Annotated in this window: 48 protein-coding genes (2 of these 48 only partly in view); 30 read left to right on the plus strand and 18 right to left on the minus strand. The window is 73.0% G+C overall.

All coding sequences use genetic code 11. From position 1 onward, the window contains the following. On the minus strand, positions 1-288 hold the 5' portion of the coding sequence (locus HNR23_RS09460; protein WP_184075075.1) for an SDR family oxidoreductase. Its footprint begins 468 nt before the window's first position; only the first 288 of its 756 coding nucleotides appear in the window; the start codon lies at positions 286-288; its stop codon lies beyond the left edge, outside the window. A gap of 168 nt (positions 289-456) precedes the next feature. Here HNR23_RS09460 and HNR23_RS09465 point away from each other — a divergent pair, with 168 nt between their 5' ends. The 4 genes from HNR23_RS09465 (at position 457) to HNR23_RS09480 (ending at position 4,488) form a co-directional block, all read left to right on the plus strand. After that, positions 457-1,104 carry a methyltransferase gene (locus HNR23_RS09465; protein ID WP_184075077.1) on the plus strand — a complete coding sequence of 216 codons (648 nt, stop codon included), beginning with the start codon at positions 457-459 and terminating at the stop codon, positions 1,102-1,104. A gap of 103 nt (positions 1,105-1,207) precedes the next feature. Beyond that, positions 1,208-1,765, plus strand: coding sequence for a TrmH family RNA methyltransferase (locus HNR23_RS09470; RefSeq protein WP_184075079.1), 558 nt, complete (start codon positions 1,208-1,210; stop codon positions 1,763-1,765). Between the two features lie 309 nt (positions 1,766-2,074). After that, positions 2,075-3,478 carry a hemolysin family protein gene (locus tag HNR23_RS09475; protein WP_184075081.1) on the plus strand — a complete coding sequence of 468 codons (1,404 nt, stop codon included), beginning with the start codon at positions 2,075-2,077 and terminating at the stop codon, positions 3,476-3,478. Continuing rightward, positions 3,475-4,488: a hemolysin family protein gene (locus HNR23_RS09480; protein WP_184075083.1), complete on the plus strand. Its 1,014-nt coding sequence runs from the start codon at positions 3,475-3,477 to the stop codon at positions 4,486-4,488. The genes HNR23_RS09475 and HNR23_RS09480 overlap by 4 nt, the downstream gene beginning before the upstream one ends. An 84-nt stretch (positions 4,489-4,572) precedes the next feature. Here HNR23_RS09480 and HNR23_RS09485 read toward each other — a convergent pair whose 3' ends face one another. The 5 genes from HNR23_RS09485 to HNR23_RS09505 form a co-directional block, all read right to left on the minus strand. Further along, the gene (locus HNR23_RS09485; protein ID WP_184075085.1) at positions 4,573-5,391 is read right to left on the minus strand and encodes a class I SAM-dependent methyltransferase; all 819 of its coding nucleotides are present in this window, start codon (positions 5,389-5,391) and stop codon (positions 4,573-4,575) included. A gap of 168 nt (positions 5,392-5,559) precedes the next feature. Next, the gene (locus tag HNR23_RS09490; protein ID WP_221308074.1) at positions 5,560-6,468 is read right to left on the minus strand and encodes a hypothetical protein; all 909 of its coding nucleotides are present in this window, start codon (positions 6,466-6,468) and stop codon (positions 5,560-5,562) included. Between the two features lie 195 nt (positions 6,469-6,663). Next, positions 6,664-7,086, minus strand: coding sequence for an organic hydroperoxide resistance protein (locus HNR23_RS09495; protein ID WP_184075089.1), 423 nt, complete (start codon positions 7,084-7,086; stop codon positions 6,664-6,666). A gap of 26 nt (positions 7,087-7,112) precedes the next feature. Continuing rightward, positions 7,113-7,586: a MarR family winged helix-turn-helix transcriptional regulator gene (locus HNR23_RS09500; RefSeq protein WP_184075091.1), complete on the minus strand. Its 474-nt coding sequence runs from the start codon at positions 7,584-7,586 to the stop codon at positions 7,113-7,115. A gap of 136 nt (positions 7,587-7,722) precedes the next feature. Continuing rightward, entirely contained in the window at positions 7,723-8,193 is a 471-nt protein-coding gene (locus tag HNR23_RS09505) for a MarR family winged helix-turn-helix transcriptional regulator (protein ID WP_184075093.1), read from the minus strand. Positions 8,194-8,452: 259 nt separating this feature from the next. Here HNR23_RS09505 and rpmG point away from each other — a divergent pair, with 259 nt between their 5' ends. The 3 genes from rpmG to rpmF all read left to right on the plus strand — a co-directional run bounded on the left by rpmG (position 8,453) and on the right by rpmF (position 9,157). Next, positions 8,453-8,617 (plus strand): 50S ribosomal protein L33, encoded by a 165-nt coding sequence (gene rpmG, locus HNR23_RS09510; RefSeq protein ID WP_184075095.1) that lies wholly within the window; start codon positions 8,453-8,455, stop codon positions 8,615-8,617. Between the two features lie 44 nt (positions 8,618-8,661). Beyond that, on the plus strand, positions 8,662-8,913 hold the full coding sequence (locus HNR23_RS09515) for a type B 50S ribosomal protein L31 (protein ID WP_184075097.1): 252 nt from the start codon (positions 8,662-8,664) through the stop codon (positions 8,911-8,913). Positions 8,914-8,986: 73 nt separating this feature from the next. Continuing rightward, on the plus strand, positions 8,987-9,157 hold the full coding sequence (gene rpmF, locus HNR23_RS09520) for a 50S ribosomal protein L32 (protein ID WP_184075099.1): 171 nt from the start codon (positions 8,987-8,989) through the stop codon (positions 9,155-9,157). Positions 9,158-9,192: 35 nt separating this feature from the next. Here rpmF and HNR23_RS09525 read toward each other — a convergent pair whose 3' ends face one another. Together HNR23_RS09525 and HNR23_RS09530 are read right to left on the minus strand one after the other, a co-directional pair. Further along, positions 9,193-9,783, minus strand: a complete 591-nt coding sequence (locus tag HNR23_RS09525; protein ID WP_343070498.1) for an MOSC domain-containing protein — start codon at positions 9,781-9,783, stop codon at positions 9,193-9,195. Continuing rightward, complete coding sequence (locus HNR23_RS09530) at positions 9,768-12,257, minus strand: lysylphosphatidylglycerol synthase domain-containing protein (protein ID WP_184075101.1); 2,490 nt, start codon at positions 12,255-12,257, stop codon at positions 9,768-9,770. The genes HNR23_RS09525 and HNR23_RS09530 overlap by 16 nt, the downstream gene beginning before the upstream one ends. A 238-nt stretch (positions 12,258-12,495) precedes the next feature. On the opposite strand from HNR23_RS09530, the gene HNR23_RS09535 reads away from it, so the two are divergent. Next, positions 12,496-13,368: a methyltransferase domain-containing protein gene (locus tag HNR23_RS09535; protein ID WP_184075102.1), complete on the plus strand. Its 873-nt coding sequence runs from the start codon at positions 12,496-12,498 to the stop codon at positions 13,366-13,368. A gap of 19 nt (positions 13,369-13,387) precedes the next feature. Here the strand turns inward: HNR23_RS09535 and HNR23_RS09540 are convergent, their stop codons facing one another. Together HNR23_RS09540 and HNR23_RS09545 are read right to left on the minus strand one after the other, a co-directional pair. Continuing rightward, positions 13,388-14,548, minus strand: coding sequence for a site-2 protease family protein (locus HNR23_RS09540; protein ID WP_184075103.1), 1,161 nt, complete (start codon positions 14,546-14,548; stop codon positions 13,388-13,390). A gap of 173 nt (positions 14,549-14,721) precedes the next feature. Continuing rightward, positions 14,722-15,186 (minus strand): hypothetical protein, encoded by a 465-nt coding sequence (locus tag HNR23_RS09545; protein ID WP_184075105.1) that lies wholly within the window; start codon positions 15,184-15,186, stop codon positions 14,722-14,724. A gap of 230 nt (positions 15,187-15,416) precedes the next feature. Here HNR23_RS09545 and HNR23_RS09550 point away from each other — a divergent pair, with 230 nt between their 5' ends. From HNR23_RS09550 to HNR23_RS09560, 3 genes are all read left to right on the plus strand, one after another. Further along, on the plus strand, positions 15,417-15,728 hold the full coding sequence (locus HNR23_RS09550) for a hypothetical protein (protein WP_184075107.1): 312 nt from the start codon (positions 15,417-15,419) through the stop codon (positions 15,726-15,728). Between the two features lie 67 nt (positions 15,729-15,795). Continuing rightward, on the plus strand, positions 15,796-16,257 hold the full coding sequence (locus tag HNR23_RS09555; RefSeq protein WP_184075109.1) for an RrF2 family transcriptional regulator: 462 nt from the start codon (positions 15,796-15,798) through the stop codon (positions 16,255-16,257). 130 nt (positions 16,258-16,387) lie between these two features. Then, a complete protein-coding gene (locus HNR23_RS09560; protein ID WP_184075111.1) occupies positions 16,388-17,590 on the plus strand; it encodes a globin domain-containing protein in 1,203 nt (400 codons plus the stop codon). Between the two features lie 35 nt (positions 17,591-17,625). Here the strand turns inward: HNR23_RS09560 and HNR23_RS09565 are convergent, their stop codons facing one another. After that, positions 17,626-18,852 (minus strand): MFS transporter, encoded by a 1,227-nt coding sequence (locus HNR23_RS09565; RefSeq protein ID WP_184075113.1) that lies wholly within the window; start codon positions 18,850-18,852, stop codon positions 17,626-17,628. Between the two features lie 268 nt (positions 18,853-19,120). Here HNR23_RS09565 and HNR23_RS09570 point away from each other — a divergent pair, with 268 nt between their 5' ends. The 4 genes from HNR23_RS09570 to narI are packed head-to-tail and all read left to right on the plus strand — an operon-like array spanning position 19,121 to position 25,946. Further along, positions 19,121-22,786, plus strand: a complete 3,666-nt coding sequence (locus HNR23_RS09570) for a nitrate reductase subunit alpha (RefSeq protein WP_221308534.1) — start codon at positions 19,121-19,123, stop codon at positions 22,784-22,786. Continuing rightward, entirely contained in the window at positions 22,787-24,532 is a 1,746-nt protein-coding gene (gene narH / locus HNR23_RS09575) for a nitrate reductase subunit beta (protein WP_246421668.1), read from the plus strand. 5 nt (positions 24,533-24,537) lie between these two features. Further along, positions 24,538-25,191 (plus strand): nitrate reductase molybdenum cofactor assembly chaperone, encoded by a 654-nt coding sequence (gene narJ / locus HNR23_RS09580; protein ID WP_246421671.1) that lies wholly within the window; start codon positions 24,538-24,540, stop codon positions 25,189-25,191. Further along, complete coding sequence (gene narI, locus HNR23_RS09585; protein ID WP_184075119.1) at positions 25,188-25,946, plus strand: respiratory nitrate reductase subunit gamma; 759 nt, start codon at positions 25,188-25,190, stop codon at positions 25,944-25,946. The genes narJ and narI overlap by 4 nt, the downstream gene beginning before the upstream one ends. 92 nt (positions 25,947-26,038) lie before the next feature. Here narI and HNR23_RS09590 read toward each other — a convergent pair whose 3' ends face one another. The 5 genes from HNR23_RS09590 to HNR23_RS09610 all read right to left on the minus strand — a co-directional run bounded on the left by HNR23_RS09590 (position 26,039) and on the right by HNR23_RS09610 (position 33,566). Then, entirely contained in the window at positions 26,039-27,082 is a 1,044-nt protein-coding gene (locus HNR23_RS09590; RefSeq protein WP_343070499.1) for a methyltransferase, read from the minus strand. A gap of 83 nt (positions 27,083-27,165) precedes the next feature. Beyond that, positions 27,166-28,596, minus strand: a complete 1,431-nt coding sequence (locus tag HNR23_RS27455; protein ID WP_343070500.1) for a methyltransferase — start codon at positions 28,594-28,596, stop codon at positions 27,166-27,168. Between the two features lie 141 nt (positions 28,597-28,737). Then, entirely contained in the window at positions 28,738-29,658 is a 921-nt protein-coding gene (locus HNR23_RS09600) for an NAD-dependent epimerase/dehydratase family protein (RefSeq protein ID WP_184075121.1), read from the minus strand. A gap of 105 nt (positions 29,659-29,763) precedes the next feature. Then, positions 29,764-32,685 (minus strand): non-ribosomal peptide synthetase, encoded by a 2,922-nt coding sequence (locus tag HNR23_RS09605; protein ID WP_184075123.1) that lies wholly within the window; start codon positions 32,683-32,685, stop codon positions 29,764-29,766. A gap of 398 nt (positions 32,686-33,083) precedes the next feature. Beyond that, entirely contained in the window at positions 33,084-33,566 is a 483-nt protein-coding gene (locus HNR23_RS09610; protein WP_184075125.1) for a DoxX family protein, read from the minus strand. On the opposite strand from HNR23_RS09610, the gene HNR23_RS09615 reads away from it, so the two are divergent. Both HNR23_RS09615 and HNR23_RS09620 read left to right on the plus strand, forming a co-directional pair. Further along, complete coding sequence (locus tag HNR23_RS09615; protein ID WP_184075127.1) at positions 33,550-33,945, plus strand: winged helix-turn-helix transcriptional regulator; 396 nt, start codon at positions 33,550-33,552, stop codon at positions 33,943-33,945. The two genes, HNR23_RS09610 and HNR23_RS09615, sit on opposite strands and share 17 nt — an antisense overlap. A 393-nt stretch (positions 33,946-34,338) precedes the next feature. Continuing rightward, positions 34,339-35,292 carry a multicopper oxidase family protein gene (locus tag HNR23_RS09620; RefSeq protein ID WP_246421673.1) on the plus strand — a complete coding sequence of 318 codons (954 nt, stop codon included), beginning with the start codon at positions 34,339-34,341 and terminating at the stop codon, positions 35,290-35,292. A gap of 106 nt (positions 35,293-35,398) precedes the next feature. Here HNR23_RS09620 and HNR23_RS09625 read toward each other — a convergent pair whose 3' ends face one another. Then, positions 35,399-37,927, minus strand: a complete 2,529-nt coding sequence (locus HNR23_RS09625) for a heavy metal translocating P-type ATPase (protein ID WP_184075130.1) — start codon at positions 37,925-37,927, stop codon at positions 35,399-35,401. Between the two features lie 637 nt (positions 37,928-38,564). On the opposite strand from HNR23_RS09625, the gene HNR23_RS09630 reads away from it, so the two are divergent. Further along, a complete protein-coding gene (locus HNR23_RS09630) occupies positions 38,565-39,650 on the plus strand; it encodes an alpha-lytic protease prodomain-containing protein (RefSeq protein WP_184075132.1) in 1,086 nt (361 codons plus the stop codon). A 139-nt stretch (positions 39,651-39,789) separates the two neighbouring features. Here HNR23_RS09630 and HNR23_RS09635 read toward each other — a convergent pair whose 3' ends face one another. Beyond that, positions 39,790-40,362: a thioredoxin family protein gene (locus HNR23_RS09635; protein WP_184075134.1), complete on the minus strand. Its 573-nt coding sequence runs from the start codon at positions 40,360-40,362 to the stop codon at positions 39,790-39,792. A gap of 595 nt (positions 40,363-40,957) precedes the next feature. Between HNR23_RS09635 and HNR23_RS09640 the strand changes: the two genes are divergently transcribed. The 12 genes from HNR23_RS09640 to HNR23_RS09695 form a co-directional block, all read left to right on the plus strand. Continuing rightward, positions 40,958-42,706 carry a fatty acyl-AMP ligase gene (locus HNR23_RS09640; protein ID WP_184075136.1) on the plus strand — a complete coding sequence of 583 codons (1,749 nt, stop codon included), beginning with the start codon at positions 40,958-40,960 and terminating at the stop codon, positions 42,704-42,706. A gap of 5 nt (positions 42,707-42,711) precedes the next feature. Beyond that, positions 42,712-47,790 (plus strand): type I polyketide synthase, encoded by a 5,079-nt coding sequence (locus tag HNR23_RS09645; protein WP_184075138.1) that lies wholly within the window; start codon positions 42,712-42,714, stop codon positions 47,788-47,790. Further along, positions 47,787-47,978 carry a hypothetical protein gene (locus HNR23_RS09650; RefSeq protein ID WP_184075140.1) on the plus strand — a complete coding sequence of 64 codons (192 nt, stop codon included), beginning with the start codon at positions 47,787-47,789 and terminating at the stop codon, positions 47,976-47,978. The genes HNR23_RS09645 and HNR23_RS09650 overlap by 4 nt, the downstream gene beginning before the upstream one ends. Then, a complete protein-coding gene (locus HNR23_RS09655; RefSeq protein ID WP_184075142.1) occupies positions 47,975-50,143 on the plus strand; it encodes a beta-ketoacyl synthase N-terminal-like domain-containing protein in 2,169 nt (722 codons plus the stop codon). Before HNR23_RS09650 ends, HNR23_RS09655 begins: the two co-directional genes overlap by 4 nt. Positions 50,144-50,232: 89 nt before the next feature. Further along, entirely contained in the window at positions 50,233-51,096 is an 864-nt protein-coding gene (locus tag HNR23_RS09660) for a 3-hydroxyacyl-CoA dehydrogenase family protein (RefSeq protein ID WP_184075144.1), read from the plus strand. Between the two features lie 27 nt (positions 51,097-51,123). Continuing rightward, positions 51,124-51,387 (plus strand): acyl carrier protein, encoded by a 264-nt coding sequence (locus HNR23_RS09665; RefSeq protein WP_184075146.1) that lies wholly within the window; start codon positions 51,124-51,126, stop codon positions 51,385-51,387. Positions 51,388-51,392: 5 nt separating this feature from the next. Continuing rightward, entirely contained in the window at positions 51,393-52,568 is a 1,176-nt protein-coding gene (locus HNR23_RS27460; RefSeq protein WP_184075148.1) for an acyl-CoA dehydrogenase family protein, read from the plus strand. After that, positions 52,565-53,680, plus strand: a complete 1,116-nt coding sequence (locus HNR23_RS09675) for an HAD-IIIC family phosphatase (RefSeq protein ID WP_184075150.1) — start codon at positions 52,565-52,567, stop codon at positions 53,678-53,680. Before HNR23_RS27460 ends, HNR23_RS09675 begins: the two co-directional genes overlap by 4 nt. Positions 53,681-53,847: 167 nt before the next feature. Beyond that, the gene (locus HNR23_RS09680) at positions 53,848-55,035 is read left to right on the plus strand and encodes an oxygenase MpaB family protein (RefSeq protein WP_184075152.1); all 1,188 of its coding nucleotides are present in this window, start codon (positions 53,848-53,850) and stop codon (positions 55,033-55,035) included. Between the two features lie 243 nt (positions 55,036-55,278). Further along, positions 55,279-55,707 (plus strand): cupredoxin domain-containing protein, encoded by a 429-nt coding sequence (locus tag HNR23_RS09685; RefSeq protein ID WP_184075154.1) that lies wholly within the window; start codon positions 55,279-55,281, stop codon positions 55,705-55,707. Positions 55,708-55,857: 150 nt separating this feature from the next. Then, positions 55,858-56,280, plus strand: a complete 423-nt coding sequence (locus HNR23_RS09690; RefSeq protein ID WP_184075155.1) for a hypothetical protein — start codon at positions 55,858-55,860, stop codon at positions 56,278-56,280. 354 nt (positions 56,281-56,634) lie between these two features. After that, positions 56,635-57,671: the 5' portion of a hypothetical protein gene (locus HNR23_RS09695; RefSeq protein WP_184075156.1), read on the plus strand. It continues 91 nt past the right edge of the window; the window shows 1,037 of its 1,128 coding nt (coding positions 1-1,037); it begins with the start codon at positions 56,635-56,637; its stop codon lies off the right edge, out of view.

Below are 57,671 nucleotides of genomic sequence, written 5' to 3' on the forward strand. Positions count from 1 at the left end.
GAGGACGGGGTTGATGCCGGTGTTGTTGACCAGGACGTCGATGCGGCCGAAGGCCTCCAGCGTGCGGGCGATGACCTCGGCGCGGTGCGCGTCGTCGTGGGCCTTGCCGGCGATGCCCAGGGCGGTGTCGGGGCCGCCGAGTGCGGCGGCGGCCTCGGCCAGCGGGTCGGGTTTGCGCGCGGTGATGACGACGCGGCCGCCCTCCTCGACGATGCGCCGGGCGGCGGCGCGTCCGATGCCCCGGCTCGCGCCGGTGATGACGGCGACCTTCCCGTCGAAGCGTCCCATGTGGGTGGTCCTTTCGTGTCGTGGTCGTCGCGAGTGTGCGTCGTGGGTGGGCACGGAGCTGCCCACACGATACCGACCGGCCGGTCGGTCGCGCCGGGGCGGGGTACCCCGCCCCCGCGCACCTCCGGAAGGGCCCGAGCAGGGCGTCGCCCCTGGTAGCGTCGGCGCGTGGCGCAGCACTACTTCGACCCCGACCCCGGAGCGGCCCACCGGCCCGCGACCGTCGACCTCGTCCTGGCCGACCTCCACCTGCGGCTCGACACCGACCGCGGGATGTTCTCCCCCGACAGGGTCGACCTGGGGACCCGCGTCCTGCTGGAGAGTGTGCCGGCCCCGCCCCCCGAGGGCCGCCTGCTGGACGTGGGCTGCGGGTACGGGCCGATCGCACTCGCGATGGCGGCCCGCGCCCCCGGGGCCCGGGTGGTCGGCGTGGACGTCAACCGCCGCGCCGTGGACCTGGCCCGCCACAACGCCCGCAGGAACCACCTGGCCAACGTCGAGTTCCACCTCGTCGATGCAGAGGGCACCCCCGCCGGCGGCGACGCCGGCACAGCCGGCACCCCGGCCGAGCGCGCCCTGGCCGGACCGTTCGACGCCATCTGGTCCAACCCCCCCATCCGCATCGGCAAGCCCGCCCTGCACGCGCTGCTGCGCACCTGGCTGGGCCGCCTGGCCCCCGGCGGCACCGCCCACCTCGTGGTGCAGAAGAACCTCGGCGCCGACTCCCTGCAGCGGTGGCTGCAGGAGGAGGGCCACCCCGCCGAGCGCGCCGCCTCCCGCGCCGGGTTCCGCATCCTGCGCGTCCGGCGCCCCTGACCCCGCCGCGGCCCCGCCCGCCGCACCAGTGCCGCCGGCCCCCGCACGCCGGTATCCTGGTCCCCGACCTCCCCGCCTCTCGACCACAAGGAACAGACCCCAGGTGAGCACGCAGCTGCGCCCGACCGACGTCAAACGGCTCAACCGCCACTGGCGCAGGCGCACCGAGGGCCGCATCGCCCTCATCGTCGAATCCGTCACCCAGCCGTTCAACCTGGGATCCATCCTGCGCACCAGCGCCACCTTCGGTGTCGAGACCCTCTGGCTCACCGGCAACACCATCGACCCCGCCCACCCCCAGGTCGGCAAGACCGCGCTGGGCACCGACCAGAAACTGCGGCTGCAGCGCGTCCGCACCACCGCCGACGCCATCAAGGCCGCCCATGACGACGGCTACCGCGTGGTGGCCGTCGAACTGGCCACCGACGCCGCCCCCCTCCACGACGCCCCCCTGGAGGGCGACATCTGCCTGGCCGTCGGCGCCGAGGACCACGGTTGCTCCCCCGCCCTGCTCAACGGCGCCGACGCGCTGGCCTACATCCCGCAGGTCGGCCGTGTCGGCTCGCTCAACGTGGCCGTGGCCACCGCGGTGGCCATCGCCGAGACCCGCGGCCGCGAATGGCGCCGGGCCCCGGCCGGCGACACGCCCGACCTCGGCTGACCGCCGTGCGACCGTCCCGAGACCGGGGCGGCGATGCCGGAGCCGCGAGGATCACAGCTCAGGGCGGGTGAATCGGACCGTGATCGGGTAGGACCCGCTCCACCCGACCCGCCCCGTCCGGGAGCGCGCGGGAATATCTCCGGCTTCCAGCTCGTATCCTCGGTATACGCGAAAAGAGAGAGGAACAGTGGACCCGTCCCGAAGTACCGGCAGCGTCCCGCGAGGACGCTGCGCCCCCGACCCCGACGACCCGCCCTCACCAGGCGGCGTGCGCACTGGAATTGATCGCTCCGAGGCGGTGCGCGCGAAATGAGCGTCGTCCTCGGCATTCTTCTCGGAGCACTGGTGATCCTCGTGATCACCGCGGCGACGGGCTACTTCGTCGCCCAGGAATTCGGCTTCATGGCGGTGGACCGCTCTCGGCTGAAAGCGCGGGCCGCCCAGGGTGACACCGGCGCCCAGCGCGCGCTGGCGATCACCAACCGCACCTCCTTCATGCTCTCCGGGGCCCAGCTCGGCATCACCGTCACCGGGCTGCTCGTCGGCTATGTCGCCGAACCCCTCATCGGTAGCGGCATCGGCCGGCTGCTCGGTGGGGTGGGCGTTCCCCCCGGTATCGGCATCGCCGTCGGCGTCCTGCTGGCTCTGCTGTTCTCCACCCTGGTGCAGATGGTGTTCGGCGAGCTGTTCCCCAAGAACCTCGCCATCGCCCGGCCCGAAGCCGTCGCCCGCCGGCTCGCCCTGTCGACCGGCATCTACCTGCGGCTGTTCGGGTGGATCATCCGGCTGTTCGACCAGGCCGCGATCCTGCTGCTGCGGGCGGCGCGCATCGATCCCGTCGAGGACGTCCAGCACGCGGCCACCCCCCGCGACCTGGAGCGCATCGTCAAGGAGTCCCGGGTCAGCGGGGATCTGCCCGCCGAGCTGTCCACCCTGCTGGACCGCACCCTGGACTTCCACGACCGCACCGCGGGCCACGCCATGATCCCCCGCCCGCAGGTCACCACCGTCGAGGCGGGCGAACCGGTCAGCCGGGTCGTGGAGCTCATGGCGCTGGGCCACTCCCGCTTCCCCGTCCTGGGCGAGGGTGTCGACGACGTGATCGGCGTGATCTGCCTGCGCGACGTCCTGGCCCTGGGCGACCGCGACCTGGAGGGGGTGCGCGTCGCCACGGTGTCGCGGCCGGCCGTCCTGGTCCCCGCGTCCCTGCCGCTGCCCGGCGCACTGGACCGGCTGCGCGAGGCCGGTGACGAGTTCGCCTGCGTCGTCGACGAGTACGGGGGGCTGGCCGGGGTGCTGACCACCGAGGACATCGCCGAGGAGCTCGTCGGCGAGATCGCCGACGAGCACGACCCCGAGGAGGCCGGAGAGGCCCGGGCCGGCGAGGACGGCAGCTGGGTGCTGCCCGGCGCGGTCCACGTCGACGAGGTCGAACGGCTGCTCGGCCACGACCTGCCGCACGGCGACTACGAGACCATCGGCGGGCTCATCATCAGCGAGCTGCGCCGTCTGCCCGAACCCGGGGACAGCATGGAGGTGGCTCTCCCCCGCCACCCCGGCGCCCAGGACGGCGAGCCGGCGCGCTCCATGCGGTTGACCGTGCGCGCCGTCGATCGGCACGTTCCGGCGACGGTCCGCCTCGAACTGCGTGAGGAGCCGGCGCTGCCCGACGGGGAGCGCGACCGGACCGGCATCCGGGAGGTGTCCGCATGAGCGACATGAACCCGTTGCTCGCCCTGGTCATCTCCGCGGGCATCGTGGCGCTGAGCGCGTTCTTCGTCGCCGTCGAGTTCGCGCTGGTGGCCGCGCGCCGGTATCGGCTGGAGGAGGCGGCCGAGACCAGCGTGTCGGCCCGTGCGGCGCTGCGCAGCGCCCGCGACCTGTCGATGCTGCTGGCCGGTGCGCAGCTGGGCATCACGCTGTGCACGCTGGCGCTGGGCGCCATCACCAAACCGGCCGTACACCACCTGCTGGACCCGCTGTTCCGCGGCTGGCTGCCCGACGCCGTCTCCACGGCGGTGGCGTTCACCCTGTCGCTGGTCGTGGTGACGTTCCTGCACCTGGTCGTGGGCGAGATGGCGCCGAAGTCCTGGGCCATCTCGCACCCCGAGCGGTCGGCGATCCTGCTGGCGATCCCCATGCGGATCTTCATGCGCCTCACCCGGCCGGTCCTGGTCCTGCTCAACGGCATGGCCAACTGGTGCCTGCGCCGGATCGGGGTGAGCGCCGTGGACGAGGTCGCCGCCGGGCGCAACCCCGACGACCTTCGGGAGCTGGTGGACCACTCGGCCAAGGCCGGTGCGCTGGACGCCGAGCGCCGCGACCAGCTCGCCACCGCGCTGGAGGTCAACTCCCGTCCGCTGCGGGAGATCATCACCCCCCGTGAGGAGCTGGCGGGGGTCGCCCCGGGCGCGTCCCTGGAGGAGGTCAAGCGCGTTTCCCGGGAGTCCGGCCACCTGCGGCTGGTCGTCCTGGAGGGCGGGCGGCCCCAGGGGGTGCTGCACGTACGCGACGCTCTGACCAGCCCGCCGAGCACCACGGCCGCCGACCTGATGCGGCCGGTGCCCACACTGGCGGCGTCCACCCCCATCTACGCGGCGCTGAGCCTGATGCGGGAGAGCCGCAGCCACCTGACCCTGGTGGAGGACGAGGGCCTGCTGCTGGGCCTGGTCACCCTGCAGGACATCGTGGACGAACTGCTGCTCCTGGAGCCGGCGGCCTGAGCGCGGCGCCGCGGGCGCACAGCGCGACCGGTGCGGGGCCGGGGTCTTGTGACCCCGGCCCCGCACCGTGGATACCCAGGGGTGTCAGTGACCGGAGGCGGGTCGGTGGCCGACCGCGATGAGGATCGACACGTCCAACCGGGTGAGGGCATCGCGTTCCATCAGGTCGGCCAGGCGCGCCCGGACGCGGTCGCGGGCGGGGCCGGGCAGGCCGTCGAGCATGCTGCGCGCGGCGTTGCCCAGGACGAACTCCCAGGCGGTGGCGGGGTCGAGGGGCAGGTGCCGGTCGTGGCGGCGGGTGCGGACGCCGCGCAGGCCCAGCCGGTGCAGCCAGGCCGCGGTGCGGTCGGCGTCGGCGATACGTTCCCGGGCCTGCTGGAACCCGGGCGGGGCGACGGTACGTCCGGTCACGTCGGACACGGCCTGGCGCAGCAGGGTCATCAGCGAGGCGAGGGCGCCCTCGGCCCAGACGGTCACGACCATGCGCCCGCCGGGGCGCAGCGCGCGGACCAGGTGCGAGGTGCCGGCGTCCATGTCGGGGAAGAACGCCACCCCGTGCACGACCTGGACGAGGTCGTAGGTGGCGGGACGGGGCCAGGCGCACACGTCGGCCGCGGTGAACGTGAGGTTGTCGACGCCGTGGGCGGCGGCGCGGCGGCGCCCCTGGTCGAGCAGGGCCTGGGAGAGGTCGACCGCGTCGACGGCGCCTGCGGGGGCCACGGCGCGGGCGGCGGGCAACGCCGAGGCGCCCGCGCCGCAGCAGGCGTCGAGGACACGCTCGCCCGGGCGGGGGTCGGCGGCCTCGACGGTGAGGGCTCCCATGCGGTCCCACAACCGGTCCGACCAGGCGTCGAATTCACGGGCGCCGGCGTCGAACAGCGCCCCTACGTCGGTTCCGGTCATGGTGGCTCGTCTCCCCCGATTCGTCGGCGCGGTCGCCTGATACACGGTGGACAAAGATAACCGTTTCCATGCCTTGGGGTCCAGAGCCCGCAGACGCCTGCGAACGCGGCCGCTCCGGGTGCCGCCGTCGCGACGGCGGCACCCGGAGCGGCTTGGGCATCGTTCGGCTCAGGCGCTGGCGCCCGACCAGGGTGAGGCGAACAGGTCCTCGGCCCGGTCGACGGTGACGGCCCGACGCACCAGGGTGTTGAGCTGCTCCACATCGTCACACGACGTGACCCGCTCACGGACGGCATCCGGCACCGACAGCCCGCGGGTCTCAAGGATCATGAGGACATCTCCTGCCTTGCCCTCGACCTCGCCGTCGGCTTTGCCCTGGCGGTAGGGCCGCCCGATGAACTCGGTCTTGAACTCGTAGGTGCCGGTGGCCATGGTGTCCTCCAGGTACATCCGGGCTGCGGTGGGCAGCGCCTGCAGCACATAGTCAGAATACAGAGTCGACGTGCTCTCATCGATGGCGGCGAGAGCGGGGATCAGCGCGTCGAGGACTTCCTTGTCTTCGGTTTCGTGCAGGACCGCGGCCAGGACCGCGAGCTCTGGGCACTCCGTGGCTTTCTCGGGGTCGCGCACGGGCTGTAGCGCCTCCAGGCTCACGGCGAGAGGCCGCTGGACCATGTACCCGCCGCCGCAGTCGATCGGTTGCGCGGACCACTTCGCCAGAGCGTCGGTCGGCGTGAAGACGATCAGGACGACCGGGCACTCCAGCCGGCTCCGGAGGTTCGCGACGTAGGTCGGCCAACTGAAGCGCTTGCGTCTGTCGTAGCCGTTCTGGGGCTCCACGATGATCCCCTGCACGCGGACGGGCTTCTCCTCACCTGCGGCGGGCGGGGATTCGAGCAGCACCACGGAGTCGGCGCGCAGCTCGGGCGGTGAGCTCTTGGTGGCATCCCCCGACTCGCACCGCGCCCAGGCATAGTCGGGAACATCCGCGCCGGATACGCGCTCGTACAGGCGCACGGCGAGGTCGGGGGCATGCCGGATGAGGTCGAGTGAGAACTCGTGTTCGAATGATGGCATGCCGAATACGGCAAGGACGGCATCCACCGGTTCGCAGCAGAACAGGGGATCGTCCGGGAATGTCGAATCTGTCCTTCCGGCGGCTCGTCGTGGCGAGGTAGGCGCATGAGCGCCTGCGTGACGCGGCCGGTCCGGGAAAGCCCTGGCTCCGGGCCGCCCGGCGGCGGCCCGGAGCCAGGGCTGGGAGCGAGGGGGTCAGGCGGTCTCGGCGGTGAGGGTGACCTCGACGTTGCCGCGGGTCGCCTTGGAGTACGGGCAGACCTGGTGGGCGGCGTCGACCAGCTTCTGGACCTCGGCCTGGGCCAGGCCCGGGATCGTGACGGTGAGGGCCACGGCCAGCCCGAAGCCGTCGTCGCCGCTGCCGAGGGACACGGCGGAGGTGATGGTGGAGCCGTCGACGGAGGTTCCGGCCTCGCGGGCGACCTTCTTCAGCGCGCCGTGGAAGCAGGCGGCGTAGCCGACGGCGAAGAGCTGCTCGGGGTTGGTGCCCGGGCCGTCGTCGCCGCCCAGGCCCTTGGGCACGGACAGCTCGACGCTGAGCCGGGCGTCGTCGGTGTAGCCCTTGCCCTTGCGGCCCTCGCCCTCGACGGTGGCCTCGGCGGTGTAGAGCACGTTCATCGGCGTTCTCCTTGCTGGTGGGCTGGTCATCGGGCGGCGCGCAGCGCGTCGGCGGCAGCGCCGACCGACCGGGTGATCTGATCGAGCCGGGTGCGCAGCTCCGCGGCGGTCTCCTGAGGGATGTCCGTGGAGCACAGGACGCGCTCGGGGACGTCGCGGGCCCGCTCGCGCAGCCGAGCGCCCTCGTCGGTGAGGCTGACGTGGACGAGGCGCTCGTCCTCGGCACCCCGGACGCGCCGGACCAGGCCGCGGGCCTGGAGTCGGCGCAGCAGCGGCGAGAGGGTGCCCGAGTCCAGCCGCAGGGCCGCACCCAGGTCCTTCACCCTGACGGTGTCGCGCTCCCACAGCACCAGCATGACCAGGTACTGCGGGTAGGTCAGGTCCATGTCCGCGAGGAGTTCACGGTAGAGCCCGGTCAGCGCGCGCGAGGCGGCGTAGACGGCGAAGCAGAGCTGGTTGTCCAGGGCCAAGGGGTCGCTGTGCGGGCCGTCGTGGGTCATACCGTGCGCCTCCTCTCCTCGATCAAGGACGAAGTTAGCACAATCGAGTTGTGCACAACCAGAGTGGCACGACGAAATCTCCGCCTTTACAACGTAGATTCGTAGTTGCTTCGTAGACGCCGGTGGCGGCGGCGGTTCAGGCGTCCGGCTCCGCCTGCGCGGCGCGCAGCTTGCCGGACAGGCCCTTCAGGGCACGCAGCTCGTCGGCGGTGAGCGCGCCGCCGACATAGCGCGCGATGGCGGCGGCGTGCTCCCGGCCCACGCGCCGCAGCACCTCCCGCCCGCGGCCGGTCAGGCGCACCACGGTGCCGCGCCGGTCCGCGGGGTCGGCTGCGCGCTCGACGAGCCCGCCACCCTCCATGCGCTCCACCAGGCGGCTGATGCTGGGCTGGGTCAGCAGCACGTGTTCGCCGAGGTCGCGCAACCGCGTGCCGCCCGACGCGCAGCGGGACAGCGTGAAGAGCACGTCGTACTCGCGCATGGAGACCTCCGCGCCACGGAAGTCCTCCTGGAAGCGCCGCATGAGCGCCACGTGGGCACGCGCCAGTTCCTCCCACGCCTCCTCTGCGAGCCGGTCGCGCCCGATGCGCCCTTCCCCACGGTCCATCACGCCATGATCCCATCCGCCGGGGCGGCGGGGCGCCGCCGAGGAGCCGGCGCCGCGTCGGCCACGCCGGGGGCGCCGAGGGCAACGCTAGCCGCGCGAGATGACATTCCGGCATCGGCCCCTCACCGCGCGGAGTGGCCGGAACCCGCGGCGGGGGCGCGGCCCGAGCAGGGAATGAAAACCGTTATCGTTTACTTCTACAGGCAGAGGCGCCGCGGACGAGACCGCCGCGGCACGCGACCCCGGAGGTGACCACCCCATGGCACGCAGCGAACTGCGGCCCGTCGTCAAGCTGCGCTCCACCGCAGGCACCGGCTACACGTACGTGACCAGGAAGAACCGCCGCAACACCCCCGACCGGATGGTGCTGCGCAAGTACGACCCCATCGTCCGGCGCCACGTCGACTTCCGCGAGGAGCGCTGAGCCGCCTCCGCCCATCCGACGACCATCCCAAGGAGCCACCCGCTATGAAGCCCGGTATCCACCCCGACTACCACCCGGTCGTCTTCCGCGACCGCACGGCCGACTTCGCCATCCTCACGCGCTCGACGGCCACCAGCGGCAAGACCATCGAGTGGGAGGACGGCAATACCTATCCGCTCATCGACGTCGAGATCTCCAGCGCCAGCCACCCCTTCTACACCGGCAGAAGCCACGTCGTGGACACGGCCGGCCGCGTCGAGCGCTTCCAGCGCCGCTACGGCACCCCGCCGAAGTAGTCGGAGCAGTCGATGCAGCCGAAGCAGTCGCAGTAACCGCCACGACACCGACCACCGCGGAAAGCAGGAGCCCATGGCCGTCCCCAAGCGCAAGATGTCGCGATCCAACACCCGGAAGCGCCGGTCGACCTGGAAGGCGACCACACCCGACCTGGTCCCCATCACCGTCAACGGGCGCACCGCACTGGTCCCCCACCGCCTGGTCCCCGCCTACCGCCGGGGCCTGCTGCGCCTGGAGGACTGAGCAGGGGGCCGCTGCCGGGGGCTGCGGCCCCCCTCTCAGACCACCTCCAGGGGGCGGTGCGGTCCGCTCGGGGCTCGACCGAGATCCCGTCGCCGGGCCGCACCTCTCCTCCGGAGCGCACGGCCCCCATCCACCCCCGCTTCGCGGACCACCGCCCCTCGGCGTCCCGGGCCAGAACCGCGGCCGGCACCCCCTTCTGGAAGTCGTCGATCCGGTAGGCAGGGGTTGCGCAGGCCCGTCCCCTCGACCACCGCCTCCGGCCCGATCCGCAGCACTGCCCCCGCCGACGGCCCCGGCAGGTACCCACCGCGCGTCGTGATGTTCTCCCCCGGCTCGCCCGGCCCGACGTCGAACCCGCGCCCGCGCAGCTCGGCGTGGAGCTCCTCATGGATCAGGTGGACCTGGCGCAGGTCGGGCCGGGCCGGGTCCCGGCGCACTCGGGAGCGGTGCCGGACCCGCTCCCCCGCGTGCGCGTCGCCCTCCACTCCCAGCCCGGCCAGCAGCCGGATCACCTCGCGCGCCGACTGGCCGAACGTGTGCTCCGCTCCGCGGCACACCGCCGCCACGGTCCCGCCCATCGGCGACCACTCCTTCGACTCGCTCAGCTCGCTCAGATCGCCTTCCACCGCTGCAGCAGGTGGAAGGCACCCCATCCCGGCAGCACCGGGAGCCAGAAGGTCAGTGCCCGGAACAGCAGGACCGCAGGCAGGCCGATCGCGGCCGGAACCCCGGCCACCGCCGTCAGCCCGCCCAGCAGCGCCGCCTCGACCGCGCCCAGTCCGCCCGGCGTCGGCGCCGCCGACCCGATGGCGTTGCCCGCCAGGAAGACCACCGCCACCGCGGCCAGGTCCGCGGTTCCGCCGAACGCGGTCACCGAGAAGTACAGGCACAGCACGTAGGCGGCCGTCAGCAGGAGCGTGCCGCCGATGCCCATGGCCATCCGCCGCGGGCTCTGCAGCAGGTCCAGCAGCTGCGGGAGCACACCGCGGAAGTAGGGGCGGATCCGGTCGTGCACGGCCCGCCGCAGCGCGGGTACCAGCAGCACGGCGGCGACCACGACCGACAGCCCGGCCGTGACGACGATCAGGGTGGAGGACGGCGAGAAGTCGGCTACGTGCCCGGTGCCGGTGAGGTAGGCGGCGACCAGCAGGATCGCCACGTGCAGCACCACACCCACGGCCTGGGAGAGGCCGATCCCGGAGATCGCCAGGCCGGCCGACGCGCCCCACTGGGTGGCATAGCGCGTGTTGAGCGCCAGCGTGCCCAGGCCGGCCGGGGCGGCGATGCGGATGAAAGCCCCGGCGTACTGGACCAGTACCGTCATCCAGAAGCGCAGCCGGACCGGCACGAACGCCATGATCACCAGGGCCGCGGCGAGCATGCACACCGTCGATGCGGCGAACGCCGCGGCCGCCCAGCGCAGGTCGGCGCCCTGGACGGTGGAGAAGTCGACGTCGGCGAGCTGGTAGGCCAGCACGATGCCGACGATGGTCGCCGCCACCACGCTGACCACGGTGCGGGGCCGCATCCGCTCCAGGCGGGCGGGGCGGGCCGGGGCTTCCGGGGCGATGCCGGTGATCTGGGTGCGCAGGCGGCCCAGGAGGTCGCCGTGGTCGGCCAGGCGGCGCCGCAGCAGCCGCGGCATCCCCGCCGGCTGGAGGAGCGGCAGGGCCGCGGCGACCGGGTCGACGCCCAGTACCCGCACGGCCGACGCGACGGCGCGCCGCTCCCCCACGCGCAGCGCGAGCACCGCCAGCAGTGCGGCGACGTCCAGCGAGGCCTTGAGTCCGACCGCGCCCAGGCTGCCGCCGGTCATGCCGGTGAAGACCACGCGGCCGCCCAGCCGCCAGCCGACGGTGGCGCCGTTGATGTTGCCGTGCACGATGCGGTGGCGGTGCAGCAGGTCCAGCTCGCTCCAGATGTCGTCGAGGACCTCGTCGGTGAGCTCGTCGGCGGCGGCGTCATCGAGGGAGCTGGTGCGCACGTGCTCGCGCACCAGGGCCAGGGTGCCGCCGCCCAGTTCGCCGATGCCCAGGACGCGGGGGGCGGCGGCGCCCGCGGAGTTGGCGGCGAAGCTCATCAGGGCGGTGTGCTCGGCGCGGCGGCGCGGGCCCAGCAGGACGGGTGGGGCGGCCGGGTCGCGGAGCAGGACGATGCGGAAGAGATGCCGCCAGAAGCCGACGAGGTCGTCGGCGCGCATGAGGACGACGTCGAGGCGGCGGTCGACGGTGTCCACTTCGAAGAGCTGGTTGCCTTCGGCGTCGGTGCCGCCGGGGGTCAGGCCGAGGGGGTCGTGGCCGAAGCGGCGCAGTTCGCGGATGAGGCGCCCGGTGGCCGGGGCGGGTCGGGAGAGGCCGAGGGCGAAGCTGGCGGCCGCCGCGCTCGTGGCGCCCACCAGCGCGGTGAGCAGCAGCGACAGTGAGGTGTTGAGCCCGGCGAGCAGGACTGCGGCACCGGTGACGGCGATCCCGGACCACATGGCGGTGCGGATACGCGGCAGGTGGCCCAGTGGCAGCGCGCCGACGTAGCCGATGGCGGCGGCGAGGTAGGCGTGCAGGGGGTTGGTGAAGGCGCTGTAGGCGCCGGGGGAGGCCAGCGCCTCGGGCGGTCCGCCGGGGCCCGAGATGGCCAGGATGGATGCGTTGACGGCGCCGGTGAGCGCGTAGCCGAGGGTGGCGGCGGCCAGCCCGCGGATGACAGGGCGGTACTCCTGGTGCAGGATCCGCTCGACGGAGGTCACCCCGGCCAGGACGATGACGACGAGGTTGGCGGCGCCGGCGGTGACGGCCAGCAGCCAGGGCGGCAGCAGGGCCCGTAGCTCGCTGGGGTCGGTGACCTCGCCGTTGTCGGTGGTGATGCCGACGACCAGCAGCACGAGCGCCACCGCGACCAGGCCGACCGCCGCGATGACCAGGTCGCGCAGGCGCCGCTCGGTGGGGCGGGCACGGCGCGGGGCGTGGCGCCGCGGCGGAGGGGCTCCGTTGAGCGCGCGGGTTTCGACGGCGTCGTCGCTCAGCGGGGCGTCCGGCGGAGGCGGAGAGGTGGTGCGCCGTGCCGCCGGTCTGCTGCCCTGTTCGGGCTCTGGTTGCCGTACGTTCACGCTTCCAGCCTGCCCGACCCGCGACCACTCCCGCGCCAGGCCCCCGGCGTGTCCGGAACGCGAAGGTGACAGCGTCCTCACCGGGGGTACCGCGGTGCGTGTCGGCGGGTTAGCGTCGCGGTGTCGCCCACCGGCTCCGGGGCGGTCGCCGACCTCGGCCACTCCGGCCGCGAATAGCGAACGACCAGCGATGACGGCACCGCGGAGGTCGGCCGCGGTCGGAAGGAGAGTTTCCGGGATGACCACGGATCAGGCAGCCGGCGGACACACGGCGCTCACCCCCGAGGAGATCGGAGAGGCCTACGACGACTACGGCGATTTCTACGGCATGGTTCTGGGCGACAGCGCGATCCACATGGGTATGTGGGTGGCGCACGGGGAGCGCGATGCCCCCGTGAACCTGGTCGATCTGGCCGACCTCGCCCAGGACCGGCAGACCGATTACCTGATCGACACGCTGCGGCCGCGCTCCGGCGACCACATGCTCGACGTGGGGTGCGGCACCGGCGGCCCGGCCATCCGCGCCGCGCAGCGCACCGGGGCGCGCGTCACGGGCGTCACGGTGAGTAGGAGCCAGGTCGCCGAGTCCGCCGAGCGGATCGGGGCGGCCGGGGCCGGCGACCTGGTCGAGGTCGCCTACGGCAACGCCATGGACCTGTCCTACGCCGACGCCACGTTCACCTGTGCCTGGGCGATCGACTCGTTCCCCCACCTGTCCGACCGCGCGGCGGGGCTCGGCGAGGTGAGCCGCGTCCTGCAGGCGGGCGGGCTCTTCCTGCTGACCGACATCGCCCTGCGCGGCACGCCCTCCGATGACGAGCTGGCCTCCTACACCGGTATCTGGTCGGCTCCCCCGCCCCGACCGCTGACCGAGCTGGTCGGTGAGATCGGCCGGGCCGGGTTCGACATCGTCCGGCTGGTGGACATGACTCCCAGCGCGCGGATGTCGGGCGAGGTCATGGCCCTGCTCTACCGCGACCGGCGCGACGAGATCGAGGCGCGGTTCGGTGAGCTGACGGTGTCGTGGCTGGACGACCGCATGCCGCCGTACCGCAGCCTGGTCCGCGACCACCTCGACTACGTCCTGCTCCTGCTGCGCAAGCGGGGGTGAGGACGCAGGGTCGGCCCGGCTAGCCTGGCCGACCCTCATCGTGGTCGCCTCCGGGTCGCGGGGCCGAGGTGAGCCAGGTCAGGACGCGGCTGATGTCGGTCGGGGTGACGATACCCACGATCGCCTCGCCCTCCAGCACCAGGGCCCGCTGGTCGGGGCTGGACTCCATGCGGGTGAGGACATCGGTGAGGGCCTCGTCGGGGGCGGCGGTGACGATCTCGTCCCGGGGGCGCATGATGTCGCCCAGGGTGGTGGTGGCGCGGCGGTCGACGGGGATGTCCCGGATCTGGTGGATGCACACCATCCCGGCCGGGGCCGTTCCGTCGCGGGTGACGGGGAAGGCCGAGTGCCGGTAGCGGAACAGCGGCCCGTCGAGGAACTCGGAGACGGTGGTGTGGGCCGGTGCGGTGATCGGGTCGCGGGTCATGGCGGCCTGCACCGGGACTCCGGCCAGTACGCCGCGCATCTCGGCGTGGCGCCCCTCGGCCGTGGCGGCGCTGATGAGGAAGAGTCCGATGACGGCAAGCCACACCCCGCTCAGCGCCGCGCCCTGGAGGAAGAGGTAGGCGCCGAGCAGGACCAGGCTCCAGCCGAAGATGCGGCCGGCGGTGGCGGCGCCGACGGTGGCGCGCACCCGGCTTCCGGTGCGCCACCAGATCAGCGCGCGCAGCAGCCGGCCGCCGTCCAGCGGAGCGGCCGGGATGACGTTGAAGATCGCGAGCAGGATGTTGATCGCGGCCAGCCAGGCGACGGCCTCCAGGATGAGGCCGGGGCCGAGGGCGACGGCGACCAGCACGGCCATGACCGCGAAGCCCAGCCCGGCGAGGAGGCTGACGAGCGGGCCGACTCCGGCGATGCGCAGTTCGACCGACGGGCTCTTGGCCTCGTCCTGGAGTCGGGCGACGCCGCCGAGCAGCCACAGGGTGATGCCCTCGACGCGGATGCCGTTGCGGCGCGCCACGACGGCGTGGCCGAGCTCGTGCGCCAGCAGCGATCCGAAGAACACGACGGCGGTGACCAGTCCGACGGTCCAGTACTGCCACGGGGGGCGGTCGGGGTAGAAAAGGGGCAGGCGCGCCTGGGCCAGCCCGAACGCGATGAGGGCGAAGATGACCAGGACGCTCCAGTTCACGCCGACGCGTACCCCGGCCAGGTGCCCCAAGCGGAACGTCTCGTGCACAGCGCCCGTCCTCTCTGGTGGCCGCGGCCACCGGAGTGGGGTCCCTCCTGCTGCCGCCCACCCGCCGGCCGCGGCGCGTGGGCGGTGTTCGTCCTCCCATGCTACGGCGGCGCCGAGCCGGTGGCGCGGACACGCCGCCGGTAGTAGGCGACGGTGACCGCTGCGAGCAGCGGTCACCACGCCAGGGCCGGGGCGTAGGCGGCGACGACCCAGCCGCCGGGGCGCTCGGCGTCGAACCGCTCGGAGGAGCCCGGGAGTCCGGGGCTCACCGCTCGGGCCTGTTCCGGCGTCACGAACTGGAAGATTCCGTTGAGCAGGCCATAGGCGGTGACCAGTGTGATGGCGAGGGCGCCGAGGGCAGCGGGGAGCACCACCGCCGTGCCCGGGATCCGCCGCCCGCCCGCCAGCGGAACCCAGCGCGGCACCGCCTCTCCCCAACGGTGCACCAGTCCCAGGGTCGGCAGCCCGAGCCCCAGTTCGGCGGCGCTCGACACCAGCGGGTACCAGCCGCCGGGCATCGCCGCCAGGTGCAGGCGCCACAGCGAGGACGGCAGCAGGCACAGCGGTACCGCGTAGGCGGCCGGGAAGGCCCGGCGTGGCGGCGCGGTGGAGCAGTGGGCGGCGGTCGAGGTCGGCATGTGTCCCCCAGGTGTGCCTCTCTCTCCCCTTCGGATCCGTCCGGCGCGGCGCGGAGGCGAGGCTCCCCATGGTCCGCCCCGCGGCTCCGGGGCGCCTCCCGCGCGGGGGGACCATGGGAGGCCTCTCCCTCCCGCGCGGGATCGACGCGGGGGAAGCGGGGTCGTCCGCCGCCCCCCGTGCCCTTGTCGGGGATGGGGGCGGCGCCGCCCGTCGGGGTAGGTCCGGTGGTGTGTGCGCAGCCGAGAGGAGCGATGACGGGCGCTACGTCCTGATCGGGGGTCGGCGGTGGCGGGCCAGCGACCCGCTGCTGCCGCCGGACGTCCGCGAGCGCCTGGTCGGCCACCTCATGGCCGCACGGCGGGCCGTCGCCTCGGCCCGCCGTCGCGGGGACGGGGACGCGGAGGGGGTCGCGCGCGGGCGGGTGCAGCGTGCCAAGGAGGGCCTGGGTGAGCGGGGTCGGCCGTGGTGGGAGCTGCCCCGGGCCGAACGGCGCCGCCGGTGGGAGTCGGCGCTCGGGGACCTGGACTCCGGTGAGCGGTAGGCGCCCGCTCGTTCCCGGCCGCCGCGCGGCAGGACATGATCTGCGGGGCACGCTTTAACGTGGAGGCATGCGCCTGACCGCTTTCACCGATCTGTCGCTGCGTATCGTCATGCGGTTGGCGGTCGCGGAGGACGAGCTGCTGACCACGCGTGACGTGGCGGGCATGGTCGCGATGCCCTACACGCACGCGGCCAAGGCGGTGGCGCGGCTGAGCGAGCTGGGGCTGGTGGAGGCGCGCCGGGGCCGTGGTGGGGGCCTGCGGCTGTCCGAGGCCGGGCACCGGGCGTCGGTCGGGTGGATCGTGCGGGAGCTGGAGGGGGCCGGGGACGTCGTGGGCTGCGAGGACGATCCGCCGTGCCCGCTGCGTTCGGCGTGTCGGCTGCGTTCGGCGCTGCGCGCGGCGCAGGAGGCGTTCTTCGCGTCGCTGGACCCGGTGACGGTGGACGCGCTTGTGGCCTCCCCGGCCGGGCCGGTGCTGGTCGGCCTGCGCGCGCCGGACCCCCAGGAACCGCCGGAGTCTCCCCTGTGACCTGCTGATCCTTCGGATCTCCCGCCCCGGTGCGGGGTGCCGCACCACCCGAATTAATATGCATTTGAAACTCCAATTAAGGGAGTTGCGTCCGCTGTACCGACCCCCACATCCCCCGCAGGGAGATCGCATGCTGTCCGCGGAATCCGCCACGACCGTGCGCGCCACGCTGCCGGTCATCGGCGCGTCGCTCGACGCCATCACCGACCGCTTCTACTCGACCATGTTCGCCGAGCGCCCCGACCTCCTCGACGGGCTCTTCAACCGGGGCAACCAGGCCAGCGGCGAGCAGCGCCGCGCGCTGGCCGCATCCATCGCCGGCTTCGCCACGGCGCTCCTCGCCAACCCCCAGGAGCGCCCCGACGCCCTGCTGTCGCGCATCGCGCACAAGCACACCGCGGTGGGCGTCACCGACGACCAGTACATCATCGTGCACAAGTACCTGTTCGGTGCGATCGCCGACGTCCTCGGCGACGCGGTGACCCCCGAGGTCGCCGCCGCCTGGGACGACGTCTACTGGTTGATGGCCGGCGCCCTCATCGCCCGGGAGGCCCGCATCTACGCCGAGGCCGGCGCCGCCGACGGGCGCACCTGGCGGCCGTGGACCGTCGTCCGGTGCACCGAGGAGACCCCGGACGTGGTCTCCTACACGCTGCGCCCGGTCGGCGACGCCCCGATCCCCGTGGCGCGCCCCGGCCAGTACGTCAGCGTCCGGGTCCCCCTCGCCGACGGCACCCGCCAGTTGCGCCAGTACTCGCTGTCCGGGGGTGTCGGCGCTGGACTCCGCCGGATCACCGTCAAGCGGGTGCGCGGCGGCTCCGACGGCGCGACGCCGCCCGGCGAGGTGTCGAACCTGCTGCACGACACCGTCCGCGAAGGCGACGAGCTGACGCTGTCGGCGCCCTTCGGCGACCTCCGACTGGAGGACGGCGACGGGCCGGTCGTCCTCGCCTCGGCCGGGATCGGCTGCACACCGATCACCGCGATGCTGCACCACCTCGCCGAGACCGGTTCGCAGCGGCGCCTCCTGCTGCTGCACGCCGACCGTTCCGAGCGCACCCACGCCCTGCGCGGCGAGGCTGAGGAGCTGGTCGGCCGCCTCCCCGGCGCCGAGCGCGTGTTCTTCTACGAGGACGGCTCGGGCGGTGCCGCGGCCCGCGCGGGCCGGATGGACCTCGACGGCGTCGACGTCCCGTCCGACGCGACCGTGTACCTGTGCGGGCCGCTGCCGTTCATGCGCGAGGTACGCGGGGGCTTCCTGCGCGCCGGGGTTCCGGCCTCCGCCGTGTGCTACGAGGTGTTCGGCCCCGACCTGTGGCTCGGCGCCGACTGACCCCGCGCTCACCGGCCGGGCTCCTCGGGGCGGTCCTACACCCCCCCGGGGGCCGGCCGGCGGGTGGCGCGGTCGACCTCGCGGAAGGCGACGGCTGTGTAGACGGCGACGGCCAGGGCCGTCGCCCCCAGCAGGGCGAAGCCGATCGTGTAGGCGCCGGTGGCCTGGAAGACGACCCCCATCACCATCGGCGGGAAATACCCGCCCAGGCCGCCGGCCGCTCCGACCAGGCCGGTCACGGTGCCCACCCGCGACGGCTCGACCACCTTGGCGACCAGTGCGAAGACGCTGCCGGTGCCCAGCCCGAGGGCGACCGCCATGAGGACGAAGGCGGTCCCGGCCGGGACCTCGGCCGGCGGGTGGAAGGCGAGGGCGACCGCGAGGACGGCGGTGGCGAAGAAGGAGGCCAGGCAGACCCGGACCGGTCCGATGCGGTCGGACAGGATGCCGCCCACGGGGCGGGCCAGGACCGCGGCCACGGAGAACCCGGCCGTGCGGAGCCCCGCCTCGGTCTGCAGGAAGTCATACGCGGTGGTCAGCACGGTGGGCAGGTAGGTGGAGAACGCGACGAACCCGCCGAACACCAGGGCGTAGAGCCCCGCCATCTTCCAAGTCGCGGCCATGCGCGCCGCCGCGGCCATGCGCGGCAGCACCGGCTCGGTGCCCGGCCGCCACTGCGGTGCGTTGCGGCTGAACAGCAGCATGACCGTGCCCATCACCGCCAGCACGGCGGCCATGGCCACGTGGGTCCCCCACAGGCCGAGGAGCTCGACCGAGCGCGGGGCGAAGAAGGCGGCCAGCGCGGTGCCGCCCATCCCGGCGCCGAACACCCCGGTGGCGAAGCCCTTGCGCCGGGGCGGGTACCAGGCGCTCACGAAGGGGATGCCGACCGCGAAGGAGGTTCCGGCGATCCCCAGGAAGAAGCCCCAGAGCAGCAGCATCGGGTAGGAGTGCCCGGACAGACCCACGAGCAGCACCGGGATGATGCTGGCGAAGCAGACCGCGGTGAACATGACCCGGCCGCCGTAGCGGTCGGTGAGCGCGCCGACGGGAATCCGTCCGAGCGCGCCCACGAGGACCGGGAAGGCGACCAGCACGGCGACCTGTGACGGGGTGAGCCCGAGCCGCTCGGTGTAGGTGGCCGACAGCGGGCCGATCAGGTTCCACGCCGCGAAGGTGACCGCGAACGCGGCCGTCGCCAGCGCGAGGTTGACTCCGCGGCCTCCTCCCGTTGTTTCGGCTCCACCCGACTCTGCGCGCATGGCGTGTTATCCCCTCACCGTTCGACGTCCCGCTCCTAACATGACGAACGTAACGAGAATTCCATTCGCCCTCACGGGACCTTTGGCATCGATCGCGGAGACCTTAAGACCATTGGTCCCGAATAGTCCGAAGGATTGACTGGATTCCCGAGGACATTTCCCAACGCCCCCGCGCCGCACCGTGGGCGCGGAGACGACAAAGGACGACATACACGTGAGCGATGACGGCAAGGACGCGGGTAGAGACGGTTCAGCGATCCAGGACCTCCTGCTTCGCACGGGAAGTTACCTCGCCCGCACAGAAACGACACAGGACCTTCGGGCGGTTTTCAAGGAGGGCGGCCGCGAGGGCGACGTCTTTTATCGCGACCGGTGGAGCCACGACAAGGTCGTACGGTCCACCCACGGGGTCAACTGCACGGGGTCCTGCTCGTGGAACGTCTATGTGAAAGACGGCATCATCACCTGGGAAACGCAGGCGACCGATTATCCGTCGGTGGGCCCCGACCGCCCGGAGTACGAGCCGCGCGGGTGCCCGCGCGGTGCGGCGTTCTCCTGGTACACCTACTCCCCCACGCGCGTCCGGTTCCCCTATGCCCGCGGGGTCCTGGTCGAGATGTTCCGGGAGGCGCGCCGGCGGCTCGGCGACCCGGTCGCGGCCTGGGCCGAGATCACCACCGACCCGGACAAGCGGCGCCGCTACCAGTCGGCGCGCGGCAAGGGCGGACTGGTCCGGGTCACCTGGGAGGAGGCCGTGGAGATCGCCGCGGCGGCCCACGTCCACACCATCCGCGCCTACGGTCCCGACCGCATCGCCGGGTTCTCCCCGATTCCGGCGATGTCGCAGGTCTCCCACGGTGCGGGTGCGCGGTTCGTGAACCTGCTGGGCGGGTCGATGCTGTCGTTCTACGACTGGTACGCCGACCTGCCGGTCGCCTCGCCGCAGGTCTTCGGCGACCAGACCGACGTCCCGGAGTCCGGGGACTGGTGGGACGCCGCCTACCTGCTGGTGTGGGGGTCCAACGTTCCGGTGACCCGGACACCCGACGCCCACTGGATGGCCGAGGCCCGCTACCGGGGCCAGAAGGTCGTCGTGGTCGCGCCGGACTACAGCAGCGCCGCCAAGTTCGCCGACGAGTGGATGAGCCCGCACCCGGGCACGGACGCGGCACTGGCCCTGGCCATGGGCCACGTCATCCTCACCGAGCACTTCGTGCGCGCCCGGACCCCGGCCTTCGACGCCTACGTGAAGAAGTACACCGACCTGCCGTTCCTGGTCACCCTGGACGAGCACGACGGGCGCTACGTCCCGGGCAAGTTCCTCACCGCCGCCGACCTTCCGGGGGCCGACCCGGACTCCGGGAACGCGCGGTGGCGGCCGGTCCTCGTCGACGAGCGGACCGAGGAGGCCGTGGCGCCCCCGGGCACGCTGGGCGACCGCTGGGGCGAGGGCGGTGCCGGGCGGTGGAACCTCGACCTGGACGGCATCACCCCCCGGCTGAGTTTCCTCGACGACCATGGCGCCGGGCCGGAGGGCGGCGCGGCGGTCGAAGTGGCGCTTCCGCGGTTCGACGCCGAGGACGGGACGCCCGGCCGGCTGGTGCGCGGGGTGCCGGTGCGCCGGGTCGGCGGCCGACTGGTCACCACCGTCTTCGACCTGCTCCTGGCGCAGTTCGGGGTGGCCCGCCCGGGGCTGCCCGGGTCCTGGCCGACCGGGTACGACGACCCCTCCGAGCCGTGCACCCCGGCCTGGCAGGAGGAGATCACCTCGGTGCGGGCGGACCGGGCGGTCCGGATCGCCCGGGAGTTCGCCGCGACCGCCGAGGCCACCGGCGGCCGCGCCATGATCATCCTGGGGGCCGGGGTCAACCAGTGGTTCCACGGCGACACCATGTACCGCGCGTTCTTCACCCTCCTGCTCCTGACCGGCTGCCAGGGCGTCAACGGCGGAGGCTGGGCGCACTACGTCGGCCAGGAGAAGTGCCGGACCCAGACGGGGTGGGCCGCCTACGCCTCGGCCATGGACTGGTCGCGCCCGCCGCGCTTCATGGCCGGGACCGCCTACTGGTATATGCACACCGACCAGTGGCGCTACGACACCTACGACGCCGACGCGCTGACCACACCGCTGGGTCCGGGCCGACTGGCCGGGCGGCACACCGCCGACCTGGTGGCGGCCTCGGCGCGGATGGGGTGGATGCCCTCCTACCCCACCTTCGACCGCAACCCGGTCAAGCTGGCCCGGGAGGCGCAGGACGCCGGCCGGGACCCGGGCGAGTACGTGGCCGGGGAGCTGGCCGCGGGACGGCTGCGGTTCGCCGCCGAGGACCCCGACGCACCGGAGAACTGGCCGCGGGTGCTGACCGTGTGGCGGGCCAACCTGTTCGGATCCTCGGCCAAGGGCAGCGAGTACTTCCAGCGGCACCTGCTGGGCACGCACTCGGCGGTCCAGGGCCGGGAGGCCGGCCCCGAGCACCGCCCCGACGACGTGGTGTGGCGTGAGGAGGCCCCGGAGGGCAAACTCGACCTGCTGCTGTCACTGGACTTCCGGATGACCAGTACGACGCTGCTGTCCGACGTCGTGCTCCCGGCCGCGACCTGGTACGAGAAGCACGACCTGTCGACCACCGACATGCACCCGTTCGTGCACGCGTTCAACCCGGCGATCGATCCGCCGTGGCAGGCGCGCACCGACTTCGACGCCTTCCACACGCTCGCCCGCCGCTTCAGCGAACTGGCCGAGACGCACCTGGGGAAGGTCGGCGACCTGGTGGCGGCGCCGATGCAGCACGACACCCCCGGGGAGCTCGCCCAGCCCGGCGGCATCGCCCCGGACTGGAAGGCGAGCGGCGAGGTGCCGGTGCCGGGGCGGACCATGCCCGACCTGATCCGGGTGGAGCGCGACTACCCGGCGGTGGCCGAGAAGCTGGGAGCACTGGGCCCCCTCGCCGAGTCGCCGGGGCTGCCGGTGAAGGGCGTGTCGTTCACCCCCGACGAAGAGGTGGAGTGGCTGCGGCAGCGCAACGGCACCGTGCGCGGCGGGGTCGCCGACGGGCGCCCCGCCCTGGACACCGACGTCAAGGTCTGCGAGATGATCCTGGCGCTGTCGGGCACCAGCAACGGGCGGCTGGCGGCCCAGGGGTTCGAGCGCCTCGCCGCCCGGACCGGGACCGACTTCGACGAGCTCATCCACGGCAGCCATGAGCGGCGTGTGGTGTTCTCCGACACCCAGGCCCGCCCCACGCCCGTGGGCGCGAGCCCGGAGTGGTCCGGCAAGGAGGCGCCGGATCGGCGCTACGCCCCGTTCACCATCAACACCGAGCACGACAAGCCGTGGCACACCCTCACCGGCCGCCAGCACTTCTACCTCGACCACGACTGGATGCACGAGTTCGGTGAGGCGCTGCCGGTCTACCGGCCGCCGCTGGCCCTGCACCGGCTCTTCGGGGAGCCCGAACTCGGCCCTACCGGGGAGCGCGCGGTGACGGTGCGCTACCTGACCCCGCACTCGAAGTGGTCGATCCACTCCGAGTACCAGGACAACCTGCTGATGCTGACCCTGTCGCGGGGCGGTCCGTCGCTGTGGATGAGCCCCGCCGACGCGGCGGCCATCGGCGCGTCGGACAACGACTGGGTGGAGGCCGTCAACCGCAACGGGGTGGTGGCGGCGCGGCTGGTGGTCTCGCACCGCATGCCGACCGGGACGGTCTACGTGTACCACGCCATGGAGCGGGTGGTGGACACGCCCACGACCGAGACCACCGGCAGGCGCGGGGGCATCCACAACTCGCTGACCCGGCTGCTGGTCAAGCCCACGCACCTGATCGGCGGCTACGCCCAGTTCTCTTACGCCTTCAACTACATCGGCCCGACCGGCAACCAGCGTGACGAGGTCACGGTGGTGCGCAAGCGCACGTCAGAGGTGAAGTACTAGATGTCCGAAGCAACCGGCGGCACAGAGGCCGCGCGGGCGTCCGGGACCGAGCGGATCGGCCGGGTCATGGCCCAGGTCGCCATGGTGATGAACCTCGACAAATGCATCGGGTGCCACACCTGCTCGGTGACCTGCAAGCAGGCCTGGACCAACCGCGCCGGTGTCGAGTACGCGTGGTTCAACAACGTCGAGACCCGCCCCGGACAGGGCTATCCGCGGCGCTATGAGGACCAGGACCGGTGGCGGGGCGGCTGGCGCCGCACCCGGTCCGGCCGCCTCGTCCCGCGCTCGGGCGGGCGGTTGAAGCGGCTCGCCACCATCTTCGCCAACCCGGTGATGCCGTCGCTCAACGACTACTACGAGCCCTGGACGTATGACTACGAGAACCTGATCGCCGCACCGCTGGGCGACGACATGCCGGTGGCCCGGCCGCGCTCACTGATCAGCGGCGAGCCGACCGCCATCGAGTGGAGCGCCAACTGGGACGACGAACTCGGCGGCGGCGAGGAGGTCGGGCGGGACGACCCCGTCGTGCAGAAGCTCGGCGACCGGGTGCGCTTCTCCTTCGAGGAGGCGTTCATGTTCTACCTCCCGCGGATCTGCGAGCACTGCCTCAACCCGACGTGCGTGGCCGCCTGCCCCAGCGGTGCACTGTACAAGCGCTCCGAGGACGGCATCGTGCTGGTGGACCAGGACCGCTGCCGCGGGTGGCGGATGTGCGTCACGGGCTGCCCGTACAAGAAGGTCTACTTCAACCACAAGACCGGCAAGGCCGAGAAGTGCACGATGTGCTACCCGCGCATCGAGGTGGGCATGCCGACGATCTGCTCGGAGACGTGTGTGGGGCGGCTGCGCTACCTCGGCGTCGTCCTGTACGACGCCGACCGGGTCGGTGCGGCGGCCGCGGTGGCCGACGAGCACGACCTCTACCCGGCCCAGCTGGGCGTCTTCCTCGACCCCGAGGACCCGGCGGTGCAAGAGGCGGCCCGGCGCGACGGCATCCCCGAGCGCTGGGTGGAGTCGGCCCGCCGCTCCCCCGTCTACGCCCTGGCGGCGCGGTACCGCGTGGCGCTGCCGCTCCACCCGGAGTACCGGACCCTGCCGATGGTCTGGTACATCCCCCCGCTGTCGCCGGTCGTCGACGCGCTGACCTCCACCGGGCACGACGGGGAGGACGCCGACAACCTCTTCGGCGCCATCGATGCCCTGCGGATCCCGGTGGAGTACCTGGCCGAGCTGTTCACCGCCGGAGACACCGCTCCGGTGACCGCGGCGCTGCGCCGCCTGTCGGCGATGCGCTCCCACATGCGCCGGATCAACCTGGGCCAGGGCCGCGATGAGGAGATCGCCGCCGCAGTGGGCATGGACGGCCGGGAGGTCGAGGAGATGTACCGGCTGCTCGCGCTGGCCAAGTACGACGAGCGCTACGTCATCCCGACCGCCTACGGCGTGGACGACGCCGACCGGGGGGTGATCGAGGAGATCGGCTGCTCACTGGACTTCGAGGGCGGCCCCGGGATGGGCGGTGCCGGCGGGCGCGTCCCGTTCGGCGAGGCCTCCGGGCGGCCGGACCCGGCCAGCGTGGAGACCTTCCACGCCCTGCGCGAACGGCAGCGGGGCGGCGGGGAGCGCGAGGACGGGCTGTCCGGCCGGGTCAACCTCCTCAACTGGGACGGGCGGGGGCGGCCCGACGGGCTGTTCCCACCGCAGGCCGACGGCACGGGGCAAGAGGAGGCAGGACGATGAGGGGCATGGCTCCGGGATCCCCCCGGTCCGCCACCGACCGCGCGGTGCTGCGGCAGGCGGCGTCGGTGCTGCTGGGATACCCCGACTCGACGCTGCGGGAACGGCTGCCGCTGGTGCGCCGCGCGCTGGCCGAACTCCCGCCCTCGGGCGCCGCCCGCGCCCTGGACGGGTTCTGCGCGCACGCCGAGGCGGCCCCGGACCTGGAGCTGGGCGCGCACTACGTGCGCACCTTCGACCTGCGGCGGCGCCGGACCCTGCACATGACCTTCTACACCGACGGCGACACCCGGCGCCGCGGCCATGCCCTGGCCCACGTCAAGGCGGTCTACACCGGGTGCGGCTGGCAGCCCGATCCCAGCGAGCTCCCGGACCACCTGGCGGTTCTGCTGGAGTTCGCCGCCCGGTGCGACGCGGAGTGGGGCGAGACGCTGCTGCTGCGCTTCCGGCCGGGGCTGGAGCTGCTGCGCACGGCGCTGCACGCGCACGAGACCCCGTACGCGGCCGTGCTGGACGCCGTGGACGCCACCCTTCCCGCCACCGCAGAGGCCGAGCGGGCCGCGGCCCGGCGGCTGGCCCGGACCGGACCGCCGACCGAGGCCGTGGGGCTGTCCGGCTACGGCGCGCCCACCCCCCTCGACCTTCCCGGAGGTGCCCGATGACGGCGCTGGACACCGCCCTGTGGGGCATCCTGCCGTACCTGGTCGTGCTGGTGCTGGTGGGCGGGACCGTGTGGAGGTACCGCTACGACCGGTTCGGCTGGACGACGCGCTCCTCGCAGATGCACGAGTCGCGGCTGCTGCGGATCGGCAGCCCGCTGTTCCACTTCGGCATCCTCGTGGTGATCATCGGGCACGTCATCGGCCTGCTCATACCGGACCGCTGGACGGCGGCGATCGGAGTCACCGCCACGATGTACCACGTCAACGCGCTGGTGCTGGGGATCATCGCGGGGGTGTGCACGCTGGCGGGGGTGGCGCTGCTGGTCTACCGGCGCCGCACCACCGGCCCGGTCTTCAGTGCCACCACGGTCAATGACAAGGCGATGTACCTGGTCCTGGTGCTGGCGATACTGACGGGGCTGGCCACCACGCTGGTGTCGGCGGGGGCCGACCTCACCGGGGGGCACGCGCACGACTACCGGCAGACCGTTTCGGTGTGGTTCCGCAGCCTGTTCGTGCTCGACCCGGACGTGGCCGCGATGAGCGCCGCGACGCTGCCGTTCAAGGTGCACGTGCTGGTGGGACTGGGGCTGTTCACCATGCTGCCGTTCACCCGGCTGGTGCACGCTTTCACGGCCCCTGTGGGCTACCTGTTCCGCCCCTATGTCGTCTACCGGAGCCGAGGGGACCGGCCGGAGGCCGACGAGCGCGCGGACCGGGCCGTGCGCCCGGCGAGGCGCGGCTGGGGCCGCTGACGCGCCGCCGAGGAGCGGTGCGCCCCGGCCGGGGTCCCGCCGCCGCGAGGGCGGGGCGGCGGGACCCCGGCCGGGTGCGGTGTGCCGGCGCCTCAGGCCGCACGGGCCTCGATGAGGCTGAACGGGGAGGCGGTCGGGATGATCCGCTCGATGCGCAGGTCGGCCCGGCCGAGCAGGGCCGCGAACTCCTCTTCGGTCCGCTCGCACCCGTCGAGCAGGGCGAGCATCGAGAAGTCCATGGCCTTGCCGGGGTGCGGGGTATCGCCCGGCGGGATGACCTGTTCGACGAGGAGGACGCGGCCGCCGGGCGCCATGGCCTGGGCGCAGCAGCGCAGGATCCCGGCAGCCCGGTCGTCGGGCCAGTCGTGCAGGATCCACTTGAGGATGTAGAGGTCGCCGTCCTCAGGGGCCTTGTGGAAGAAGTCGCCGCCGACGGCGGTGCAGCGGTCGGCCAGCCCCTCGGCGCGCAGCCGGTCGCGGGCGGCCTCGGCCACGTGCGGGACGTCGAAGACGACGCCGTGGGCGTCGGGGGCGGTGCGCAGGACGGTGCTGAGCAGGGTGCCGTTGCCTCCGCCGACGTCGACGATCCGGCGTGCGGCCGAGAAGTCGTAGGCGTCGAGCACGGCCCGCAGCACCGGTCGGCTCAGCTCCTGCATCGCGGTGTTGAACAGGGCGGCGTGCTCGGGGTGGTCGGCGAGGTAGTCGAAGAGGGAGGCGCCGAACACCCGGGGAAAGGTCGCCTCGCCCGTGCGCACGCTGTGTGCGGAGTCGAAGAGCGCCCGGCCGATCACCCCGTCGAAGGCGAGGGTGGCGCGCACGCTGCAGTGGTGGTCGGAGCGCAGCGGTGCTCCCGCCGCGGTGAGGGCGAAGGAGCCGGGGGCCGTCTCGGTGAACACGCCGCACGCGGCCAGCACGCGCAGCATCCGGTACAGCGCCTCGGGGTGGGTGCCGGTCGCCGCGGCGAGGTCGTGGGCGCTGCGCGGGCCGTCGGCGAGGAGGTCTCCGAGGCCCAGCTCCGCGGCGATCTGCAGGAGTCGGGCGTGGATGAACTGGTCGCGCATGTGCAGGAGGCGGACAGCGGGGTCGGGTGCCTCCTGCACATGACCGGTGGGCGGCTCGGGTCGCTCTTCGGCCACGGGTTCCTCCTTCGCGGCGGGGACGGGTGCGGCCGCGGCGGTGCGTGTCGGGGTGCCGGGCACACGGGCGGCGGCTCGGCTCCTCACTTGGTCCCCACGACCATGGACTCGGGTCCGGCCAGGTGCTCGACGTAGCAGTCGCGGAACCCGGCGTCGGTCATCCAGCCGATGCAGTCGGCGCCGGTGTAGTCGAATCCGCCGGGGCTCTCCACGAGCATGTGCAGGCTCATCAGCAGCGCGAAGGTGTTGTGCCGGCGCTCGTCGTCGATCAGGGCTTCGTAGACGATGACGCGCCCGCCCTCGGGCAGCGCCTCGTAGGCCTTGCGCAGCAGCATGCGCTTGGTGTCCAGGTTCCAGTCGTGCAGAGCGTGGCCGAGAACGATCACGTCGGTCGACGGCATCGGGCCGGTGAAGAAGTCACCGGCTTGGAAGGCCAGCCGGTCCTCCAGTCCGGCCGCGGCGACGGTCTCGCCGAAGTAGGGTTCGACCGCCGGGAGGTCGAACCCGGTGCCGCGCAGGTGCCGGTGGCGCCGCAGGAGACGGCTGAGCAGGGCGCCCTCGGCGCAGCCGACGTCGGCGACGGTACCGAACCGGCTCCACGGGAATCTGTCGATGATGGCGGCGATACTGGCGGTGGAGCCGCCCGTCATCGCGCGCTGGAACATGCGGGTGCGCTCCGGGTCGGCGTACAGCGCGTCGAAGGGGTCGCTGACGCCTTCGGAGATCTTCTCCTGCGGCTCGCCGGTGACCAGGGCCCGCCGCAGGCTCCCCCAGGACTCGTACCAGTGGTCGGAGGCGACCTCCAGCAGCCCGCCGATGTAGGAGTCGGTCTTGGCCTCGTCAAGGAAGGTGTCGGCGGGCGGCAGGTTGCGGTAGCGGCCCTCCTCCCGGTCCAGCAGGCCCAGGGAGACCAGGGCGTCGAGGAAGTCGAGCAGTCCGCGCCCGTGTAGGCCGAGGCGCTCGCGGAGCTGTTCGGCGTCGAGCGGACCGGCGGCGGCCAGCACGGTGAACACGCGCAGTTCCACCGCCGTCTGGATGACCTTGGCCGACCAGAATCCCAGCCCGGCGTCGAGGATCTGGCCGGGGGAGGCGAGGGGTTCGCGGCGGGATGCGCCGGGCGGTTCGACGATGCGGCGCACGTCGTGGGTGTCGTGGAGGTCCTCGAAGTGGGTCACCTTGCCGTCGGTGATCCGCCAGGTGTGCACCATGCGCACGGTGCCGGCGGTACCGCTGAGGGCGCCGCGCATGTGGAGGGCGCCCAGGACGACGACGCGGTCGCCGGACTCCAGGAACTCGTGCGGCTCCTGGCGCAGTTCGCTGAAGACGGTGCGGGCGCGGGCCATGAACGCCCGCACCTCGGCGAGGCCCTTCTTGGTGCCGCCGAGGCCGTGGTCGGCCATGCCGTCGGGGTGGACCCAGGTGACGTCGGGGTGGAAGAGGTCGAGGACGGCGTCGATGTCGCCGCGCTGGAACGCGGCGTAGGAGGCGCGGATGAGCTCGGTGTTGTTCGACACGCTGGCCTTCCTGTGTGTGGTTCGGGGGGTGATCGGATGAGTCTTCCTGTGTTGATCTCGGGTGGCGCGACCGAATTCTCACCGGCATCCGGTCGCCACACGCGGGATCAACGCAGGTACCGGCGGCAACGCGGGGAGAGCTCAGGCGGCGCCGGCGACACCGGGCAGGTGGGCGTCGACAGTGCGTCGCAGGCCGGTACGCCAGTCGACCTCGCAGTCGCCGATGAGCGCCCGGCGCAGGGTGTTGTCGAAGGCGTGGGTGCCGCGGGTGACGTCACTGGGCTCGAACCGGGCCTCGGTGCCGGTGATCTCGGCGAGGTGGGCGAGCATGTCCCGGATGCCGACGATGTCGTCGCCGCCCCAGTTCACGATGCGCGCCGGGGCGGTGGCCACGCCCCACAGCAGCGGGACCTGCCGGCTGATGTCGTCGGTGTGGATGGGGTTGCACCGGTTCTGGCCCGCACGGGGCACCTCGACGGGTTCTCCGGCGAGCATCCGGCGGAACAGCAGGATGGGGACGCCCCCGTGGCCGTGGGGGCCGTAGGCGACGTTGAGCCGGGCGATGGTGGTCGGCAGGCCGAGCGCGGTGGCGAAACCGCGGACGGCGCCCTCGACGGCGAGCTTGCCGACGGCGTAGGTGGGCAGCCACGGGGTCCGTCCGCCCAGGGGGTCGGTCTCGGTGTGCGGGTGGTCGAGGCCCTGGCGGGCGTAGACCGCGCCGGTGGAGACGTGGAGGAACGCCTCGGCGGCGCGGCAGTGCACCATGAGCCGACCGGTGGCCGCGCAGTTCACCTCCAGGGTGGTGTCGAAGTCGGTGCCGTCGCCGCGGTGGGCGGCCGCGTGCAGGACGTGGGTGAAGTCGTCGGGGAGGCCGTCGAGCGTGTCGGCGGCCATGTCCCACCGCCAGGTGCGGATGCCCCGGGCCAGCAGGTCGCGTTCGGCGTCGGCGTCGCCGAAGCGGGCCAGGCACCAGACCTCGTTGCGGGGTGCCAGGGTCTCGGCGACCTGGCGGGCCACCTGGCCGGTCGCGCCGGTGATGAGGATCTTCTTGTCGGTGAGCACGGGCGCCTCCTGTGCGGCTGGGTCGTGGAGCGGTGGGCGTCCGGTCCCTGCGGCCGGGTCGGCGGGGCGGGAACCGGACGCCCTTCGTCATCGGCTCATCGGATCTCAGGCTTCCGTGGATCGGCCCTCGCCCAGGGCCCGGTCCAGTTCCGTGCGCAGGATCGCCTGGAAGGACGCCACGTGCTCGGGGCCCATGAGGGTGTAGTGCTCGCCCGGGACGTCGATGTAGCGGTTCTCCTCGCGAGCGAAGCCGTCCCAGGGCCGCAGCTGGGTGTCGAGCCAGTCCTCCTTGGTCCCGCGCAGCGGAACCGCGTAGAAGACGCTGAGCGACCGCACGTTCCCGCTGGGCTCGTAGGTCCGCCCCAGACGCACCAGCGACTGGGCCAAGTCCACCCAGGCCCCGAACTTCGCGACGTCGAGGTCGAGCTCGGCCAGCCGCCCGGGGGGTGCGATGTCCATCAGGTAGTCGAGCTGCTGCCGGCGGGTCAGTCCGTCGCGGAGCCGCCCGGGCAGCTCGACGGACTGCTCCTTGGTGATCAGCGACAGGAAGAAGGCCAGGTTGACCGCTCCCTCGACGAAGTCGAGCTCCGCCATCCGGTCCTGGACGTGGGGCGGCAGGTTGAAGATCCCCACGAAGTCGACCCGCTCCCCCAGCGCCTCCAGTGCCTTGGCGATCTCGAAGGCGACGATGCCGCCGTAGGAGTAGCCCGCCACGGCGTAGGGGCCCAAGGGCTGCTCGTCGCGGATGGCCCGGACATAGCACTCGACCATCTCGCCGAAGGTGGCGAAGTAGTCCTCGCCCTCTCCGAAGCCGCGGGCGCGCAGGGCATGGAAGGGGCGCTCGCTGACGAAGTACTTGGCGAGGTTGACGAACACCAGCACCTCGCCGACCCCGGGGTGGACGCAGAATAGCGGGGTCTTGTCCCCGCTGAGCTGCAGGGGCACCAGCGGGTCGTAGGGGGCGGCCGCCCCCTGGGAGCCCGCCTGGCCGCCGCCTCCCCCGGCGCCGTCGATCCGCGCGGCCAGCTCGCGGATGGTCGGTGCCCGCAGGATCCCCACGACGGGCAGGTCGCGCAGGCCGAAGGCCCGCTCGACGTGGCCCTTGAGCCGCAGGATGTCCAGCGAGGTCCCGCCCAGGTCGAAGAAGCTCGCGGTGGCGCTGATCTCGGCCGGGTCGGCGTCGAACATCTCGGCGTAGATCTCGGCGAGCGCGGCCTCGGTCTCACCGACGGGGGCGGTGTAGCCGCCCAGCCGGCGGGTGACCAGGGCGGCGACGTCGGCCTCGGCCGCGGCGAACTCCCCGGCCTCCAGGCGTTCGCGCAGCTGGGAGCGCTGGATCTTGCCGAGGCTCGTCTTGGGGACCGCCGACATCGGCAGCGGCAGGATGAGCGAGGGGCGGAACCCCCAGTGCAGCACGGTGCTGCTGCGGATGGCGACGATCAGGCGGTACAGGTCGGCCTCGCCGTCATCGCCCGCCCCGTCCGCGGCACCGCCCTGTCGGCGCAGGTCGGGCGCGAAGAGGACGGCGAGCTGCTCGGTGTCGCTGCCCTGCGGGCGGATGGGGAAGGCGGCGATGTACGACTTCGCCACCCCGTCCAGGCGCTCCAGCACGGTCTCCAGGTCGTGGCTGAAGTAGTTGACGCCGTTGACGATGATGCTGTCCTTGCTCCGGCCGACCAGGGTGAGCCGGCCGTCGTCGATGCGTCCCCGGTCCCCGGTGCGGAACCAGCCGTCGGGGGTGAAGGCCGCGGCCGTGGCCGCGGCGTCGCCGAGGTAGCCGTCGAACACCATGGGACCGCGCACCTGCAGCTCGCCGTCGCGGCCGCCGGGCAGCGGCGCGTCGTCGGCGCCGACGACGCGCATCTCCAGCCCCGCCACGGCGCGGCCCAGCGAGGCGAACTCCTGCCCGTCGTCGACGTCGGGGAAGTCGAGGGAGAAGACGCTTCCGGCGCACGTCTCGGTCATGCCGAACGCCGGGGACACCACGCCGCGGTCCAGGCCGAAGGGGGCGAGGCGGTCGAGGAAGCCGCGCACCGTGGCGCAGACGGTGGCCTCACCGCCGGAGATGACCCGGCGCAGGGCGGACAGGTCGGGGGTGAATCCGTCGTCCAGCCGGTCCATGGCACGGTTGAGCTGGGCGAACAGGAAGTTGGGGGTGAAGGTGAGGGTGACCCGGTGGGCGTCGGCCAGCCGGAGGAAGCGCAGCGGGTCGCCGAGCACGGACTCAGGGGCGACCTGTACCTGCGTGGCGCCGACGCTCGTCGGGAGCAGGTGCATCTCGATCGCGGAGATGTGGTCGAAGGAGATCCAGTTCATCGTGGTGTCGCACGCAGTGGCGCCCAGGCGTTCCGCCTTCGCGGGCAGGGCAGCCAGCAGGTTGGCGTGCGACAGCCGCACGGCCTTGGGGTGGCCGGTGGATCCGGAGGTGAGCATGAGCAGTGCGGTGTCGTCACGCTCCGCGCGATGGTATGCGCTTTCCGGAGTGGCAGAGGTGAGTTCCCCGATCAGGCGCACGGACAGGTCGGCGGCGTCGCCCGCTTGGGGGAGCTCGTCGCACAGGGCTTTGGTGGTCAGCCACAGGGGGCGCTCCAGCAGGGCGTCGACGTGGCGCACCTGCTGGGACCAGCGGGCGGTGTCGGTGGCCTGGGGGCGCAGCGGGCAGGGGACGAAGCCGCCGAGCACGCATGCCCAGAACGCGGGCACGTAGTCGTCGGGTTGTCGGAGGAGCAGGACGACGTTGTCCCGGGGCCGCAGGCCCGCGGCGCGCAGTCCGGCCAGTAGGCGGGAGGCCTCGGCCAGGAGTGTGGGATAGGACTGGGCGACGGAATCCCGCGGGTCGTCGGCCGCGGGGTAGCGGAGCCCGGTGCGCGGGTGGTGTTCGACGGCGTGGGTGAGCAGGTCGGCCACGGTGTGGAACGAGGTCCACGGTGCGGCGTCCGGTAAGTGGACCGGACCGGGGCCGAGGGCGTGCGCGGGCGGTGCGGCCCCCGTGCCGGCGTTCGGTTCGGTCGGAAACGGGATGGACATCGATCATCTCCCCGTATTCGAGTCTGAAGGCTTCCCGGCGATGTCCGGATGCCGCTCCCGGCCGAAGTGGAATATCGCCGGGAACGGAGGAGGTGACGGCGCCAGACCACCGATCCGACGACCACGTATTCACCGGTCGGTGGTCCGTCGATCGACCGCCGGGCAGGACGCCCCCTCCTTTACAATGGACCGCGAAAGACCTGCACATTCACTTCTCACCAGGCGTTGAACACCACACACAAGGAATGTGACGAGGAATTTCGCCAATCGCCCCGAATTTCGAATACCAGGCCAACACAGGGGGGAGATCGATTCAATGTGCAGTGAATCACACTCCGGTTTGGGACTTCGTTCCCTTGCGGCCGCCCGGGATGCGGCTCCGGCCCCGGAGCGCAGGGTCACATCGCCAGCAGCCGGGTCGCCAGCGCCGCGGCCGAGAGCGCGAGGAGGACGGCGGCAGGCGCCATGCTCTTGACCGGGTCACCCTGCCTGACGTGGAATCCGAGCGCGAGGACCATCAGCACCGACAGCCCCGTCGCGGCGGCGGCACCCAACCAGGCGGCCTGCGCGATCCCCAGCCAAACGCCCAGCAGGCCGACGATCAATCCGGCCCCGCCGAGCACTTCGAACACCCCGGTCAAACGCATGATCCGGAGGTCGAGACCCAGGCCGACCGTCTGGTCCACGGCACTTTTCAGTGCCAGCGCCTTGGGGACACCGATGGCCAGTACCGCCACGGCGAGAAGAACGGCCAGGACCATGGCGGCGATGAGCATGCCTGCCTCCCGTATTGTTGATCGCGAACCCACAGACGTGAGGAACATGATGGCCGATATAACGCAGGTGACGAAAGACGGAAAATCCATGTTCGGAACGAACACCGGTGTTCCTTACGAGGTCCCAGGACATGTCGGCCGGTGTAATGTCCGAGATGTCCTGGACCGCATCGGCGACAAGTGGAGCGTCCTGGTGATCGCACTGCTCGGCGACGGACCGTTGCGCTATTCGGAACTCCGCCGCCGGATCGACGGCGTGTCGCAGCGGATGCTCACCCTGACCCTGCGGAACCTGGAACGCGACGGCCTGGTGGCCCGCACGGTGACCCCGCAGACGCCGCCCCGCGTCGACTACGCGCTCACCGAGCTCGGGCGCACCCTGTTCGAGCGCCTGCGCCCCGTCCTCGACTGGGCCGAGGAGAACCACGCCTCCATCGCCGCCAGCCGCGAGCGCTACGACGGCGCGCCGGAACACACCCGATGAGACGGCGGCGGCCCCCAGTCCGGCCGAGGACCGGAGGGCCGCCGCAGGGAGTGGGGGTTCGCCGGGCGGCCTTGTGGGCGAGCATGTGCGGGGTGGTCGGCGGGAAAAGCAGCGGCGAGGGCGAGTGCGTGGTGGGGCGCCGCTGCCCCACCACGGTCGGCGGCGCCCTCGGGGCGGGAATGCGCTTTCCGTGGGCGGGCGGGTTCCGGACATGCCGGAGTGAGGATGGCGGACGGCCCCATCCGCCTGGCGCTCGATTCATCCGGCTCCCGTGAATGACCATGGGATCCGATCGGGCACAACGGACGCCATCGGATGCCAACCCATGATCACCGCAGAAGGCCGCCCCCGGAGCGGGATCCGTTCCGGGCCGCGAACGAACCCGCCCAGCGCTTGGTCAGGCCCACCGACGACATCATCGATGCGGTCGAGGAAGAGCGCCCCGGTACGGGGCGGGAACGAACGTTCGGCATTCGCGCCACCGAGTCCGAGCTCACGCTCGGCCGACGTTCGGTGCCGACATGGAGCTACGGTGACGCCCTCCCCGGCGAGGCACTGCGGCTCACCGCGGGTGACACTCTCTTGGCCACGCTGCACAACCGGCTCCCGGAGCCGACCTCCATCCACTGGCACGGCCTGGCCATGCGCAACGACATGGACGGAGCGCCGCCGGCCACCCAGAAGGCCATTCCCCCCGGTGGAGAGTTCACCTATCGCTTCATCGCGGACACCCCCGGCACCCACTGGTTCCACCCGCATGTGGGAACGCAGCTCGACCGCGGCCTCTACGCGCCGATCATCGTGGACGACCCCCGGGAGCCGCTCTCCTACGACGAGGAGTGGATCGTCATGCTCGACGACTGGCTGGACGGGATCGATTCCACCCCGGACGACGTGCTCGCCGCAGTGCGCCCCGACGAACTCGACGGCGAGGTCGTGCACGCCACGGACCTGGCGGCGGAGGAATCGGTTCGCCTGGAGGAGCGTGACCCGGAGATCGAGCACCGGATCGAGCTGACCGGCGGCATGGCCGACTACGACTGGGCGATCAACGGACGCGCCTTCGACCACGGCGCCCCCACCGACGGTGCGTTCGAGGTGCGCCAAGGGCAGCGGGCACGGTTCACCTTCGTCAACTCCACCGAAATGTGGCACCCGATGCACCTGCACGGCCACACCTTCCAGGTGGGGCCGCAGGGCCCGCGCAAGGACACCCTCATCGTGCTGCCGGGCCAGTCCCTGGCCTGCGACTTCGACGCGACCAAACCCGGACTGTGGCTCGTGCACTGCCACAACCTCTACCACGGGGAGGCCGGGATGATGGGCCTGCTGGCCTACACCGCCTGAGGGTGATCGAGCTCGCGGAGGCGGCGGTGCCCAACGGCCGCAGGCCCGAAAGCACCGCCGCTGCAGCGAGCGAGGAACCCGAAGGCGCAAAACAACACCCCTGACGTCAGCCCCGCGCCTGCTCTCGGGCCGCACGGGTGCGGGCGTCGCCCGGATCCGCGCGGTGCGGGGCGTCGGGGCTCCAGCGGCGGAGGCGGGAGGCGTTGGTGACCACTGACAAGGAGCTGAGCGCCATGGCGGCGGCCGCGATCATCGGGTTGAGCGTGATGGCCCACAGCGGGTAGAGCACACCGGCGGCGACCGGCACGCCGGTGGCGTTGTAGATGAACGCGAAGAACAGGTTCTCGCGGATGTTGCGCATGGTGGCGCGCGAGAGCCGGATCGCCGTCACCACGCCGGACAGCGACCCGGAGATGAGCGTGATGTCGGCGGCCTCGATGGCCACGTCGGTGCCGGTGCCGATCGCCATGCCCACGTCGGCGGCGGCCAGTGCCGGGGCGTCGTTGATGCCGTCACCGACCATGGCCACGGTGCGCCCCTCGTCCTGCAGGCGGCGGATCTCGTTCGCCTTGTGCTCGGGCAGCACTTCGGCCAGGACGCGGTCCACCCCGATCCGTGCGGCGATGGCCTGGGCGGTGCGCGTGCTGTCACCGGTGATCATGACCACGGTCAGCCCGAGCCGCTGCAGGTCGGCGACTGCCGCGGCGGAGTCCTCCTTCAGGGTGTCGGCGACGGCGAGTACCCCGGCGGGGCGGCCGTCGATCGCGGCGAGGACGGGCGTCTTTCCTTGGACGGAGAGCTCGGCCGCGACCGGCGTGAGCGGTGCGGTGTCGACTCCGGCGTCGTCGAGCAGCCGGGCGGTGCCCACCAGGAGGGCGTGGCCGTCCACGGTGGCCCGGACGCCCTTGCCGGTGATGGAGTCGAAGTCGCCGACTGCGGGCGGTGCCAGTCCGCGGTCGCGCGCTCCGGCGAGGATCGCGCCGGCCAGGGGGTGCTCGCTGGTCTCCTCGGCACCGGAGACGAGCCGCAGCAGGGTGTCCTCCTCGATGCCGTCGGCCGGGTGCACGTCGGTGAGGACGGGCGCCCCTGCGGTGATGGTGCCGGTCTTGTCCAGGACGACGGTGTCCAGCTTGTGGGCGGTCTCCAGGGCCTCCGCCGAGCGGATGAGGATGCCCGCCTGCGCCCCCTTGCCGGTGCCGACCATGACCGACAGCGGCGTGGCCAGGCCCAGCGCGCACGGGCAGGCGATGATGAGCACGGCGACGGCCGACACCAGTGCGAGGGTGAGTGCGGGTGGCGGGCCGAGGGTGAACCACGCGGCGAACGCGACGATCGCGATGGCGATGACGGCGGGCACGAAGTAGCCGGAGACCGCGTCGACGAGCCGCTGGATCGGGGCCTTGGACGCCTGGGCCTGCTGGACCAGGCGGATGATCTGGGCGAGCATGGTGTCGGCCCCGACCTTGGCGGCGCGCACGCGCAGACTTCCGGTTCCGTTGACGGTCGCGCCGATCACGGTGTCCCCCGCCCGCTTGGTGGAGGGCATGGGCTCGCCGGTGACCATCGACTCGTCCACCGCAGAAGCCCCGGACAGCACCTCGGCGTCGACCGGCACCTTCTCTCCGGGCCGGATGACCAGCTCGTCGCCGACGGCCACGTCCTCGATGGGGATCTCGGTTTCGGTTCCTTCGCGGATCACCCGGGCGGTGCGGGCCTGCAGCCCCAGGAGTGCCCGGATGGCCTCGCCGGTTCCGGCCCTGGCCCGGGCCTCCAGCAGGCGTCCGAGCAGGATCAGGGTGAGGATCACCCCGACCGCCTCGAAGTAGACCTCGCGCACGTCGGCCGGGAACACGCCGGGGACGACGGTGACCAGGACACTGTAGACGTAGGCAGCGGTCGTGCCGAGCGTGATGAGGCTGTTCATGTCCGCGGCGCGGTGGCGCAGGGTGAGCCAGCCGGTGATGTGGATCGGCCAGCCGGTGTAGAACATGACCGGCGTGATCAGGGCCAGCTGCACCCAGGGGATGAGCACCCAGGGCAGGACCCGGTCGGCGCCGAACACGTCGTGGGCCATGACGGCGATCAGCACCGGCAGGGTGAGGACGGCGCCGACGGCGACCCTGCGGGTCAGGTCGGCGACCTCGGCGCGCCGCTCGGCGGCCTCGGTGTCCTCGGCGGGGCCGCCGGGCCCGGCCACGCCCGGCTCGGCGGCGGTCGGGGCGCGTCCATCGGGGGCGGGCTCCGCCGATGGAGCGTCCTCAGCCGGTTCGACCAGGAGTGTCCCGTGGATCATGTTCATGCCGCAGGCGAAGCCGAACGACCCCGCACGGTCAGGGTTGAGCCGCACGGTGGTGCGGGCGTGCGCGGGAAGTCCGGCGGAGACCTGGAGGTCGGAGAAGACCACCCGGGACGTGCACTCCCCTGCTTCCTGGCGGTCGAACACCAGCTCCAGCGGTGTGCCCTGGCGGACCCGGATGACGCTGGGGCTGTAACCACCCTTGACCGTCACCTCCGCCCGCTGAACCGCGCCCTCGGCCCGGGCCGCCGTGGCGCGGCGCGGCCCGAAGAAGAACCAGCCCAGGCCCGCGACGAGCAGGGCCGCCGTGAGGACCACGACGATATCGACGGCATCCATAGCTGATCGCCCCCCGTCCCAGTGTCGCGCTGATCACCCTCTGGGGGTAGTGCCCCGTGCCCCGACATGCCAGGACGGTCGGCCCGCAGTCGGTTGTGGGCCCGGGGTGCGGTCCGGGCACGCCCGCGACGCCGGGGGCCGTTGACAGCGGCACCACATCCACCGGGCAATCAGGACTTAAACCTCTTCCTGCGGCATTGGCCGCATCCGGCCACCCCGCTGAGCCCGTGACCTCGGACGGATGTTGAAGGTCGAACAGAACGTGATCACAGGATCCACGTTTGCCCAGTTCGATTGATCGATCAACAATCCAACGATCACGACGGGTGATTGCCTCGCGGTGCATCTGCCCATTTGACCGATTTTCTCCACCCCTAGCGCTTTCGTCGCACGATGCCTTAGATTTCCCGACAATTCACCACCCCACATGGTGAACGCGGTCGACGTGCGACCCACAAGGTCCACGGCGACCCCGGAGCCGAGCCCCGGACCTGCGGATTCGGAGCGCGGTTTCCGATTTGTTAACCCCTTATGAAAGGGCAGGGAATTGTCTTCATCCCCCACACCACCCCGCACAACATCCCGCACAACCCGTGCGATCGGCGGAACCGTTCTGGCTCTGGGCCTGACGTTCGCCGTGGCGCCGGCGGCACAGGCCGCACCCGAGTCGCCGGCGGCATCCCCCGAACAACTGGAGGCGATGCAGCGCGACCTCGGCCTCACCGAGGCCGCGGCCACCGACCTCCTCGAAGCCGAGGCCGAGGCCCAGGCCGTCGAGGAGAAGCTGCGCACCGCCCTGGGCGACGACTTCGGCGGCGCCCTCTTCGACATCGGCACACAAGAGCTCACCGTCCAGGTGACCGACGCCGACGCCGTGAAGGCGGTCGAGGCCGAGGGCGCCGAGGCCGAGGTCGTCGAGCACGGTGAGGCCGAGCTCGACGAGGTCATGGGCGTGCTCGACGGCGCCGAGGCGGACGCCGACGACGCCATCGCGGGCTGGAGGGTCGACCCCGCCAGCGACTCCGTCGTCGTGACCGTTGCGCACGGTCAGGCGGCCGCCGCCGAGGACTTCATCGCCGAGGCCGGTGTGGACGCCGACGCGGTGACGGTCGAGGAGAGCGCCGAGCAGCCGCGGACCTACGCCGACCTCATCGGCGGCAACCCCTACTACTTCCAGGTCAGCGGGGCGTGGTACGTGTGCTCCGTGGGCTTCCCGGTCGTGGGCGGCTACGTGACGGCCGGCCACTGCGGCGACCGGGGCAGCGCTGCCTGGCAGAACCCGAACACCGGCAACCGGATCGGCACCGTGGAGCAGTCCATCTTCCCGCGCCAGGACTCCGGCTTCGTGCGGGTGACCAACTCCAACTTCATCCCGGTCCCGCTGGTGAACGACTACAGGGGTGGAACGGTGGCCGTCACGGGCTCGGCCGAGGCCGCCGTGGGCGCGTCGGTCTGCCGCTCCGGGCAGACCACCGGCTGGCGCTGCGGCACCATCCAGTCGAAGAACCAGACGGTGCGCTACCCCGAGGGAACGGTGCACGGCCTCACGCGCACCAGCGCCTGCGCCGAGGGCGGCGACTCGGGCGGCTCCTGGCTCAGCGGAACCCAGGCCCAGGGCGTGACCTCCGGCGGATCCGGCAACTGCACCTGGGGCGGCACCACCTACTTCCAGCCGCTCAACCCGATCCTGAACCAGTGGAACCTGACCCTGCTCACCCGCTGACGGGCTGATCGGCAGCGCCCGGGCAGGCCCCACGTCCTCCCTCCCCGGGCCCGCCGGGTCCATCGGCACACGAAGGCCGACCGGTGCACCACCCTCCGCACCGGTCGGCCTTTTCGTCATGCCGTGGGAAAAGCACCTGTCAGGCGTCCGGGTCGTTCTCCGGCTTCCACTTGACGCCGCAGCCGAGGCTGGGGGTGTGCGGCTCGGGCACCGGCCTGCCGCTCAGGACCGCCTCCAGCGCGGCCCGCAGGTCGGCGCCGTCGGACGGGAGGTCGTTGCCGGGGCGCGCGGCGTCGAACCGCCCGCGGTAGGCCAGGCGCTGACGGCCGTCGTAGACGAAGAGGTCGGGGGTGCAGGCCGCGCGGTAGTCCAGGGCGACCCGCTGGGACTCGTCGACGAGGTAGGGGAAGGCGAACCCGGCCCGCCGGGCCTGCTCGGCGAGGTGCGCGGCATCGTCGTCGGGGTAGTCGGCGACGTCGTTGCTGCAGATCGCGACGGTGGCCACGCCCCTGTCCATGTATTCGGCGGTCACTGCGCCGATGCCGTTCTCGATCCGGCGTACGTAGGGGCAGTGGTTGGACAGGAAGAACACGACCAGGGCCGGGGCGTCGGCGAAGTCACCGAGGGACACCGTGCCCCCGCCGACCGCGGGGAGTGTGAAGTCCGGGGCGGGGGTGCCGAGGTCGACCATGTAGGAGTTCACAGCTGCCATGGCGGCAGTCTGTCATATGCCGCCGGTCACAGGGGCGGGTGAGGCGCGCGATACCCCCTCTCCTGCGTTGGTCTCGGCGACGTGCGCCGAATGCCGGCGATCATTCGGCGCACGTCGCCGAGACCAACGGAAGGGGTCCGCGCCGGACGCCCACTTCTGCCCGGATTTGCGCAGGATCGGCGAATTCAGCACCGCCCGCTGTGATGAACGCCACCCGAAGCAGGTACCGAATATGGGGCGCAGGGAATTTCCGCTGCTCAATGACTCGACACCGGCGAAGATTCAATCATCGAGACCGAAGTGCAGGCGATCGAAGGATTCGTCCAGGACACTTATTAATACTTTCACTACCGCAATGACCTGCTCATACGTCGACACAGACGAGTACGTTACCTCCATTTAACAAATCCCCAGAAGAACGATCTTCCCGGGCACTGGAAAAATAAGTTACCGACAGGTACTTTCCTCTCACAGCCCGCTTTCGCTCGCTACGAGCCTGTGCGACCGCACTTCTCCCCCACCCATGCGGAGAAGGCGGTTCGCGAATGAACGATGCACTCCTGCCTGCTTATCCACGTATTACGGAGAAACAGCCATGCCCGCATCGACCACGCTGTACGACCTGTGCCGGGACCGGGCCGAGACGCGGCCCGACAGCACCGCCTTCACCTTTCTGCACGGCGGCGAGGCGGCCGCCGACCTCACCTACCGGGGCCTGGACGACGCGGCGCGCGGCATCGCGGCCGGACTGGCCCCCCTGGCCCGGCCCGGCGACCGGGCGCTGCTGCTCTACGAGCCGGGCCTCGACTTCCTCGCCGCCTTCTACGGCTGCCTGTACGCCGGGCTCATCCCCGCACCGGTGCCCCCGCCCAACGCCCGGAAGGCCACCCAGGCACTGGCCCGGCTGATGGCGATCGCCGCCTCCGCGGAGGCCACCCTGCTGCTGTCCACCGGCGGGCTACTGGCCCGGCTGGCCGCCGCGCTGGGCACCGACGGCGCCACCGGCCCCGCCGCGCTGGGCATCACCCCCGTGGCCACCGACCTGCTCACCGCCGACCCCGCCGACTGGCGCCCGCCCCGGCCGACCCCCGACGACCCGGCCTACCTCCAGTTCTCCTCCGGGTCGACCGGCCAGCCCAAGGGCACGGTGATCACCCATTCCGCAGCCCTGCACAACCTCGATCAGATCAGCCGCACCTGCGGGCTCGGCCCGGAGCACGGCCTGGTCAGCTGGCTGCCCATGCACCACGACACCGGCCTGGTCGCGGGCGCGCTGGTACCGCTCCACGACGGCTTCCCCGTCTGGCTCATGTCCCCGCTGGAGTTCCTGCAGCGGCCCGCGGCGTGGCTGTCGGCGATCTCGCGGCTGCCGGTGACCGGCACGGTCGCCCCCGACTTCGGCTACGAGCTGTGCGTGCGGCGGGTCAACGAGCGCCAGCGCGCCGACCTCGACCTTTCCGGCCTGCGCCTGGCGCTGAGCGGCGCCGAACCGGTCCGCCCGGCCACCATCGAAGCGTTCACTCAGGCCTTCGAACCGTGCGGCTTCCGGAGCACCGCCTTCCTGCCCTGCTACGGCCTCGCCGAGGCCACCCTGCTGGTCAGCGGCGGCCCCGCGGAGACCGGGGTGCGGACGCTCGGCTGCGACGCCGAGGCGCTGGCCCACAACGACGTCGTGCCCGCCGCCGGCGCGCCCGGCGCACGCACCCTGGTGGCGTGCGGCCAGGTGGTGCACGGTGTCGAGGCCGTGATCGTCGACCCGGAGTCCACCACCCCCTGCCCGCCCGGCCGGGTCGGCGAGATCTGGCTGGACGGCCCCAACGTGGGCAGCGGCTACTACAACGACCCCGAGCGCACCGCCGAGACCTTCGGTGCCGTGCTCGCCGGCACCCCGGGCCGTACCTACCTGCGCACCGGCGACCTCGGCTTCCTCCACGAGGGCCTGCTCTACATCACCGGCCGGATCAAGGACGTGCTGATCGTCGACGGCCGCAACCTCTACTCCCAGGACCTCGAACTCACCATCCGCGAGAGCCACCCGGCACTGGACGCCCACAAGTGCGCGGTGTTCCCGGTCGACGACGGCACCCGCGAGGAGATCGTCGCGGTCGTCGAGGCCGACCCCGACGACGGCCCGGACGAGGACCGGCTGGCCAAGACCGTGCGCGAGGCGGTCGGCGCCGAGCACGGGGTGCAGCTCGACCGCGTCCTCGCGGTGCGCCCCGGCAGCATCCCGCTGACCGCCAGCGGCAAGGTCCAGCGCTTCGCCTGCCGCGACGCCGTGCTCGACGGCACGCTCGACGCCGCGCGTATCACCCCGCCCGCCCCTGCCCCGGAGGAGGTCTAGAAGCCATGGCCGACGACACCACCGACCGCACCCCGCCGCCGGACGCCGCGCGGCTCCGGGCCTGGCTGACCGAGCGGGTCGCCGACCTCGGCGGCATCGAGCCGGCCGAGGTGGACCCGCGCGACACCTGGGAGAGCTACGGCATGGCCTCGGCCGATGCCGTCGGCCTCTCCGGCGAACTGGAGGAGTGGCTGCAGCGCCCGCTGCCGCCCACCCTGGTCTACGAGCACCCCACGATCGACGCGCTGGTCGCCTACCTCACCGCCCCCGCCGCAGACCCCGAACCCGCACGCACCCCCACGGCGCTGCCCTCCCCCGCGGCCGCCCGCCACCCCGCGCCGGCCGGCGCGGGCCCCGAGGCCGACCCGGTGTGCGTGGTCGGCCTCGGCTGCCGGTTCCCCGGCGGAGCGCACGGCCCCGACCGGTACTGGGACCTGCTGAGAGGCGGCGGCCACGCCGCCGTCGAGGTGCCCCGCGACCGGTGGGACGCGGACGCCTACTTCGATCCCGACCCGGACCGCCCCGGCGCCGTCTACACCCGCCACGGCGGGTTCCTCGACGACATCGCCGGATTCGACGCCGGCCTGTTCGGCATCTCGCCGGGCGAGGCACTGCGCATGGACCCGCAGCAGCGCCTTGTCCTGGAGGTGGCCTGGGAGGCGCTGGAGCACGCCGGGATCGCGGTCGACGGGCTGCGCGGCAGCCGCACCGGCATGTTCCTCGGCATGATGGACACCGGCCAGTACTCCCAGCTCCAGCTCGACCAAGACGGACGGGCGTGCCTGGACGACCCGAACTTCGGGATCGGCGCGGCGCCCAGTGTCGCCGCCGGCCGGCTCTCCTACCTACTGGACCTGCGCGGGCCCGCGCTCAGCGTGGACACCGCGTGCTCGTCGTCCCTGGTGGGCGTGCACCTGGCGGCCCAGGCCCTGCGCCGGGGCGAGTGCGACCTCGCGCTGGCAGCCGGGGTGAGCGCGCTGGCGCACCCCGACGGGATGGTGCAGGCGTACCGGATGCGGATGCTCGCCGCCGATGGGCGCTGCAAGACCTTCGACGAGTCGGCCGACGGCTTCCTCATGGGCGAGGGCTGCGGTGCGGTGGTCCTGGAGCGGCTGAGCTCCGCACGCGCCAACGGGCACCGGGTGCTGGCGGTACTGCGCGGTTCGGCCGTCAACCAGGACGGCCGCAGCAACGGGCTGACCGCTCCGAACAAGCAGGCGCAGACGGCGGTGGTCCGCGCGGCCCTGGCGGCGGCCGGCACCGCGCCCGACGACGTCGACTACGTGGAGGCACACGGGTCGGGCACCCGGCTGGGCGACTCCCTGGAGATCGAGGGCCTGGCCGAGGCGTTCGGCCCCCGCCCCGCCGACCGGCACCCGCTGGTGGTCGGCGCGGTCAAGACCAACCTCGGCCACCTGCTGGGTGCGGCGGGCATGGCCGGGCTCATCAAGGCGGTCCTGGTACTGCGGCACGGAGAGGTCCCGCGCAACCTGCACCTGGACCGGCCGATCGCGGCGGTGAAGGACGCGGCGGCGACCCTGGTGCTGCCCGAGGACCCGGTGCCGCTGCCGGGCGACGGCCGGCCCCGGGTCGCCGGGGTGAGCTCCTTCGGCTGGTCGGGGACCAACGCGCACGCCGTGCTGGAGCAGGCGCCGCCCGAGGACCGCGGGTCCGGGGCCGGGGAGCAGGGCCCGCACCTGCTCACCCTGTCGGCTGCCTCGGAGCCCGCCCTCGCCGCGGCGGCCGGGCGGCTGGCCGACCACCTCGGCGGTCGGACGGACTGCGGCGCGCCCGCGCTGGGCGACGTCGCGCACACCCTGCGCACCGGCCGCAGCGCGCTGGACCACCGCCGCTCGCTGGTGGTCCGCGACACCGACGACGCGCGCGGCGCCCTGGCCGACCTCGCCGGTCAGGCCGAGCACGGGGTGGGCGTGCGCGCCCGCGCGGCGGCGCCGGTGGTGTTCATGTTCCCGGGGGTCGGCGACCAGTACCCCGGGATGGGTCGCGGCCTCTACGAGCGCTTCGCGGCGTTCCGTGCGGCCGTGGACGAGTGCGCGGAGATCCTGCGCGAACCCCTGGGCGCCGACGTCCGCGACCTGCTCGACCCCGAGGGCGGCACCTCGCCCGAGGGCGAGGTCGCCCCGTCGGGCGGCCTGGACCTGCGCGCCCTGATGGGCCGGGGACAGGCCGAGGGGCCGGTGTCGCCGCTGCACCGCACCGAGGTCGCCCACCCGGCCGTGTTCGTGACCGAGTACGCGCTGGCGCGGCTGTGGATGAGCCTCGGGGTGCGCCCGACCGCGCTCATCGGCTACAGCCTGGGCGAGTACGTGGCGGCCTGCGTGTCGGGCGTGTTCACCCTGGAGGACGCGCTGCGCCTGGTGGCCGAGCGCGCCCGGCTGATCGACGCCACCGAGCCGGGCGCCATGCTCGCGGTGGCGGCACCCGAGGAGCGGGTGCGGTCCATGCTGCCGCCCGAGCTGTCGGTTGCGGCGGTCAACGGCCCGGCGATGACGGTGGTCAGCGGTGCTTCGGAGGCGGTCGCCGAGTTCGAGGCGAGTCTCAATGGTGTGGCCCGCCAGCGGGTGCGCACCACCCACGCGTTCCACTGCGACCTGCTCGCCCCCGTCGCCGAGCGGGTGGCGGAGGTGGTGCGGGGCGTGCCCCGCTCAGAGCCGCGCATCCCGTTCGCCGCGAACCTCACCGGTGACTGGATCACGGCGGAGGAGGCGCGCGACCCCGCCTACTGGGCCGCGCACACCCGCTCCACCGTCCGGTTCGCCGAGGGGCTGGCGACCGTCGGCGCGGACACCCCGCCGGTCCTCTTGGAGGCCGGCCCGGGGCAGACGCTGTCGGGGCTGGCGATGCAGGTGCTGCGCGGCGGCGCGAGCGCCGTGGCCTCGATGCGCCCCGAGCACCAGCCCGACGACGACACCGAGGTGCTGCTGGGCGCGGCCGGGCGGCTGTGGGAGCAGGGCGTCGACCTGGACACCCGGGAGCTGGGGCCGGAGGGGCGGCTCGTGCCGCTGCCCGGCTACCCCTTCGAGCACACCCGGTTCTGGCCGGCCGCTCCCAACAGCGCCGACCGGTCCCGGCCGGTGCCCTCCCGGTCGCAGGTCCGGCGCGGGGGCAAGCTGCCCGACCTGGCCGACTGGTGCCACGCCCCGGTCTGGGAGCAGGCACCGGCGCCCCGCCCGCCGCTCCCGGCCGACCCTGAGGTGTGGCTGCTGTTCGCCGACGCCGACGGTGTCTGCGCGGAACTGGCGGCGTGGCTCGCGGACTCGGGTGCGGGCACCCCGGTGCTGGTGGAACCGCGCGGTGAGGCTGCGGCCGACACCCGGTCCGGCCGGCACGCGGGGGCGCGGACCGCCGAGGAGCCCCTGTCCATCGACCCGGCGTCGCCCGAGGCCTACGTTGAGCTGCTGGGCGAGGTCGTCCGGCGGCACGGGCCGGTGCGCCGGATCGTGCACGCCTGGTCGGCCCGCTCGCAGGGTTCGGGCCGGGCCGCCGTCCCCGGCGCGGCCGCCGCCGGTCCGCACAGCCTCCTCTTCCTCGCCCAGGCCCTGGGCCGGGCCCTGGGGGGCGAGCCGGTGGAGCTGGTGGCGCTGACGGCCAACGCGCTGGCGGTCACCGGCGGCGACGGCGGCCACCCGGAGCGGGCGACCGCGCTGGGTGTGTGCCGCTCCATCGACCTGGAGTACCCGAGCGTCCGCGCCCGGGTCGTCGACATCGACCTGGACGAACCGTGGGCCGCCCGGGAGGCGGCCGGTCGGCTGGGGCGGGAGCTGGCGCAGTCCGAGGCGGCCGAGGTCACCGCCTACCGGGGCCGCCGCCGGTGGATCCGGGGTTGGCGGGCCGCGCCCCTCCCCGCGGCCGAACCGCGCGAGGTGTGGCGGGATGAGGGCGGCTACCTGGTCACCGGCGGCCTCGGCGGGCTGGGCCTCGCCCTGGCCGGTCACCTGGCGCGCACCCTGCGCGCCCGGCTGACGCTGGTCGGGCGCACCGCGCTGCCCGACCGCGAGCTCTGGACCGGGTTGCTGGCCGCCGACGACACCGACCCGGAGCTGCGCCGCCGGATCGAGGGCCTCCTCGACCTGGAGGCGGCCGGTGCCGAGGTACTGCCGGTGGCCGCCGACATCGCCGATCCCGAGGAGGCGCGGTCGGTCGTGGCCGCGGCCCGCGAGCGCTTCGGCACGGTGCACGGTGTCGTCCACGCGGCCGGCGTGCCCGGTGAGGGCCTGGTACAGGCGAAGACGGCCGACCGGTTCGACCGGGTGCTGCGCCCCAAGGTCGCCGGCACGCTCGCGCTGGCCGAGGCGCTGGCGGAGGACCCGCCGGACTTCATCGCCCTGTACTCCTCGGCCACCGCCGTTCTGGGCGGCCTGGGCGAGAGCGACTACTGCGCGGCCAACGCCTTCCTGGGCGCCTACGCCCAGGCCGCGCCCGCCGGGACGCGGGTGGTGGCGGTCGACTGGGGGCCGTGGCGCTGGGACAGCTGGCAGGCGGCGGCGCTGGCCGACCGGCCCGACGCGCTCGCCAGGGTCGAGGAGCTGCGTGAGCGCTACGGGATCACCTTCGACGAGGGCCACGACCTGCTCACCCGGATCCTCGCCGCGGACGCGCCGCAGGTGCTGGTGATCCCACAGGACATGGAGGCGGCCGCGGCCCAGTGGGCGGGCCTGGCCGAACTGCCCGGGCAGAGCGCCGCCCCGGCGCAGCGCTACCCGCGGCCGCGGCTGCGCACCCCGTTCGTCGCCCCGTCGACCCCGACCGAAGAGCGCATCGCCGCCCTGTGGCAGGAGCGGCTGGGCATCGACGGCGTGGGTGTCGACGACTCCTTCGTCGATCTTGGCGGCAACTCCCTGGTCGGCCTGGCGATCGTGGCGGCGATCGAGAAGGAGACGGGGGTGCGGCTGTCCGCGGCGGCGCTGCTGGAGGCGCCGACGGTGCGCGGGCTGGCCGGGCTCGTCGACGGTGACCGGCCCGGCGGACCGGGCGGCGCCGAGGCCGTGGAGCCGGACGCCGACCGCGGCCGGATACGCCGCGAGCGGATGCTGCGCCGCAGGGGACGGGAGGGCGGCCGATGATCCGCACCCCCCGCAGGCGGTCCCGGCCCCTGCCCGACGGCGAGCCCGTGCGCCGCGCCGTCTCCGCCCGGCCCCCGGCCACCCCGCCCGCCCGGCCCCCGGCCACCCCGCCCGACCGGGCCACGGCCGCCCCTGGCGCCGACGGCGCCGCCCCCGACCGACCCGAGCACAGGAGGAGCCGCGCATGAGCATCGATCCGGAGTCCGCGGTGGCGATCGTCGGGGTGGCCGGGCGGTTTCCCGGGGCCGGCTCGGTGGGCGCCCTGTGGGACAACCTGGCCGCCGGGGTGCGGTCGATCCGCCCGCTGAGCGATGCGGAGCTGCGCGCCCTGGCCCCCGAGGCACTCGCCGATCCCGCCTTCGTGCCCGTGACCGCCGATGTGGCCGACGCGGAGTACTTCGACGCCGAGTTCTTCGGGTTCACCGATGATGAGGCCGCCGCCATGGACCCGCAGAACCGGCTGTTCCTGGAGTGCGTCTGGGAGGCGATGGAGGACGCCGGGCACGACCCGATGGGGCCGGGGCTGCCGGTGGGCCTGTTCGCCGGGTGCGGCTTCCCCTCCTACCTGGCGCGGCTGGGCGGCCGCAAGGGCGCGGCCGAGGCGCCGGAGCTGCGGCGCGAGTCGGAGCGGATGCGCTACGCGGTCGGCAACGACCGGGACTCGCTGTGCTCGATGGTGTCCTACAAGCTGGACCTGCGCGGCCCCAGCATCGCCGTGCAGACGTTCAGCTCCTCGGCGCTGACGTCGGTCCACCTGGCCTGCCAGAGCCTGCTGGGCTACGAGACGGACCTGGCGCTGGCCGGGGGCGTGGCGGTGCACACCCCGCAGGCCACCGGGTACCGCTACGACGAGGCCGGGACGCAGTCGCCCGACGGCGCGTGCCGCAGCTTCGACGCCGAGTCCCGCGGGACCGTGATCGGCAACGGGCTGGGTGTCGTGGCGCTGAAACGGCTGGCCGACGCGCACGCCGATGGCGACCACGTCTACGCCGCGATCCTGGGCACCGCCGTGAACTGCGACGGCGGCGCCCGCGCCGGGTACGCCGCACCGGGGCGGGGCGGCAAGGCGCGGGTGGCCGCCGAGGCCCTGGCCAACGCCGGGGTCAGCGCGGCCGAGGTCGACTACGTCGAGGCGCTCGGCCTGGGTGTGATGGTCATCGACACCATCGAGCTCAACGCCCTGGCCCAGGTGTACGCCCCGGGCCGGACCGCCCCTCGCTCCTGCCCCGTCGGCACGCTCAAGCCCAACATGGGCCACCTGGAGCACGCCTCGGGGATCGCCAGCCTCATCAAGACGGCGCTGATGCTGGACCGCCGCACGCTGCTGCCGACCATCGGGCACACCGCGCCGAACGCGGCCCTGGCCGCGCCGGACGGCCCGTTCCGGTTGCAGACCGAGGTCGAGCCGTGGCGGCGGCACGGCGGGCAGCCGCGGCGGGCCGCGGTCAACAGCTTCGGTATCGGCGGCACCAACGCCCACGCCGTCCTGCAGGAGGCCCCGGAGCCACCGCGGCGGCCGGCCCCCCGAACCGGCGCGCCGCACCTGCTCGCGGTGTCGGCGCGGACCCCCGGGGCGCTGGAGGAGGCCGTGGCGCGGCTGCGCACGCACCTGGAACTGTGCCCCGAGGCGGAGCTGCGGGACGTGGCGCACACGCTGCGGACCGGCCGCACTCCCTTCGTCTACCGCAGGATCGCCGTGTGCCGCAGCGTGCCCGATGCGGTCGCGGCGCTCACGGGCGACGATCCGGGGCGCACCGCCGCGGCGGCGGCCGCCCCGGGCGAGGTGGTGCTGCGCTTCGGCACCGCGGCGGCCCCGCTGGGCGACGACGCCGACCTGCGCGCCGACGTGCCCGCCTTCGCCGCCGCGGTCGAGGAGTGTGCCGCGGCCGCCCCGGCGGGCGCGGCCGACGCCGGGCCGCAGGCGGCCGCGTTCGTCGCCCAGTACGCGCTGGGGCGGGCACTGGCCGCGCTCGGGGCGCCGCCGCGGCTGGTCACCGGGCGGGGGGTGGGCCACCTGGCGACCGCCTGCCTGGCCGGAGCGATGCCGCTGTCCGAGGCGCTGGCGGCCGCCCGTATCGGGGGGCCGGTTCCCCCGGACGGCCAGGAGGCGGCCAAGCCCGAGGACGTCGTCGTCGAGGTCGGCGCCGACACCGCGGTGCCGGGTGCCGTCCCCGCGTTCGGTCCGGGCCTGTGCCGGACGCAAGGCACCCGCTTCGCCCTGGCCGAGCTGGCCGGGCGGCTGTGGCTGGCCGGCCTCCGGCTCGACTGGTCGGGGCTGCCCGGCGACGGGCCCGGCCGCCGGACCCCGCTGCCCACCTACCCGTTCCAGCGCCGCCGGCACTGGATCGATTGAGGGGCGGTGCCTTTGGCCGGCCCGCCCCGGCAGGACCCCCAGGAACCCCCTGGCACAGCGAGAGGAACCGAGAGGAAGGAGTGGTCCGCATGTCAATGGACGGAACCCCGATGGTCGGAATCGTCGGCTCCGGGGTGATGGGTGTCGGCACGGCGCAGAGCCTGGTGCAGAGCGGCCATGACGTGGTCATGGTCGACCTGAACCAGGAGATCCTGGACCGGGCCGCCGCCGAGCTGGCGCGCAACATGCGGCTCAGCCGCCTGCTGGCCAAGCCGGGCCAGGAGCAGGCCGTGCCCACCGCGGGCAAGGTCTCCTATGCGGTGGAGTACGACGCGCTGGCCCCCGTGGACTTCGTGATCGAGAACATCACCGAGAAGTGGGAGCTGAAGAAGGACCTCTACCCCGTGCTGGACGAGGTGTGCCGGGCGGAGGTCTGCTTCGCCGCCAACACCTCCTGCACGTCCATCACCCGGCTGGGGTCGCTGACCGCGCGGCCGGCCCAGGTGATCGGGATGCACTTCATGAACCCGGTCCCGCTCAAGCCCGCGGTCGAGGTGATCATGGGCCACCACACCTCCGCCGACACCCTCGACACCGCCAAGGATCTGCTGGCGTCGATGGGCAAGGAGGCGATCGTGGTCAACGACTCGCCCGGCTTCGTCTCCAACCGGGTGCTGATGCCCACCATCAACGAGGCGATCTACCTGGTGCAGGAGCAGGTCGCCTCGCCCGCGGAGATCGACCGGCTCTTCGAGCGGTGCTTCGGGCACGCGATGGGGCCGCTGCAGACCGCGGACCTGATCGGGGTGGACACCATCCTGCACAGCCTCGAAGTGCTCTACGAGGACTTCAACGACAGCAAGTACCGCCCCTGCCCGCTGCTGCGCCGCATGGTCGACGCCGGGCTGCACGGCCGCAAGACCGGCCAGGGCTTCTTCACCTACCAGACCTGAACCGACCCGAGTCGATTGGGAGCGATGATGACCACAGAGCAGATCACGTCCGCCATCCGCGAGTTCATCCTCGGCCGCTACCCCGAGCTGGAGCTCCGCGACGACGAGGACATCTTCCGCCTCGGCTTCGTCAACTCGCTGTTCGCGATGGAGCTGGTGCTGTTCATCGAGAGCCACTTCCAGCTCAGCATCCCCAACGAGGAGCTCGCCTTGGACGGCTTCCGCACCGTCGACGCCATGGCCGCCCTCGTCGAGCGCACCGCCACCAGCGGTGTCGCGGCCAAGGGGTGAGGGGCGTGACCGATACCCCCGCCACCTCCCCCTTCACCCGCGAGCGCTTCCGCGCGTTCGCGGACACCGAGATCGCGCCGCACGCCGCGGAGTTCGACCGGGAGCAGCGCATCCCGACGGAACTGGTCAAGCGGCTGGCCGCGGAGGGCTTCCTGGGCGCGGTCCTGCCCACCGAGGCGGGCGGCCCCGGGATGGACATGGTGACGTTCGGCGTCCTGCACGAGGAGGTCGGGCGCGCCTGCTCCTCGGTGCGCAGCCTGCTGACGGTGCACAGCATGGTGGCCTTCGCCGTCAACCGGTGGGGCACCGCCGAGCAGCGGGCGGCCTGGTTGCCCGGCCTGGCCGACGGCACCGCGCTCGGCGCGTTCTGCCTGACCGAGCCCGGCGCCGGCAGCGACGCCGGGCGGATCGCCGCCACGGCGGAGCGCACCGGCGGCGGGTTCGTCATCAACGGCACGAAGAAGTGGATCACCGCCGGGCAGACGGCCGACGTCTACCTGGTGTTCGCCAAGGCGCCCAACGGCATGTCGGCGTTCCTGGTGGACCGCGCCACTCCGGGGCTGCGGGTGAAGCCACTGCACGACATCATGGGGACCCGCGGCAGCATGCTCGCCGAACTGGAGTTCCGCGACTGCGAGGTGGGTTCCCGGGCCCTGCTCGGCCCGGAGGGCATGGGCCTGTCGCTGGTGGGCACCGGCGCGCTGGACATCGGGCGCTACAGCGTGGCGTGCGGGTCGGTGGGCATCTCCCAGGCGTGCGTCGAGGCTTGCGCCGCCCACACCGCGCGGCGGGTGGCCGGTTCGGCGCCGCTGCGCGAACACCAGCTGATCCGGCGGATGCTCAGCGACATGGTGACCGGCCTGGAGGCCGGCAGGCTGCTGTGCCGACGTGCCGGAGCCCTCAAGGACGAGGGGGACCCCGCGACGGTGATGGCCACGTGGACGGCCAAGTACTTCGCGTCGACGGCCGCTGTGAGTGCCGCCTCCGACGCGGTGCAGATCCACGGGGCGAGCGGATTCGGCGCCGGGGCGGCGGTGGGCCGCTACTACCGGGACGCCAAGGTCATGGAGATCATCGAGGGGAGTTCGCAGATCCAGCAGCTCACGATCGCCGAGCAGGCGTTCCAGGCGGCCGCGGGTCCGCGCCCTTCCCGGTCCGCAGCTGAGGAGAAGGTGAGATGACGACCGAGCGAACCGAACCGGTGGGCGGCGACGCGGCGGGGCCGACGCTCGACGACGGCACCCCCGCCAAACCCCGCCAGGGGCGGATCAAGTGCGTGGTGTGGGACCTCGACAACACCGTGTGGGACGGCACCCTGCTGGAGGACGGCGAGGTCACCGTGCGCCCGGAGGTGGTCGAGGCGATCCGGACCCTGGACGGCCGGGGAATCCTCAACTCGATCGCCAGCCGCAACGACCACGACGCGGCGATGGAGCGCCTCACAGCGCTGGGGCTGGCCGAGTACTTTCTGTACCCGCAGATCGGCTGGAACCCCAAGTCGTCGAGTATCGCCACCATCGCCGAGCGGCTCAACCTGGGCATCGACGCGCTGGCGTTCGTCGACGACCAGCCCTTCGAGCTGGCGGAGGTGTCCTTCACCCACCCGGAGGTGATGTGCGTGGACATCGCCGAGCTCCCCGAGGCGCTGGACCGACCCGAACTGGTGCCGCGGTTCATCACCGACGAGTCGCGGCTGCGCCGCCGGATGTACCGGAGCGGGGCCGAGCGCGAAAGGGTCGAGGAGGAGTTCGAGGGCACCAACGAGGAGTTCCTGGCCTCGCTGGGGATGACGTTCACCGTCGCCCCCGCCCAGGAGGAGGACCTCAAGCGGGCCGAGGAGCTCACGGTGCGCACCAACCAGCTCAACTCCACGGGCCACACCTTCTCCTACGACGAGCTGGACGCGTTCCGCGGGTCGCCCGACCACCTGCTGCTGGTGGCCGACCTGACGGACCGGTTCGGCCCCTACGGCAAGATCGGTCTGGCCCTGGTGGAGAAGGGCGGGCGGCACTGGCGGCTGCGGCTGCTGCTGATGTCGTGCCGGGTGATGGCGCGCGGTGTGGGCGGCGTGCTGCTCAACCACGTGATGTCGCTGGCACACCGCAGTGGCGCCGGGCTGCGCGCGGACTTCGTGGAGACCGGGCGCAACCGCCAGATGTACGTCACCTACAAGTTCGCCGGGTTCCGCGAGATCCTGCGGGACGGCGACCGCACGGTCCTGGAGGCCGACCTGTCGCGGATCCAGGAGCCGCCGGAGCACCTGACGTTCCGGGCGGGACCGGAGGCCGGGTAGCCGGGCGGGCCGCGGCGGACCCCTCGCCCGCCGCGGCCCGCCTCGCACCGGGGGCCGGGCCGGTGTCCGGTTGGCGCGGGTGTCATGGGATGATCACCGCCCGAGACGCCCTACCAATCGGTAACCACGGCGTCGACGCCGTTTCCGAGATACGGAGGACCTGCCCTATGCCGCATGAGCCCGTGCCGAGCGCCCCCGCCAGACTCGTCAACGGGGAGGAAGCCCGCACGGCCCACCCGACCTCATCGATCGACCTGGTCGCCCGCGGGCTGCGGCTCGGGGACCCGGTGGCCGACGCGGTGATCGCCGAGCTCGACGCGCTGGGCCGGGAGGCCCGCGCGACCCTGGACGCGGGGCTCCGCGACGGCCTGGACTCGCTGGACTCCCCGCCCCCGGCGATCGCGGCCCTGCTGCGCGAGTGCGAGACGCCGCCCTTCTCCGTCGACACCGACATGCTCACGCGGGGCGACACCACCAGCCTGTCGGTCGACCCGTTCTGGAGCACGATCGCGTTCGCACTGGGTTCCCTGGTCCACACCTACAGCGCCCCCGGCATCGCCCGTGTGCTCACCGGCACGGGCAAGCTGACCGCGACGGCGGGACGCCGCCTGGCTGAGACCGGGCTCTGGCGCACCAACGCGATCCTGCCCGGCGGGCTGCTGCGCGGCGCCCAGGGCTACATCGACACCGTGCACGTGCGGCTGCTGCACGCCCGCGTGCGCGCCGGCGCGCTGCGCCGCGGCTGGGACTCCGACACCTGGGGGACCCCGATCAACCAGACCGACACCGCCCGCACCTGGCTCGACTTCACCGTGATCCCGTATGCGGCATTGCGCAGGGTCGGGATCGCCACGACCGCTCAGGAGGAGGCCGAGCTCTACCGCTACTGGGCGCACGTGGCCCACCTGCTCGGCCTCGACCCGGAGTGGTACCGGGACGTCACGGACCATGCCGGTGCCGACACCCTGCTGGCGGCGATCGACGCGACCAACGCCGCGCCGGACGACAACGCGCGCCGCCTGGTGGAGGCACTGATCGACGTGCTGGCCGAGGGTCCGCTGGGCAAGGCCCTGGGCATGGAGCCGGCCCAGACCCGCATCCTGCTGGCGGCGTTGACCCGGCTGTTCCAGGGGGAGGCCACCGCCGACGCGCTGGGCATCGAGCCGGTGGACGCGGCCCCGTTCCTGCCGGTGATCGCCATGGGCAACGCCCGCGCCCGGCGCTGGCAGCAGTTCAGCGCGTCCTCCAGCGAGCTGGCCCTGGTCGAGACGGTCGCCCACCGCCGCCAGGAGTTCGCAGGGCTGGGCCGGACCGAGTACCAGGCGCAGGTGGACCCCGCGGGCGCCGCGGGGTGAGGTCGGCCGCGCCGGGCCGGTGGGGCGGGGAGCACGGAGGGTGCCGCACGCACCGGTGATGTCGAGCGGGGAGCGGCGGCCTGGAATGACGTCTCTGGACCGTGTATGGCGGCGAATGTGATCTTTCGGCGCCGAGATCGAACCGTCCGGGCCGCTGGATCGTGTTCCCGTCTGAGAGCACTTTGCCTCCTGATAGGAAAAACCGACGATTCTCCCGATCGACATCGAAGGAGCTGGTCCTCCATGTCCCGCCTCGCCCTGAGTGCAGCCGCCCTCGCCGTCCTCCTCGGGCTGGCCGCATGCGGCACCGACGAGCCGGAGCCCGCCACGCAGGACGACGTCGCCGCCGAGCAGGACGCGGATAACGACACGGCCGACGACACCGATGCCGCCACCGACGCCGAAACGATCTCGGTCGACGCCGGTGAGATGTACTTCGAAGGCGTCCCGGACACCGTCCCGGCAGGGACGATCACGTTCGAACTGAACAACGTCGGCAACGCGCCGCACGACCTGGTGATCGAGGAGCACGACGACCACACCGTGGCCGAGGTGGGGCCGGGTGAGTCGGCCAGCGGCACGGTCGAGCTGGAGCCGGGTACCTACACCCTCTACTGCTCGATCGGCAACCACCGCCAGGACGGCATGGAGGTCACGATCACCGTGGAGTAGTGCGACGGGGTCCACCGGACGCCCGCACTCCCGTGGCCGGGCCGGATCGGCTGCGCCGATCCGGCCGCCCCCTTCGTTCCACCCCGCTCGCACCCCACACCGGCCGGCCCCGGCCGTCTCCGGCGGCCGGCACGACGGAGGCACCCCGCCATGTCCACGCCCCGGCCCACCCACACCCGCACCTCCTCCCTGCTGTGGCCGCTGCGCCTCACCGCGCTGCTGCACGCGGCGCTCCTCCTGGTCGAGTTCGTCACCGCCGGCCGCCTGATCATCCAGGACTACTCGGCGCTGCCCCTCCACTCGATGGGGGCGGTCGCCGTGCACATCGCCGCCGGACTCCAGGTGCTCGCCGCGGTCCTCCTGTGGCGCCCGGGAGGCGGCCCGCTGTGGCCGACCGCCGTGAGCGCCGCCGCGCTGGGCGCCGGGATCGCCCAGGCCTATTTCGGCAGCGCGCGCATGCTGGATCTGCACGTCCCCATGGCGATGCTCGTCGTCATCCTGGTGACCTGGGTCCTGGCCTGGTGCTGGACGCGATCGTCCGCCCGCACGAACGATCGAGCAGTTTCGGGCTGAATCGCCCGCAGAAACGGATGTGACGGAAGCGACCTCTTTCACTGCCGGTTCGGCATTCGATAGGGTCGCCGCAGTCACTCGGAGAGGTGGCCGGATCGCATCGGGCGATCGGCGCTGGACGGAGGCCCCCACGACAGCCCTCCCCGGCGCCGGGGCACACCTCCGCCGAACCGCGCCCCGTATGCCTGAAGCGTGCCGGGCCGCGCCCGGCGGGGTATCCCGAAAGCGCCGGGCCATCGGGCGGACGGGTGAGAAGCGCACACCACGGGGCTGCCGCACGCGGCCCCGATTCCCGGTTCAGCGCGCCCGACGTGTCCGCCGTCCTCTCGGAAGGGTGCGGAGAGGGAGGGCCCGATGGCGAAGTCCACGTGGTGGTGCCCACGGTGCGATTTCTACAACAATCTCGACCGCGGCACCTGCCTGAACTGCGGTGCCGCACACCGTGGGCCGCACACGAGGGAACCGGCGACCGCACCCGCCCCGCCCGGCGCCCCACCGTCCGCCTCCGACACCAGGATGCGGGAGGCGCCCCCGCCCGCCACGGCGTGGCGGTGCCTGACCTGCGCGAGCGGCAACGACGCCCAGGACCCGTCCTGCCGGTACTGCGGCAGCCGCCGGGCGCACGGTCCCGCCCCACGCGACCCCCGGTGGGCGCTGAACGTCCCACCCGGGCACGGACCGGGCCGGCAGCGCGCGCCCGGCGACAGCGGCGACCTGCTCGCCGGGGCCGCCGTCCCGGCCGCCCCTCCCACCGGGCCGACCGGCCCGGATCCCGCCGGCCACCCCCGCGACACCGCGGCGCCCGGGCCAGGCCGGCGCGGCGCCGCCACCGGCACCGCCCACGGGCCGGACGAACCCGAGCACGCGGAGTCCGGTCGCGGCCGCCACGCACGGTGTGCCTCGGTCCTCGGGGCCCTGCGCCACGGAAGGCTCGGCCGACGGGCGACCTCCGCGGGCCTGCTCGGCCTGCTCGTCCCGCCCGTGGTCCTGCTGCTGCTCTACGGCTGCGGCCACGACCCCGACGACGCCCCGGGCCTCGGGGCCGGCGCACCGGGGGCCGGGATCCCCGACCCGGGCGCGGACCCCGGCGCCGGCCACGGCGAGGGGCCCGCCGCCTCCGCACCGCAGGACTCCGACTGCCCGTTCCACGTCACCCGCCGGCTGCCGGAGCCGGAGGAGGCCGTGCTCGTCGAGGCGTTCATGTCGGCCGACAAGCAGATCACCCTGTGCCGCACCGCGAGCGGGAGCCTGTTCTATTACGGGGAGTACTTCGCCGAGCCGGAGAACGGGACGCTCGTGCCCGCCGAGACCACCGACGACGGCTACACCGCCGAGAGCGGCCCCTACCGCTACGAGATCGTCGGCGACGAGGTCATCGTGTTCCGGCAGGG

It is taken from the genome of Nocardiopsis mwathae, from assembly GCF_014201195.1.
In the GTDB taxonomy this organism is placed as follows: Bacteria; Actinomycetota; Actinomycetes; order Streptosporangiales; family Streptosporangiaceae; genus Nocardiopsis_C; species Nocardiopsis_C mwathae.

What these genes read in the sequence shown, in the direction of transcription:
- HNR23_RS09635 (WP_184075134.1), bottom strand. Translation starts at nt 40,362, where the DNA reads ATGGCAGCTGTGAACTCCTACATGGTCGACCTCGGCACCCCCGCCCCG.
- HNR23_RS09505 (WP_184075093.1), bottom strand. Translation starts at nt 8,193, where the DNA reads ATGGACCGTGGGGAAGGGCGCATCGGGCGCGACCGGCTCGCAGAGGAG.
- HNR23_RS09660 (WP_184075144.1), top strand. Translation starts at nt 50,233, where the DNA reads ATGTCAATGGACGGAACCCCGATGGTCGGAATCGTCGGCTCCGGGGTG.
- narH (WP_246421668.1), top strand. Translation starts at nt 22,787, where the DNA reads ATGTCCGAAGCAACCGGCGGCACAGAGGCCGCGCGGGCGTCCGGGACC.
- HNR23_RS09490 (WP_221308074.1), bottom strand. Translation starts at nt 6,468, where the DNA reads ATGCCATCATTCGAACACGAGTTCTCACTCGACCTCATCCGGCATGCC.
- rpmG (WP_184075095.1), top strand. Translation starts at nt 8,453, where the DNA reads ATGGCACGCAGCGAACTGCGGCCCGTCGTCAAGCTGCGCTCCACCGCA.
- HNR23_RS09675 (WP_184075150.1), top strand. Translation starts at nt 52,565, where the DNA reads ATGACGACCGAGCGAACCGAACCGGTGGGCGGCGACGCGGCGGGGCCG.
- HNR23_RS09665 (WP_184075146.1), top strand. Translation starts at nt 51,124, where the DNA reads ATGACCACAGAGCAGATCACGTCCGCCATCCGCGAGTTCATCCTCGGC.
- HNR23_RS09475 (WP_184075081.1), top strand. Translation starts at nt 2,075, where the DNA reads ATGAGCGTCGTCCTCGGCATTCTTCTCGGAGCACTGGTGATCCTCGTG.
- HNR23_RS09625 (WP_184075130.1), bottom strand. Translation starts at nt 37,927, where the DNA reads ATGGATGCCGTCGATATCGTCGTGGTCCTCACGGCGGCCCTGCTCGTC.
- HNR23_RS09685 (WP_184075154.1), top strand. Translation starts at nt 55,279, where the DNA reads ATGTCCCGCCTCGCCCTGAGTGCAGCCGCCCTCGCCGTCCTCCTCGGG.
- HNR23_RS09655 (WP_184075142.1), top strand. Translation starts at nt 47,975, where the DNA reads ATGAGCATCGATCCGGAGTCCGCGGTGGCGATCGTCGGGGTGGCCGGG.
- HNR23_RS09640 (WP_184075136.1), top strand. Translation starts at nt 40,958, where the DNA reads ATGCCCGCATCGACCACGCTGTACGACCTGTGCCGGGACCGGGCCGAG.
- HNR23_RS09605 (WP_184075123.1), bottom strand. Translation starts at nt 32,685, where the DNA reads ATGTCCATCCCGTTTCCGACCGAACCGAACGCCGGCACGGGGGCCGCA.
- HNR23_RS09545 (WP_184075105.1), bottom strand. Translation starts at nt 15,186, where the DNA reads ATGCCGACCTCGACCGCCGCCCACTGCTCCACCGCGCCGCCACGCCGG.
- HNR23_RS09480 (WP_184075083.1), top strand. Translation starts at nt 3,475, where the DNA reads ATGAGCGACATGAACCCGTTGCTCGCCCTGGTCATCTCCGCGGGCATC.
- HNR23_RS09565 (WP_184075113.1), bottom strand. Translation starts at nt 18,852, where the DNA reads ATGCGCGCAGAGTCGGGTGGAGCCGAAACAACGGGAGGAGGCCGCGGA.
- HNR23_RS09560 (WP_184075111.1), top strand. Translation starts at nt 16,388, where the DNA reads ATGCTGTCCGCGGAATCCGCCACGACCGTGCGCGCCACGCTGCCGGTC.
- HNR23_RS09690 (WP_184075155.1), top strand. Translation starts at nt 55,858, where the DNA reads ATGTCCACGCCCCGGCCCACCCACACCCGCACCTCCTCCCTGCTGTGG.
- HNR23_RS09485 (WP_184075085.1), bottom strand. Translation starts at nt 5,391, where the DNA reads ATGACCGGAACCGACGTAGGGGCGCTGTTCGACGCCGGCGCCCGTGAA.
- narI (WP_184075119.1), top strand. Translation starts at nt 25,188, where the DNA reads ATGACGGCGCTGGACACCGCCCTGTGGGGCATCCTGCCGTACCTGGTC.
- HNR23_RS09495 (WP_184075089.1), bottom strand. Translation starts at nt 7,086, where the DNA reads ATGAACGTGCTCTACACCGCCGAGGCCACCGTCGAGGGCGAGGGCCGC.
- HNR23_RS09645 (WP_184075138.1), top strand. Translation starts at nt 42,712, where the DNA reads ATGGCCGACGACACCACCGACCGCACCCCGCCGCCGGACGCCGCGCGG.
- rpmF (WP_184075099.1), top strand. Translation starts at nt 8,987, where the DNA reads ATGGCCGTCCCCAAGCGCAAGATGTCGCGATCCAACACCCGGAAGCGC.
- narJ (WP_246421671.1), top strand. Translation starts at nt 24,538, where the DNA reads ATGGCTCCGGGATCCCCCCGGTCCGCCACCGACCGCGCGGTGCTGCGG.
- HNR23_RS09515 (WP_184075097.1), top strand. Translation starts at nt 8,662, where the DNA reads ATGAAGCCCGGTATCCACCCCGACTACCACCCGGTCGTCTTCCGCGAC.
- HNR23_RS09680 (WP_184075152.1), top strand. Translation starts at nt 53,848, where the DNA reads ATGCCGCATGAGCCCGTGCCGAGCGCCCCCGCCAGACTCGTCAACGGG.
- HNR23_RS09535 (WP_184075102.1), top strand. Translation starts at nt 12,496, where the DNA reads ATGACCACGGATCAGGCAGCCGGCGGACACACGGCGCTCACCCCCGAG.
- HNR23_RS09500 (WP_184075091.1), bottom strand. Translation starts at nt 7,586, where the DNA reads ATGACCCACGACGGCCCGCACAGCGACCCCTTGGCCCTGGACAACCAG.
- HNR23_RS09650 (WP_184075140.1), top strand. Translation starts at nt 47,787, where the DNA reads ATGATCCGCACCCCCCGCAGGCGGTCCCGGCCCCTGCCCGACGGCGAG.
- HNR23_RS09555 (WP_184075109.1), top strand. Translation starts at nt 15,796, where the DNA reads ATGCGCCTGACCGCTTTCACCGATCTGTCGCTGCGTATCGTCATGCGG.
- HNR23_RS09615 (WP_184075127.1), top strand. Translation starts at nt 33,550, where the DNA reads ATGTTCGGAACGAACACCGGTGTTCCTTACGAGGTCCCAGGACATGTC.